This is a genomic window from Cryobacterium sp. TMB3-10, assembly GCF_004402305.1.
GTDB classification, from domain to species: Bacteria; Actinomycetota; Actinomycetes; order Actinomycetales; family Microbacteriaceae; genus Cryobacterium; species Cryobacterium zongtaii.
This window is the reverse complement of record NZ_SOGH01000030.1, coordinates 57,672-114,383: the sequence shown is the minus strand read 5'-3', so window position 1 is coordinate 114,383 and position 56,712 is coordinate 57,672. Positions and strand designations below refer to the sequence as shown.

Annotated in this window: 52 protein-coding genes, 1 tRNA gene and 1 pseudogene (2 of these 54 running past the window's edge); 24 read left to right on the top strand and 30 right to left on the bottom strand. The window is 68.1% G+C overall.

The genetic code is table 11. The features are described 5' to 3' along the window. Nucleotides 1-1,467: the 3' portion of an arsenical pump-driving ATPase gene (gene arsA, locus E3T22_RS15955; protein WP_134479959.1), read on the top strand. The gene continues 423 nt to the left of window position 1, outside the view; the window shows 1,467 of its 1,890 coding nt (coding positions 424-1,890); the start codon falls outside the window, past its left edge; its stop codon occupies nt 1,465-1,467. 44 nt (nt 1,468-1,511) lie between these two features. Here arsA and E3T22_RS15950 read toward each other — a convergent pair. From E3T22_RS15950 to E3T22_RS15940, 3 genes are all read right to left on the bottom strand, one after another. Beyond that, nucleotides 1,512-1,585 (bottom strand) — tRNA-Met (locus tag E3T22_RS15950). Nucleotides 1,586-1,735: 150 nt separating this feature from the next. Beyond that, on the bottom strand, nt 1,736-4,645 hold the full coding sequence (locus E3T22_RS15945; RefSeq protein WP_174776224.1) for a UPF0182 family protein: 2,910 nt from the start codon (nt 4,643-4,645) through the stop codon (nt 1,736-1,738). A 106-nt stretch (nt 4,646-4,751) separates the two neighbouring features. Continuing rightward, nucleotides 4,752-5,858, bottom strand: coding sequence for a PDZ domain-containing protein (locus E3T22_RS15940; protein WP_134479961.1), 1,107 nt, complete (start codon nt 5,856-5,858; stop codon nt 4,752-4,754). A 141-nt stretch (nt 5,859-5,999) separates the two neighbouring features. Here E3T22_RS15940 and E3T22_RS15935 point away from each other — a divergent pair, with 141 nt between their 5' ends. Then, nucleotides 6,000-7,361 carry a zinc-dependent metalloprotease gene (locus E3T22_RS15935; RefSeq protein ID WP_370028227.1) on the top strand — a complete coding sequence of 454 codons (1,362 nt, stop codon included), beginning with the start codon at nt 6,000-6,002 and terminating at the stop codon, nt 7,359-7,361. 8 nt (nt 7,362-7,369) lie between these two features. On the opposite strand, the gene E3T22_RS15930 is transcribed toward E3T22_RS15935, so the two are convergent. Next, nucleotides 7,370-8,317: a sugar-binding transcriptional regulator gene (locus tag E3T22_RS15930; RefSeq protein WP_088455518.1), complete on the bottom strand. Its 948-nt coding sequence runs from the start codon at nt 8,315-8,317 to the stop codon at nt 7,370-7,372. 91 nt (nt 8,318-8,408) lie between these two features. Beyond that, entirely contained in the window at nt 8,409-9,638 is a 1,230-nt protein-coding gene (locus tag E3T22_RS15925) for an MFS transporter (protein ID WP_134479963.1), read from the bottom strand. 23 nt (nt 9,639-9,661) lie between these two features. On the opposite strand from E3T22_RS15925, the gene E3T22_RS15920 reads away from it, so the two are divergent. Next, nucleotides 9,662-10,354 carry a maleylpyruvate isomerase family mycothiol-dependent enzyme gene (locus E3T22_RS15920; RefSeq protein WP_134479965.1) on the top strand — a complete coding sequence of 231 codons (693 nt, stop codon included), beginning with the start codon at nt 9,662-9,664 and terminating at the stop codon, nt 10,352-10,354. Here the strand turns inward: E3T22_RS15920 and E3T22_RS15915 are convergent. The 5 genes from E3T22_RS15915 to E3T22_RS15895 are packed head-to-tail and all read right to left on the bottom strand — an operon-like array spanning nt 10,351 to nt 13,874. Further along, nucleotides 10,351-11,292 carry a bifunctional riboflavin kinase/FAD synthetase gene (locus E3T22_RS15915; RefSeq protein WP_103478507.1) on the bottom strand — a complete coding sequence of 314 codons (942 nt, stop codon included), beginning with the start codon at nt 11,290-11,292 and terminating at the stop codon, nt 10,351-10,353. The two genes, E3T22_RS15920 and E3T22_RS15915, sit on opposite strands and share 4 nt — an antisense overlap. A gap of 56 nt (nt 11,293-11,348) precedes the next feature. Further along, entirely contained in the window at nt 11,349-11,813 is a 465-nt protein-coding gene (locus E3T22_RS15910) for a hypothetical protein (RefSeq protein ID WP_088455514.1), read from the bottom strand. 57 nt (nt 11,814-11,870) lie between these two features. Continuing rightward, entirely contained in the window at nt 11,871-12,239 is a 369-nt protein-coding gene (locus tag E3T22_RS15905; protein ID WP_088455513.1) for a hypothetical protein, read from the bottom strand. Beyond that, complete coding sequence (gene truB, locus E3T22_RS15900) at nt 12,236-13,204, bottom strand: tRNA pseudouridine(55) synthase TruB (RefSeq protein WP_134479967.1); 969 nt, start codon at nt 13,202-13,204, stop codon at nt 12,236-12,238. Before truB ends, E3T22_RS15905 begins: the two co-directional genes overlap by 4 nt. Before the next feature lie 22 nt (nt 13,205-13,226). Next, nucleotides 13,227-13,874: a TetR/AcrR family transcriptional regulator gene (locus tag E3T22_RS15895; protein ID WP_088455511.1), complete on the bottom strand. Its 648-nt coding sequence runs from the start codon at nt 13,872-13,874 to the stop codon at nt 13,227-13,229. A 90-nt stretch (nt 13,875-13,964) separates the two neighbouring features. Here E3T22_RS15895 and E3T22_RS15890 point away from each other — a divergent pair, with 90 nt between their 5' ends. Then, nucleotides 13,965-15,419, top strand: coding sequence for an MFS transporter (locus tag E3T22_RS15890; RefSeq protein WP_103478500.1), 1,455 nt, complete (start codon nt 13,965-13,967; stop codon nt 15,417-15,419). Nucleotides 15,420-15,455: 36 nt separating this feature from the next. Then, nucleotides 15,456-16,457, top strand: a complete 1,002-nt coding sequence (locus tag E3T22_RS15885; protein ID WP_134479969.1) for a ketopantoate reductase family protein — start codon at nt 15,456-15,458, stop codon at nt 16,455-16,457. On the opposite strand, the gene E3T22_RS15880 is transcribed toward E3T22_RS15885, so the two are convergent. Next, the gene (locus tag E3T22_RS15880) at nt 16,441-17,043 is read right to left on the bottom strand and encodes a hypothetical protein (protein WP_088455508.1); all 603 of its coding nucleotides are present in this window, start codon (nt 17,041-17,043) and stop codon (nt 16,441-16,443) included. The two genes, E3T22_RS15885 and E3T22_RS15880, sit on opposite strands and share 17 nt — an antisense overlap. Before the next feature lie 23 nt (nt 17,044-17,066). Here E3T22_RS15880 and E3T22_RS15875 point away from each other — a divergent pair, with 23 nt between their 5' ends. From E3T22_RS15875 to E3T22_RS15865, 3 genes are read left to right on the top strand one after another with little or no spacing between them, the layout of a single operon-like run. Beyond that, the gene (locus E3T22_RS15875) at nt 17,067-18,005 is read left to right on the top strand and encodes an A/G-specific adenine glycosylase (RefSeq protein ID WP_134479971.1); all 939 of its coding nucleotides are present in this window, start codon (nt 17,067-17,069) and stop codon (nt 18,003-18,005) included. A 35-nt stretch (nt 18,006-18,040) separates the two neighbouring features. Continuing rightward, nucleotides 18,041-19,312 (top strand): D-arabinono-1,4-lactone oxidase, encoded by a 1,272-nt coding sequence (locus E3T22_RS15870; RefSeq protein WP_134409472.1) that lies wholly within the window; start codon nt 18,041-18,043, stop codon nt 19,310-19,312. After that, the gene (locus E3T22_RS15865; protein WP_103478505.1) at nt 19,305-20,270 is read left to right on the top strand and encodes an aldose 1-epimerase family protein; all 966 of its coding nucleotides are present in this window, start codon (nt 19,305-19,307) and stop codon (nt 20,268-20,270) included. The genes E3T22_RS15870 and E3T22_RS15865 overlap by 8 nt, the downstream gene beginning before the upstream one ends. 77 nt (nt 20,271-20,347) lie before the next feature. Here E3T22_RS15865 and E3T22_RS15860 read toward each other — a convergent pair whose 3' ends face one another. The 5 genes from E3T22_RS15860 to nusA form a co-directional block, all read right to left on the bottom strand. Further along, nucleotides 20,348-20,830 (bottom strand): DUF805 domain-containing protein, encoded by a 483-nt coding sequence (locus tag E3T22_RS15860; RefSeq protein WP_088455504.1) that lies wholly within the window; start codon nt 20,828-20,830, stop codon nt 20,348-20,350. 165 nt (nt 20,831-20,995) lie between these two features. Beyond that, entirely contained in the window at nt 20,996-21,523 is a 528-nt protein-coding gene (gene rbfA / locus E3T22_RS15855) for a 30S ribosome-binding factor RbfA (RefSeq protein WP_088455503.1), read from the bottom strand. Between the two features lie 195 nt (nt 21,524-21,718). Beyond that, nucleotides 21,719-24,580 carry a translation initiation factor IF-2 gene (gene infB / locus E3T22_RS15850; RefSeq protein ID WP_088455502.1) on the bottom strand — a complete coding sequence of 954 codons (2,862 nt, stop codon included), beginning with the start codon at nt 24,578-24,580 and terminating at the stop codon, nt 21,719-21,721. Between the two features lie 76 nt (nt 24,581-24,656). Continuing rightward, nucleotides 24,657-24,914: a YlxR family protein gene (locus E3T22_RS15845; protein WP_088455501.1), complete on the bottom strand. Its 258-nt coding sequence runs from the start codon at nt 24,912-24,914 to the stop codon at nt 24,657-24,659. Between the two features lie 8 nt (nt 24,915-24,922). Then, nucleotides 24,923-25,933 carry a transcription termination factor NusA gene (gene nusA / locus E3T22_RS15840; RefSeq protein ID WP_088455500.1) on the bottom strand — a complete coding sequence of 337 codons (1,011 nt, stop codon included), beginning with the start codon at nt 25,931-25,933 and terminating at the stop codon, nt 24,923-24,925. A gap of 164 nt (nt 25,934-26,097) precedes the next feature. On the opposite strand from nusA, the gene E3T22_RS15835 reads away from it, so the two are divergent. After that, complete coding sequence (locus tag E3T22_RS15835) at nt 26,098-26,931, top strand: DUF1206 domain-containing protein (RefSeq protein ID WP_088455499.1); 834 nt, start codon at nt 26,098-26,100, stop codon at nt 26,929-26,931. Nucleotides 26,932-27,011: 80 nt separating this feature from the next. Here E3T22_RS15835 and E3T22_RS15830 read toward each other — a convergent pair whose 3' ends face one another. From E3T22_RS15830 to E3T22_RS15820, 3 genes are all read right to left on the bottom strand, one after another. Beyond that, entirely contained in the window at nt 27,012-28,781 is a 1,770-nt protein-coding gene (locus tag E3T22_RS15830; protein WP_134408244.1) for a proline--tRNA ligase, read from the bottom strand. Nucleotides 28,782-28,947: 166 nt separating this feature from the next. Beyond that, complete coding sequence (ispG, locus tag E3T22_RS15825) at nt 28,948-30,108, bottom strand: flavodoxin-dependent (E)-4-hydroxy-3-methylbut-2-enyl-diphosphate synthase (RefSeq protein WP_088455497.1); 1,161 nt, start codon at nt 30,106-30,108, stop codon at nt 28,948-28,950. 72 nt (nt 30,109-30,180) lie between these two features. After that, complete coding sequence (locus E3T22_RS15820; RefSeq protein ID WP_198414985.1) at nt 30,181-31,557, bottom strand: RIP metalloprotease; 1,377 nt, start codon at nt 31,555-31,557, stop codon at nt 30,181-30,183. A 69-nt stretch (nt 31,558-31,626) separates the two neighbouring features. Here E3T22_RS15820 and E3T22_RS15815 point away from each other — a divergent pair, with 69 nt between their 5' ends. From E3T22_RS15815 to E3T22_RS15795, 5 genes are all read left to right on the top strand, one after another. Then, nucleotides 31,627-33,024, top strand: coding sequence for a serine/threonine-protein kinase (locus E3T22_RS15815; RefSeq protein ID WP_241983708.1), 1,398 nt, complete (start codon nt 31,627-31,629; stop codon nt 33,022-33,024). Next, nucleotides 33,021-33,587 (top strand): hypothetical protein, encoded by a 567-nt coding sequence (locus E3T22_RS15810; protein ID WP_134479844.1) that lies wholly within the window; start codon nt 33,021-33,023, stop codon nt 33,585-33,587. The genes E3T22_RS15815 and E3T22_RS15810 overlap by 4 nt, the downstream gene beginning before the upstream one ends. 118 nt (nt 33,588-33,705) lie before the next feature. Next, nucleotides 33,706-34,905, top strand: a complete 1,200-nt coding sequence (locus E3T22_RS15805; protein WP_255416775.1) for a serine/threonine-protein kinase — start codon at nt 33,706-33,708, stop codon at nt 34,903-34,905. Then, nucleotides 34,902-35,522, top strand: coding sequence for a hypothetical protein (locus tag E3T22_RS19105; RefSeq protein WP_166788795.1), 621 nt, complete (start codon nt 34,902-34,904; stop codon nt 35,520-35,522). The genes E3T22_RS15805 and E3T22_RS19105 overlap by 4 nt, the downstream gene beginning before the upstream one ends. Before the next feature lie 62 nt (nt 35,523-35,584). Then, complete coding sequence (locus E3T22_RS15795) at nt 35,585-36,499, top strand: NAD-dependent epimerase/dehydratase family protein (protein ID WP_088455492.1); 915 nt, start codon at nt 35,585-35,587, stop codon at nt 36,497-36,499. A 7-nt stretch (nt 36,500-36,506) separates the two neighbouring features. On the opposite strand, the gene E3T22_RS15790 is transcribed toward E3T22_RS15795, so the two are convergent. Then, on the bottom strand, nt 36,507-37,595 hold the full coding sequence (locus tag E3T22_RS15790; protein WP_088455491.1) for a 1-deoxy-D-xylulose-5-phosphate reductoisomerase: 1,089 nt from the start codon (nt 37,593-37,595) through the stop codon (nt 36,507-36,509). Between the two features lie 160 nt (nt 37,596-37,755). Here E3T22_RS15790 and E3T22_RS15785 point away from each other — a divergent pair, with 160 nt between their 5' ends. The 3 genes from E3T22_RS15785 (at nt 37,756) to E3T22_RS15775 (ending at nt 39,700) form a co-directional block, all read left to right on the top strand. After that, entirely contained in the window at nt 37,756-38,493 is a 738-nt protein-coding gene (locus E3T22_RS15785; protein WP_088457900.1) for a 1-acyl-sn-glycerol-3-phosphate acyltransferase, read from the top strand. Between the two features lie 154 nt (nt 38,494-38,647). Then, nucleotides 38,648-39,055 carry a RidA family protein gene (locus E3T22_RS15780; protein WP_088455488.1) on the top strand — a complete coding sequence of 136 codons (408 nt, stop codon included), beginning with the start codon at nt 38,648-38,650 and terminating at the stop codon, nt 39,053-39,055. A gap of 3 nt (nt 39,056-39,058) precedes the next feature. Beyond that, nucleotides 39,059-39,700, top strand: a complete 642-nt coding sequence (locus E3T22_RS15775) for a Pr6Pr family membrane protein (RefSeq protein WP_166789305.1) — start codon at nt 39,059-39,061, stop codon at nt 39,698-39,700. 41 nt (nt 39,701-39,741) lie between these two features. On the opposite strand, the gene E3T22_RS19275 is transcribed toward E3T22_RS15775, so the two are convergent. Both E3T22_RS19275 and E3T22_RS15770 read right to left on the bottom strand, forming a co-directional pair. Continuing rightward, entirely contained in the window at nt 39,742-39,903 is a 162-nt protein-coding gene (locus E3T22_RS19275; RefSeq protein ID WP_165787971.1) for a hypothetical protein, read from the bottom strand. Continuing rightward, nucleotides 39,900-40,802: a LysR family transcriptional regulator gene (locus E3T22_RS15770; RefSeq protein WP_134479846.1), complete on the bottom strand. Its 903-nt coding sequence runs from the start codon at nt 40,800-40,802 to the stop codon at nt 39,900-39,902. The genes E3T22_RS19275 and E3T22_RS15770 overlap by 4 nt, the downstream gene beginning before the upstream one ends. A gap of 72 nt (nt 40,803-40,874) precedes the next feature. Between E3T22_RS15770 and E3T22_RS15765 the strand changes: the two are divergent. Then, nucleotides 40,875-41,720, top strand: a pseudogene (locus tag E3T22_RS15765) (DMT family transporter); the annotation flags it as partial. A gap of 120 nt (nt 41,721-41,840) precedes the next feature. Here the strand turns inward: E3T22_RS15765 and E3T22_RS19415 are convergent. After that, nucleotides 41,841-42,209: a VOC family protein gene (locus E3T22_RS19415; RefSeq protein WP_088455485.1), complete on the bottom strand. Its 369-nt coding sequence runs from the start codon at nt 42,207-42,209 to the stop codon at nt 41,841-41,843. A 68-nt stretch (nt 42,210-42,277) separates the two neighbouring features. On the opposite strand from E3T22_RS19415, the gene E3T22_RS15755 reads away from it, so the two are divergent. After that, nucleotides 42,278-42,733: a MarR family winged helix-turn-helix transcriptional regulator gene (locus tag E3T22_RS15755; RefSeq protein ID WP_103479709.1), complete on the top strand. Its 456-nt coding sequence runs from the start codon at nt 42,278-42,280 to the stop codon at nt 42,731-42,733. Nucleotides 42,734-42,884: 151 nt separating this feature from the next. Continuing rightward, nucleotides 42,885-44,228, top strand: coding sequence for an aminotransferase class III-fold pyridoxal phosphate-dependent enzyme (locus tag E3T22_RS15750; protein ID WP_134479849.1), 1,344 nt, complete (start codon nt 42,885-42,887; stop codon nt 44,226-44,228). 88 nt (nt 44,229-44,316) lie between these two features. Here the strand turns inward: E3T22_RS15750 and E3T22_RS15745 are convergent, their stop codons facing one another. After that, entirely contained in the window at nt 44,317-44,805 is a 489-nt protein-coding gene (locus E3T22_RS15745) for an OsmC family protein (protein ID WP_103459609.1), read from the bottom strand. Nucleotides 44,806-44,894: 89 nt separating this feature from the next. On the opposite strand from E3T22_RS15745, the gene gabT reads away from it, so the two are divergent. Together gabT and E3T22_RS15735 are read left to right on the top strand one after the other, a co-directional pair. Next, nucleotides 44,895-46,277, top strand: coding sequence for a 4-aminobutyrate--2-oxoglutarate transaminase (gene gabT / locus E3T22_RS15740; RefSeq protein WP_088455481.1), 1,383 nt, complete (start codon nt 44,895-44,897; stop codon nt 46,275-46,277). Between the two features lie 2 nt (nt 46,278-46,279). Then, on the top strand, nt 46,280-47,320 hold the full coding sequence (locus tag E3T22_RS15735) for an asparaginase (RefSeq protein WP_088455480.1): 1,041 nt from the start codon (nt 46,280-46,282) through the stop codon (nt 47,318-47,320). Here the strand turns inward: E3T22_RS15735 and E3T22_RS15730 are convergent. Then, the gene (locus E3T22_RS15730) at nt 47,317-47,946 is read right to left on the bottom strand and encodes a cob(I)yrinic acid a,c-diamide adenosyltransferase (RefSeq protein WP_103459611.1); all 630 of its coding nucleotides are present in this window, start codon (nt 47,944-47,946) and stop codon (nt 47,317-47,319) included. The genes E3T22_RS15735 and E3T22_RS15730 overlap by 4 nt on opposite strands. Nucleotides 47,947-48,075: 129 nt before the next feature. Here E3T22_RS15730 and E3T22_RS15725 point away from each other — a divergent pair, with 129 nt between their 5' ends. After that, nucleotides 48,076-49,779: a BCCT family transporter gene (locus E3T22_RS15725; RefSeq protein ID WP_088455478.1), complete on the top strand. Its 1,704-nt coding sequence runs from the start codon at nt 48,076-48,078 to the stop codon at nt 49,777-49,779. Here the strand turns inward: E3T22_RS15725 and E3T22_RS15720 are convergent. The 4 genes from E3T22_RS15720 to E3T22_RS15705 are packed head-to-tail and all read right to left on the bottom strand — an operon-like array spanning nt 49,776 to nt 53,920. Continuing rightward, nucleotides 49,776-50,585, bottom strand: a complete 810-nt coding sequence (locus tag E3T22_RS15720) for an ABC transporter permease (protein WP_241983707.1) — start codon at nt 50,583-50,585, stop codon at nt 49,776-49,778. The genes E3T22_RS15725 and E3T22_RS15720 overlap by 4 nt on opposite strands. Continuing rightward, a complete protein-coding gene (locus tag E3T22_RS15715) occupies nt 50,582-51,499 on the bottom strand; it encodes an ABC transporter permease (protein ID WP_134479851.1) in 918 nt (305 codons plus the stop codon). The genes E3T22_RS15720 and E3T22_RS15715 overlap by 4 nt, the downstream gene beginning before the upstream one ends. Next, nucleotides 51,500-52,702 carry an ABC transporter ATP-binding protein gene (locus E3T22_RS15710; protein WP_088455476.1) on the bottom strand — a complete coding sequence of 401 codons (1,203 nt, stop codon included), beginning with the start codon at nt 52,700-52,702 and terminating at the stop codon, nt 51,500-51,502. A gap of 3 nt (nt 52,703-52,705) precedes the next feature. Then, on the bottom strand, nt 52,706-53,920 hold the full coding sequence (locus E3T22_RS15705; protein ID WP_134479853.1) for a spermidine/putrescine ABC transporter substrate-binding protein: 1,215 nt from the start codon (nt 53,918-53,920) through the stop codon (nt 52,706-52,708). Between the two features lie 257 nt (nt 53,921-54,177). On the opposite strand from E3T22_RS15705, the gene ald reads away from it, so the two are divergent. Further along, a complete protein-coding gene (ald, locus tag E3T22_RS15700; RefSeq protein ID WP_103459615.1) occupies nt 54,178-55,293 on the top strand; it encodes an alanine dehydrogenase in 1,116 nt (371 codons plus the stop codon). Nucleotides 55,294-55,311: 18 nt separating this feature from the next. Here the strand turns inward: ald and E3T22_RS15695 are convergent, their stop codons facing one another. Further along, nucleotides 55,312-56,712, bottom strand: partial view of an FtsK/SpoIIIE domain-containing protein gene (locus E3T22_RS15695; protein WP_134479854.1) — the 3' portion only. It continues 1,560 nt past the right edge of the window; only the last 1,401 of its 2,961 coding nucleotides appear in the window; its start codon lies off the right edge, out of view — the gene reads right to left on this strand; the stop codon is at nt 55,312-55,314.

Here is a 56,712-nt window from a genome sequence, read left to right as displayed (position 1 = left end):
CTGCTCACGGATGCCGCCTGGACCGCCGCGTACGACCACATCGTCTTCGACACCGCACCGACCGGGCACACCATCCGGCTGCTGCAGCTGCCCGGCGACTGGACCGAGTTCCTCACCGCGGGCAAGGGCGACCCGTCGTGTCTGGGCCCGCTGTCCGGCCTGGAGAAGCAACGCGCGGTATACGCGCAGGCCGTGGCGGCACTCGGCGACCCCGAGCGCACCCGTCTGGTGCTCGTCTCCCGCGCCCAGCAGTCCACCCTGGCCGAGGCCGCCCGCACCCACACCGAGCTGGCCGCGATCGGCATGGACCGGCAGTACCTGGTGATCAACGGTGTGCTACCGGGCCCGGATGCCGAACTGCCCTCACCCGCAACGGGGCCCCCCGCGGGGGCTGACGACCCACTGGCGGCCGCCATCCGCCTGCGGGAACAGCGGGCGCTCGACGCCCGCGACCCCGTGCTGGTCGCGCTGCCCACCGATTACCTGCCGCTGATGGCCACGAACATGGTGGGCCTGCCCGCCCTCCGCGGCCTCCTCCCCCACGACGGCAGCTCTGTGAGCCCCGAGCCCGCCGCCGAGCTGCCCACGTCCGGACAAGTTGCCCCCGCACACCTGGGCAGTTCGTCCGGTGCGGGGCAACTCGGGGATGCCGGCCTTGAGGTTCTGGTGGACCAGATCGCCGCCGACGGCCACGGGCTGGTGATACTGATGGGCAAGGGCGGCGTGGGAAAGACCACTATGGCGGCTGCCGTCGCCGTCGCCCTGGCCGAACGCGGCTTCGCCGTGCACCTCACCACAACAGACCCCGCCGCGCACCTGACCGACACCCTCGCCGGCGAACTCACCAACCTCGAGGTCTCCCGCATCGACCCGGCCGTGGAGATCGAGCGCTACACCGAGCACGTCCTGACCACCAAGGGCAGCCGCCTCGACGAACAGGGCCTGGCCATGCTGCGCGAAGACCTGCGATCGCCGTGCACCGAAGAGATCGCTGTTTTCCAGGCCTTCTCCAAGGTGACCCGGGAGGCCAAGAACAAATTCGTGGTGCTCGACACCGCCCCGACCGGGCACACCCTGCTACTGCTGGACGCGGCGGGGTCCTATCACCGGGAGATCGCCCGCCAGATGGGCACCTCGATGCACTTCGTCACCCCGATGATGAAGCTGCAGGATCCGGCCCAGACCAAGGTACTGCTGGTGACCCTGGCCGAGACCACTCCGGTGCTCGAGGCCGCCGGCTTGCAGGAGGACCTGAGGCGTGCCGGCATCGAACCGTGGGCGTGGATCGTGAACAACTCGATCGCGGCGGCGTCACCGACCTCGGCGCTGCTGAAGCGCCGGGCGGCCAACGAGCTGCCCGAGATCGACGCGGTCCGCACCCGGTACGCCGCCCGCACCGCTATCGTGCCGCTTCTGGCGGTGGAGCCGATCGGCATTCCGGCGCTGGCTGGCCTGTCAGGGGGTTAACGCAAAAGTCCCGGTCTCTTTCGAGACCGGGACTTTTGTTTTAGTTGCGGGGGCAGGATTTGAACCTACGACCTCTGGGTTATGAGCCCAGCGAGCTACCGAACTGCTCCACCCCGCGCTACAAGAACTAAGTTACCACAGTTACCCAAGGCCCTCGAATCGGGGACGCCGCCCGGGCGCGTCGCACCCGGCACAGACAAAACGCGGGTGGTGCGACCGGGTTTCCCCGGCGCACCACCCGCGCATGGATGAGGCGGCTAACTACACGCTACTGCTGGTCGAGCAGCACCAGCAGCTCGGCGACCGCATCATTCAGCTTCTTGTCGGCAACCCCATAAGCGGAGAAGTCACCCGACGTCAGGGCCGCCTGCTTCTCGGTCACGGCCAGCTTGGCTTCCGCGAGGAGCGACCTGATCTGAGCATCCGTCGCCGGGTCACCGGTCGTCGTCGACGGGGCTGCGCCTCCGTCGACGGGAGCCTCGCCCGGGGCGGGCGTTTCCACGGCCGGCACGTCGGTGTCGCCGGCGTTGGCCCCGGACTCACCGCCGAAGAGCACGTTGAGTGCGTTATCGAGTGTGTCCTCGAAGGCGATCTGGTCACCGAAGGCCACCAGGACCTTCTGCAGCAGCGGGTAGCTGGTCTCACCGGTGGACTGCACGTAGACGGGCTGCACGTAGAGCAGACCGCCACCGACGGGCAGCGTCAGCAGGTTTCCGTTGAGCACGCTGGACTGGCCCTGCTTGAGCAGGTTGAGCTCGGCGGAGATCGTGGGATCACCGTTGAACTTGGCCTGCACCTGGCCGGGACCGGGCACCGTGATGTCGTTCGGCAAGGTCAACAGGCGCAGCTTGCCGTAACCCTCCGCCCGTTCCCCGTCGGTGGCACCCGCATCCGCGTCGGCGGCAAGGTACCCCGTCAGGACGTTCCGGCTGGTTTCACCGGACGCGTTGGGGATGAAGGTCGAGTACAGCGAGTACGACGGCGCATCCTGGCCGGGCATCTGCATCGTCAGGTAGTACGGCGGCTGCAGGGTGGTGTTGGTGCTCGGCGACACGGGGTCGTTCGGTGTGGTCCAGGCATCGTCTTCGGAGTAGAACGAACCGGGGTCGGTCACGTGGTACTTGCCCAGGACCGCGCGCTGCACCTTGAACATGTCGGCCGGGTAACGCACGTGACTCATCATGTCGCCGGTCATCTCGCTCATCGGCTCGACAGTCGACGGGAAGATCTTCTGCCAGGTCTGCAGCAGCGGGTCTTCTTCATCCCAGGCGTACAGGGTCACGGAGCCGTCGTAGGCATCCACGGTCGCCTTGACGGAGTTGCGCATGTAGTTGATGTTGTCCAGCGCGAACGGCTGTTCGGGCGTCTCGGTGTCGGCGATGGCGTCGCTCAGGCTGACCGCGGTGGAGTACGGGTAGCTGGCCGAGGTCGTGTACGCGTCCACAACCCACTTGATGCGTCCGTCGACGACGGTCGGGTACGGGTCGGAGTCGAGCGTGAGGTACGGGGCGACCTTCTGCACGCGGGTGATCGGGTCGCGGTCGTAGAGGATCTGGGACTCGTCGTTGACGGCGTTGGCCAGGAAGATCTGCTCGGACTGGAACTTGAGTGCGTAGATCAGCTTGTTGAACGGGCCGTTCAGGCTGGGACCGCCGTCACCGGTGAAGGTGGTGTAGGTCTGCTGGGCGCCGTCCTCGCCGGACGGATAGTCCAGTTCGATGGGGTCGGTGCCCTCAGGGGCGCCGACGATCGAGTAGGTCGGTGAGGTCTCGCCGAAGTACACCCGCGGCTCGAACTCGCCGAGCGCTCCCGACGTGGGGATGCCGTTCTCCAGGAACACCGGCTGGCCGTCGGCCGAACGCTGGTTGCCGTAGGCGGCGACGACCCCGTAGCCGTGCGTGTAGACGACCGATGAGTTGACCCACGTCTCGCTGCTCAGGCCGTTGAGGTTGAGGTCACGAACCGACACCACGGTGTCCTGGGACTTGCCGTCGATCGTGTAGCGGTCCACGTCGAGCTTGGACGGGAACTGGTAGTACTGCTTGAACTGCTCGAGCTGGGCGAACGCGTCGCTGACCAGGGCGGGGTCGAGGATGCGAATGTTGGCAGTGGTCTCCGCGTCCTCGCGCAGGGCGCCTGGCGTGGCCTCGGTGGTGGCGGTGTACGGGATCTCTTCCACATCGGCGACGCCGTAGGCATCGCGGGTGAGGTCGATGTTGCGCTGGATATACGGCGCTTCGAGGGTCTTCGCGCTCGGGTCCACCTGGAAGCGCTGCACGACCCAGGGGTAGAGCGAACCGATCAGCAGGCTGCTCACGATCAGCAACGCGGTGCCGATCACCGGCAGGCGCCAACGACCGATGAAGGCCGTGACGATGAAGAGGATGGCCACGAAGACCGCGATGCCGGCCAGGATTGCACGCCCGGGAATGGTGGCGCTGACGTCGGTGTAACCGGCGCCGGTGATCAGGTCGTTCGACTGGGTGAGGGTGGAGTACTGGTCCAGCCAGATGCTGACACCCTGCAGCAGTAGGTAGACCGCGGCGGTGATGGCGATCTGCACGCGGGCGGCCTTGGCCACGAAGACCTCACGGCCGGTGACGCGGATGGCGCCGTACAGGTAAGAGGTGGCGAGAGCGACCAGCGCGGAGATGAGCACGACGGCGGAGCTGAAGGCCAGCAGCGACTGGTAGAACGGCAGGTCGAAGAGGTAGAACGACACGTCGAAGCCGAACTGCGGGTCGGTGGTGCCCGCCTCGGTGCGGTTGAGCCACATCAGGATCGTCTGCCAGTGGGTCGCGGCGGCGACACCGGCGAAGAGGCCGAGCAGGGCGGGGATGCCGTACATCGCGAGCCGGCGCAGCGGCTCGATGACCTGCTGGTAACGATCGACCTGCGAGTTCAGCTTGGCGTAGACCGGGCGCAGCCTGTAGGCGAGCTGAATGCTCACCCAGACCGGCACGGCCATGCCGAGGAACCCGATGACGAACAGAACCGCGCTGGCGATCCATTGCGTGGTCAGCACGCTGAGGAAGCCGAGCTGGTCGAACCACAACACGTCGGCATAGAGCCCGGCGAAGATGAAGAACAAGATCACCAGCCCCGCAATGATCGCTGCCGTGATGGCGAGCGGGGCACGGCTCCGGCGTGGAGCGCTTCCAGCGGATGATGTGGTCACGAATTGGCCTCTTGCTCTGATAGATCGGGGGTCAGACCCTCATTCTATGCAGCCGCCCTCAGGGCAAACCCCGAGTTCGCTGAGGGCTCACCCAGAAGTGCCCGTGCTATCGGGTTGCCGGACAGGTCGGCAGGTCGCCGGTGTCGGCTCCGGTGCCGATGGCATCCAGCGCAGCGAGGGACTCGACGAGGGTGCTCACGGCCAGGACCGTCAAGCCATCCGGGATGTGACCGGAGACCTCGTCGCAGTTGGCGGCGGGAGCCAGGAACCACTCGGCACCGGCTTCTTTGGCTCCGAAGAGCTTTTGGCGGATCCCGCCGATGGGGCCGACACTGCCGGACTGGTCGATGGTTCCGGTGCCGGCGACATCCGCCCCACCATGGATGGACCCCGGGGTGAGCTTGTCGATGATGCCCAACGCGAACATCATGCCGGCGCTGGGCCCGCCGACCTTGTCGAGCTGGATGTTGACGTCGAACGGGAACTTGTACTCCGACTTGACGTTGATTCCCAGAACCACGTTGCCGTCGACGTCGACGGGGGTGACCTCGACGCTCTGCTCGGCGCCGTCGCGGGTCAGCCCGATGGTGGCCGGGGCGTCGGCGCCGCTGGCGGTGAGTGCCGCCCGCAGCGCGGTGATGTCGGCCACGGCTTCCCCGTTGACGGTCTCGATCAGGTCGCCGGCCTCGATCAGGCCGGTCGCCGGCGCCTCGTCGGCCAGTGACACCACGCTCAGTTCGGTCGGGTAGTCGTAGCCGAGGTTGGTCAACGCCGCGGCGATGGCGTCCCGCTGGGAGTTCACCATGGCCGCCTGGTTCTGCTCGTCACGCTGTTCGGTGCTGACGTCGGCCGGGAAGACCGACTCCATCGGCACCACCGCCTGGCTCGGGTCGAGCCAGGCCGACGCGACCGTCAACCAGTTCAGGCGGTTGTCCGGGTTGCCGAGCACCGAGACCGTGAGCAGGTCCAGCGTGCCCTCCGTCGGGTACACGGTCTCGTCCGGGATCGTGATGAGGTCGGTTTTCTCCCCGTCATATTCGGCGGATCCGAGCGTGTTGTACACGGGCCCGGGCTTCTCCACGACATACGGTGACGGCACGATCGCCAGGGTGAGCCCGGTGACCAGTGCGATACCCAGCACCACCCACCCCGTGCGCGAACCCTTGCGGGGTCGGTCGGAGCCTGAATGCGGGTCAGCGGTGAAGAGGGCCACCAGGCTCCTTAGAAGGATGAAGGGGAAGTGCGCAAGCTGTTCGCTACGGGCGACAAGGCAAGAACCCAGCGTAGGTCATTTCCCAGTTCTAGCCGGGGTTCTCGGGCTAGCGTAGAGGGACGCAACTGAGAGGTGCCTGAAGTGGCCGATGACTCCCGACCCGACGAAGGTCAGAACCCAGAAGACGAATTCCGGGACATGCTCCGAGACATCCTGTCGGGCAAGTCGTCCATCGACCCCGGCCAATTAGCCGGCGCGGCCGGACTCCCGAACGATCCCGCCAGTGTGGCGGCGCTGATGAGCCAGCTGCAGGGCGCCCTGAAGGGCGGCGGCGACGGCGGCATCAACTGGGGCATCGCCCTGCAGCAGGGCCAGGAACGCGCGGCCACCGGGCAGCTCAGCACGACCGACGCCCAGCGCGCCGAGTTCGAGCAGGCCTTCCACATCGCGGCGCTCTGGCTGGATGACGTGATCAACGTCGCCGAGCTCACAGTTGTCCCGCGCCTGATGACCCGCAAAGAGTGGGTGACCGCCACCATGCCGCTGTGGAGCCAGCTTTCCGAGCCCGTCGCGACGAGCATTTCGGATTCGCTCACCAACGTGCTCACCGAACAGGCCCCAGAGGAGCTCAAGGGCATGCTCGCCGGTGCCAGCCAGATGATGCGTAGCCTCGGCGGCACCCTGTTCGCCATGCAGCTGGGTCAGGTTGTCGGCCAGCTCGCCAGCGAGGTCGTCTCCGGCGGCGACATCGGCATCCCCCTGTTCAGCGACCAGCAGGCCGCCCTGCTCCCCCAGAACGTCGCCGAGTTCGGCGAGGGCCTTGACGTGCCCATCGACCAGGTGCAGATCTATCTCGCCGTGCGTGAGCTCGCCCACGCCCGCCTGTTCCGGCACTCCCGCTGGTTGCGTCTGCACATGATCAGCTCGATCACCGATTTCGCCCACGGCATCAGCATCGACACCGAACGGCTGGAGTCCCTCGCCGAGGGCTTCGACCCGTCGAACCCCGAGGAACTGCGGGACGCCATGGTGAACGGCTCCCTGATCCCGCCCAAGTCCGACGCCCAGCTGGCCGCCCTCGGCCGGCTCGAGACCATGCTCGCCCTGGTGGAGGGCTGGGTCGACGTGGTCACCGTGGAGGCCACCAGCCGGCTGCCGCGCGCCGACGCGATCAACGAGACCGTCAAGCGGCGCCGGGCATCCGGCGGCCCCGCAGAGTCGGCCTTCGCCACCCTGGTGGGCCTGGAGCTGCGCCCCCGCCGCCTGCGTGAGGCCGCCGCAATGTGGCAGGCCGTCACCGACGCCGTGGGCAACGAGGCCAGGGACGCCCTGTGGGCGCACCCCGACATCCTGCCGACGTCCGCGGACCTCGACGACCCGCAGGCCCTGGTCGCTCGGCTGACCTCCACCGCCAAGGGCGAGCCCCCGGTCCTGGACGACATCGACCAGGCCCTGGCCGACCTCCTCCGAGACGACAACCCCGACCGTCCCCACGAGGCGTAACGAAGGGGTCAGGCGGCTCCGATCAGCGCCTGGGCGGTGTCTTCGTCGGTGATCAGGACCGTGCACAGGCCGCTGAGGACGACGGAGCGGGCGATGGCGTGCTTGCGCGGGCCGCCGATCACGGCGACGGAAGTTTTCGCTCGGCGTAATTGCTCGAGCGGGATACCGAATGTGCGCTCGTCCAGCGCCGGGTCGACGATTTGGCCCGCACTGTCGATGAACCGACCGACCACATCGCCGACGGCTCCCTTGCGCACCAGTTCGTCGACCTGGTCCGGGGTGAGGTAACCGCTGTCGACGTGGGCGGAGCCGGCGTCGGCCTGGCCCGCACTGAACAGATAGGCGGATGCCGCGGCGCCCATCTCGAGCACCGCCGCGACCGAGCGGTCGGAGGCGATGGCCAACTTGGTCTCGACCCGTTCCAGGATCGCGGGGCTGGGCAACAAGGTGAACTGGCCCCCGCCCTTCTGGGCGATGCTGACGGCGGTGGCCGCGGCGGTTCCCGGCCGGGCGTTCAGGCTTACGCCGCCGTTGATTTGCACGACGTTGACGCCGTTCGCCCAACCGGGCTTGAGCTGTTCCGAGATGTCGTGCAGGGTGCGCCCCCAGCTGATACCGAGCGTGCGCGGCACCGGGCGCAGGGCGCTGAGGTAGTCAGCGGCCGCCTGCGCGGTGCGTTTTTGCAGGTCGAGTTCGTCGACGACACCGGCAGTGGACACCACGATTGCATCGACGAGGCCGGTGGCTCTGCGCAGCTGTCGTTCGAGGCCGAGCCGGCGGGCGCGGGGATGCACGATTTCGATGCGGATGAATCCGTTCGCCTTGGCCTGGGCCAACAGCCTGCCGACCTTCCAACGAGTGATCCGGAGGATCGTGCCGATCTCGTCCTGGGTCTTGTCCTCTTCGTAGTACAGCTCGGCCGCCCGAATAGACAGCAGCTCGTCGATGTCGGTCATTCGTTGACGCCTTCCTCAGTGGCCCCAGCGTAAGTGGAGCTGACCGGCCGGTACAACATGCGTTGCAGATCTTGCTCATATGAGCAGCGGATTACGAGCGGTGCCGGCGCTCCAGGTCGTCCTCGAGCAGGTGCGGGCGCGCGACAACCGCGCCGGCCACGGTGATCGCGAGCGCCGTGCCGATCAGGAACAGCAGCGGGGCCGTCCACGCCCCGGTGATCTCGTGCAGCAGCGCCACGCACAGCGGGCCGAGCGCACCGAGGGTGTAGCCGACGCTCTGCACAAAACCGCTCAGTGCCACCGACCCGGCGTGGGTGCGGGTGCGCAGGTTGATCAGAACCAGCGTGAGCGGGAAGAACAGCGGACCGAGACCGGCCAGCACCACCCAGAGCCAGGTGAGCGTGCTTGGCGCCAGAAGCAGGCCAAGATCGCCGATCAGGAAAGCGGCGACCCCCAGGTAGACCAGGATGGCCACGTTTTTCATTCGGGAGGTCAGCCACGGAATCAGCAGCGCGCAGGGGATGCCCATGGCGGCGTAGACCGAGAGCAGAGTGCCGGCCTGGGCCGGGGTCACGCCCGCGGTGTCGATGAGCAGCTGCGGTAGCCAGGCGAACATCGCGTAGGCGTTCAGCGACGACGCCGCGAACACCACGGCCAGTGCCCAGGCGATCGAGGAACGCCAGATCCGACCGAGCAGCGCCGGCTCCGCTTCCTCGACGAGGGCCCCCGGGCTGGCTTGCACCCGGTGTCGCACGAACATCGTCAGCCAGGGCACGAGGGCGAACACCACGGGCAGCACCCAGAGCCCGAGGGAGACCCGCCAGCCGGCGGCATCCGCGACCGGCACGGCGATCAGCGGCGGAATCAGGGTGCTCAGTGACACCACGGTGACGTAGAGGGAGGTGATCAGGCCGACCCTGTCGGGGAAGTACTTCTTCACCAGCGGCGGCAGCAGCACGTTGCCGACCCCGAGCCCGGCGAAGGTGATCACGCTGCCGATCATCAAGGCGGTGAGGGATCCCGCCCCGCCGCGGGTGAGGTGCCCGATGAGCATCGCGGTGAGGGCGAGCACCAGCACGTTCTCCAGGCCCAACCGGCGGGTGAAGACCGGGGTGAAGATGCCGAAGACGGCGAAGCAGACCGGCGGCAGCATACCGAGGAGCCCGATGGACGTTGCGGTCAGCGGGATGTCCGTGGAGATCTGGCTGACGATGGGCGAGAGTGCCGCGACGGCAGTGCGCAGGTTGGCGGCGACCAGGACGATGCCCAGCAGTGCCAGGGTTCGCCCGGTCCAGAGGGGGCGGGGCGAAAATTCTGACACCGGGCAAGTCTAGGCTGGACGGCATGGCAGAATTTGCGCGACTCCTCCCCCTCAGCCTGCGGAGTGTCGGCAACGAATCCGGCGTGAATGCGCGCTGGTCGGGGCACCTCGCGGCCACCGTCACGGCCATCGCCGACCTGCTCGCCGAGCTGACGCCCGAGCAGTGGGAGGCGCAGAGCCTGTGCACAGGCTGGCGGGTGCGCGATGTCGCCGGACACCTGGTCTGGCGGCTTGGCAGCACAAAGCGCGAACTCCTCGGCAGCGCCGCCCGCGCGTACCTCGGTCACTTTGTGCGCCCGGGGCGCGCCATCGACGCCGTGAGCCGGGCCGCGGCCGCCGCCGAGCCGGCACAGCTGGTGGCGCGGCTGCGGGAGATCGCCGCAGCCAGGGCAGCCTCGGGCCGCGGTGGCATCACCGAGCTGACCGAGGCCGTGGTGCACGGCCTCGACGTGGCGCATCCGCTCGGCCTGACCCTGCCGATTCACGCGACCGCCGGTGGCGCGGTTGCGCTGCGGCGCAGTCTGATCGCCCCCACCGAGATCAAGGCCGTTCTGCGCACACGCCGGTTGCTGGCGACGGATGCCGATTGGAGCGTCGGCCACGGCACGCCGCTGCGGGCACCGGCGTCGGAGCTGATTCTGTTCCTGTTCGGCCGCGGGCCGCTGCCCGCGGACACCCCACCCGTTCCGGCACCGCCGGAGCAGCCGGCCGGCTAATCGGCCGGGAGCCGCAGGATCGCGCGGGTCTTCACGACGTCATCCTCGATCTGCCTGATCAGCGGCTCGATGCCGGTGAACGCGACCATGCCGCGGATGTGCTCGACAAAAGCGACCTCGACGACATGGTCGTACAGGTCGATCTCCTGGTCGAGCACGTACGCCTCGACCTGCTTCTGCGGCACGCCATCGAAGGTGGGGTTGTTGCCGATGGAGATGGCGGCGGGATAGCGCACCCCGTTGTCGGTGAGCCAGCCGGCGTACACGCCGTCCGCGGGGACCAGCCCCTCGGCCTCCGGCGCGAGGTTCGCGGTGGGATAGCCGAGTTCGCGACCCCTGGCCGCACCGTGCACAACCATTCCACGCATCGTGGGGGTGTGCCCGAGCAACCGGGTTGCCGCCCGCACGTCACCGTCGGAGAGCAGCTCGCGGATCCACGTCGACGAGACCCGGCGCTCCCCCTGCGGCGTGACGTCGTCGATCAGGCGCACGTCGAAACCGTACCGGCCACCGAGCTCGGTGAGCAGGTCGGCGTCGCCGGCACCGCGCGCGCCGAACCTGAAGTCCCGGCCCACCATCACGTGGCGGGCGTGCAGGGTGTTCACGAGGATGTCACGGACGAAGTCCTCCGGCGGCAGTGACGAAAGCGCCCTGTCGAACGCGAGCACCACGGTGGCGTCGAGGCCGGTGCCACCGAGCAGGTCGAGCTTCTGCTGCACGCTGACCAGCTCGGCGGGACACTTGTCGGGGTTCAGCAGGGAGAGCGGGTGCCTGTCGAAGGTGACGACGACGGCGGCCAGGCCTTCCCGGTCGGCGAGGGTCTTGAGCTCTGCGATCACGGCGCGGTGGCCGGCGTGCACACCGTCGAACTTTCCGATGCTCACCGCGGAGGCCGGCCAGTCGGCCGGGACGGCGCCGCGACCGGGGAACACCTTCATGCCCGCGGTGGTGGGCACGTTTGAGGGAACGTTTGTGGGCGTAGCCTGGGCGCCGGTCATGCCGGGACGCCGTTCCGGTCGGTGCGCTCCGGCGCGTGGCGGGCCAGCCACCACATGCCCAGGATCGGCAGCACCAACGGGATGAACAGGTAGCCGCGGCCGTACACCGACCAGACTGTGTCGTGCGGGAACAGTTGCGGGTCGACCAGGCTGAGGGTGCCGATCACGAGAACACCGAGCAGTTCGAAGCCGATGGTGACCCAGGCGATCCGATACCAGGCGCGTCCGCGCTTGATCAGGGCGATGGTCGCGACGATGTAGACCACCGCGGCGAGGGCCGAGAGGGTGTACGCCAGCGGGGCCTCGTCGAACTTCCCGACGATCTGTACAAAGGACCGGCCGGTCGCGGCGAGGGCGAGGACGCCGTAGACCATGATCAGCACCCGCCCGATGCCGGTCACCCGGCCGGGAGTCGTCGTACCGGTGGCGTTGTCTCCGGAGTCGGTCTTGAGATCATTCATCGCTCAGTAATTATCGCAGCATCTCCGGGCCGAACGGTGCCGGTCGTGCCGCACGGCTCAGACGCCCTGCACTGTCCAGATCTGCAGCATCCGGTAGAGCATGACAGCCACCGACAGGCAGACCACCCCGAGGATCACCGTGCTCCACCGGCTGCGTTCGATGAGCGCCCACACTCCCCCAGCGATCGGCAGCAGGATGGCGCTGACCAGGTAGGTGTAGAACTCCAGCAGGCTGCCGGTGGCCTGGTTGCCGGTGAGCGGCGCAACCAGGGCCACCACGAGCTGCACGATCAGGAGCACCTCGACGAGCAGGGTCGCCCCCATGCTGACGTCGGTGGGCTTGCGGCCGGCCAGCCCCAGGCCCAGGCAGAGCAGGCCGGCAGCGGTGGCGATCGCCAGCTGCAGGTAGGTGAACCACTCGATCACGAGGCGTCCTCCGTGACGGCGGGGCTGACGGCGGGGCCGTCGGCGGGTTCGTCTGGCGGGAAATTGACGATCGACTTGGCCTGGCCGGCGCGGTACTCGACGAGGCCGATGAGGCTGCCGTTCGGGCTGATGGCGGCGATCGGTCCGGCGTCTCCGGTGCCGACGGGCGCGTCGATGCGCTTGCCGTGGCCGAGGTCGATGGCCTGCTGCTCGCTCAGATCGAGCCGGCCGAACAGCCGGCTCGCGGCATCCGCCGGGCCGATCAGGGCGCGGGCCACATCGAGCCGGTCGAGCGGGTCGGCGGCGTCGATGCCGAACGGGCCGATGCGGGTACGGCGGAGGCTGGTGAGGTGGCCGCCGACGCCGAGGCCCGCGCCGAGGTCGCGGGCCAGCGCCCGGATGTAGGTGCCTGAGGAGCACACGACGCGCACCTCGAGGTCGCGGAACCCGTCGACCGGGGTGCTGGAGAGCAGTTCGAACTCGCTCACGGTGACGGGACGGGCGGGCAGTTCGACGTCCTCGCCGGCACGCACCCTGGCGTAGGCGCGTTTGCCGTCCACCTTGATGGCGCTCACAGCGCTGGGTCGCTGACTGATGTCCCCGGTCAGGCCCTGGATGCCCGCGGCGATTGCCTCAGCGGTCACGGCGTCGACGACCTCGGCGGGCGCGCGGGTGAGCTCCTCCCCCTCGGCGTCGTCGGTGGTCGTCGCGGCGCCCAGCCGGATGGTGGCCAGGTATTCCTTATCGAGGCCGACCACGTAGGTGAGCAGCCGGGTGGAGCTGTTGATGCCGAGGATCAGCAGGCCCGTCGCCATCGGGTCCAGGGTGCCGGCGTGGCCGACCTTGCGGGTGTTCGCCAGGCGGCGGGTGCGCGCGACGGCGTCGTGGCTGGTCCAGCCCTGGGGCTTGTCGATCAGCACGAGGCCGCTGGTCGTGCTGCCGGGCTTGCGGCGTGGGGCGTTCACTGGAAATCCTTCTTAGCTGGGGTCAGGCATCTGCTGCGGCTTCGGCGGCTGTGGCGCCGAGCACCAGGTCGAGCTTGCCACGGAACGTGCACCGCATGAGTTCCTCGGCGTCGGGGTCCTCGTCGAAGATGTCGGGCAGCCGGATGGCCAGGAGCGTGTTGAACAGCATCCCGTCGGCCAGGAACCCGCGGATGGCGTCCGGCGGGAAGCCGGCCTCGTCGCGCAGCATCCGGTAGATCTCGAGGAACCCGGCCCTGGCCTTGGCGCCGACGACCGGGTTGTGCCCGCTGATGAAGGCCTGCATGAGCGAGAGCAGTATGCCGCGATCTTCAATGAGGTCCACGTAGGCGCCGCCGAGCCGTGCGGCCAGCAGCTCCATCTCGTCCTCGCCGTGCTCGCGTGGTTCGGCGATGATCTGCCTGAAGCCGGCGACCAGGCGCTCGAGCGCCCTGGCCAGCACCTCGAGGAACAGGTTCTCCTTGGTGCCGAACATGCGCACCACGTAGGGCTGGCTGATGCCGGCCACCTTGGCCACCTGGTCGGTTGTCGCACCGGAATAGCCGCGCTCACCGAAGACCACGCTGGCCGCGGCCAGGATCTGCTCGCGTCGTTCCGCGGCGGGAATGCGCTCGGTGGGCTGGGCGGCTGCGGTGCCGGATGTCTCGTTCACACTTGACAGGTTATCAGTCGATTACTAGTCTCCTGTTTTGTAATCATTCAATTACAACATTCGCTGGCTCCGTTCCCGAAGGGACCTCCCATGACCGCCACCCTCACCCCGCCCGGCAAGCGCCTCGGCCGGGTTCCCGTCTGGCTTGCCGTCGTCGCCGCGTCACTGCCCATGTTCATGGCCACCCTCGACAACCTCGTGGTCACCAGCGCCCTGCCGGTGATCAACACCGACCTCTCGGCGACAATCGAAGAACTCCAGTGGGTGGTGAACGCTTACTCCCTCAGCTTTGCCACGTTCATGTTGATGGCCGTTGCAATCGGCGACCGCTTCGGGCGCCGGACCGTGTTCCTGGCCGGCATCGCGGTGTTCACCGCCGCATCGGCGCTCTGTGCCATGAGCGTCGAACCGTGGATGCTGATCTCCGCCCGTGCGCTACAGGGCGTGGGCGCCGCCGCGCTCATGCCACTCTCCCTCACCCTGCTCGTCGGGTCGGTCGCCGACCGCTTCCGGCCAGCGGCCATCGGCATCTGGGGCGGCATCGCCGGCCTCGGTGTGGCCCTCGGCCCGCTCATCGGTGGCGCCGTGGTGGAAGGGTGGAACTGGGAAGCCATTTTCTGGCTGAACGTTCCGCTCGGCCTGCTGTCGGTCCCCCTGGTGCTGGTGGCGTTGCCCAATAGCTTCGGCGCCCGGCTGCGCGCCGATGTGGTGGGCCTGGTGCTGGCCGGCGGCGGGGTCTTCGGAATCGTCTACGGCATCGTGCGGGGCAACGAAGCCGGCTGGAGCAGCACCGAGGTGCTCGCGGCGCTCATCGGCGGCGGAGCGCTCCTGCTGGCCTTCGTCTGGTGGGAGGGTCGGGCATCCGCACCCCTGCTGCCGTTGCGGTTGTTTCGGGACCGCAGCTTCACGGTCGCGAACCTGGTCGGGATCACCTTCAGCTTCGGCATCTTCGGGTCGATCTTCATCCTCATCCAGTTCCTGCAGATCGTGCAGGGCCACAGTCCGCTCGAAGCCGGTGTGATGACGATGCCGTGGACGCTGGCTCCCATGATCGTGGCCCCGTTGACCGGGATGCTCAGCCCGAGAACCGGAACGCGGCTGCCGATCGTGCTGGGGCTGGCCCTGCTCGCGATCGCGATGGTCTGGCTCGCCCTCCAGATGTCGGCCGACGTCGAATACGGCGAGCTGGTCGGCGCGTTCATCCTGGCCGGGCTCGGAATGGGACTGGTCTTCGCGCCGAGCTCCACCGCCGTGCTGGCCAATATGGTGCCCGACGACCATGCCAAGGCGTCCGGCACCAACTCCACCTTCCGCGAGATCGGTGTGGCGCTGGGCGTCGCGGTGCTCACCGCCGTGTTCACCGGCAACGGCGGCACGCTGACCCCCACCGGGTACGTGGATGCCGCGGTGCCCGCCGTGTTGGTCGGCGCCGGGGTGCTCGCCGTCGCGGCGGTGATCGCGCTGGCGCTACCGTCAGGTCGTCGGGTCGATCAGGCACCGCAGCCCGCACCGGTTCGCTCGGACGCCCTCCTCGTTCGCGGGTAGTCAAGGTGGCCCGGCCGGGGCTTCTAGGCTGAGGTCATGCGAATTGCTGTGATCGGCGCTGGCGCCCTGGGCGGAACCTTCGCCATTCTGCTCAGCGCGGCCGGCCACGAGGTGACCGTCACCGCGCGCGGCGCCGGGCTGGCCGTGATCCGCGAGCGCGGCATCCGGCTCGTGGGCGGGTTCGGCCCGGCAACGGCGCATCCCGCCGCCCTCGAACGGCTGGTCGAGACGCCCGATCTCGCCCTGGTCTGCACCAAGGCGCAGGATGCCGAGGCCGCGATCGCCGACAACGCCGCCGTGCTCGACGGCGCCGCGGTGATCGTGGTGCAGAACGGCCTCGACGGGGTCGAGACCGCCCGGCGGCTGCTCCCCCGCTCTGACTGCTTCGGCGCCCTCTCGATCATCGCGGCCAACTACACCGAACCCGGCCTGGTCACGGTCACCACCGTCGCGCCCACCTATCTCGGCCGGGGCACGGGGCCGGCCGACGCGGCCACCCGGCGCTGGCAGGCCGTGCTCGCCGAGGCGGTGCCCTGCCAGGCCATCGACAATTTCGTCGGCGCCCAGTGGACCAAACTTGTCGTGAACATGCTCAACGCGCTGCCCGCGATCACCGGGCTGAGCGTGCAGGCCGTCGTCGCCCACCGGGGCCTGCGCCGGGTGCTGACGCTGAGCATGCGCGAGGCCGTGCGGGTGGGCAAACGCCGCGGCATCCGGTTCGGTGCCATGCAGGCGCTCGGCGACCGCCGGTTGCGGATCTTCTCGCTGCTGCCGGCGTGGGCGGGCCAGGTGGTGCCGCTGCGGATGCGTGCCCGCATGGGTAGGGTGCCCAATCTGGGCTCCACCCTGCAAAGCATCACCCGCGGCCAACGCACCGAGGTGGACCACCTCAACGGCGTAGTGGTGCGTGAGGCCGCTGCCGCCGGCGTTCCGGCCCCGGTGAACGGCCGGCTGACCGCCCTGGTGCACGAGGTGGAGGAACGCGGGACGTTCCTCAGCCCCGCCGACGTGCTGGCACGGTTCAGCAGGAGTCGCTGAACACCCGCTGGGGGCGGTGCCGTTCGCTGAGGTCGATCACGGCCGACGCCACCTGCCGGGGGCGTTCCTCCTTCTGGTAGAGGTAGTCCGCCTCCGAGGTCGCCTCGCTCTCCAGCAGGATGCGGTAGTTCCAGGCGTCCCTCAGCTCACTGCGGTTGATGAACTCGCCGTCGATGACCAGGAACGCGTCCGCCGGAGCCGTGGTCCAGGTCGGTTCGATCCAGCTGTCGCGGTCGGGGTCGAAGACCTGGGTGACGAAGCCGGTGCTGCCGCCGAGCCGGAACGGTTCGAGCAAGACCCGGCGCAGCGCGGAATAGTCGAAACCGTGCCGGAAGAAGCGCTCCGGGGAGTCGGCGCCGAACCGGCCGACGTCTTCCCTGGATCGCTGGAAATAGCGCAGCGACGCCCGGTAGGTGGGCTTGTCGGCTTCGTCGAGCACCGCGGCCAGATCGTCGGCGAACGCCGTGCGGGCGGCCGCGTCGGCGCCGTCCACCGCCACGATCACCCGGCCCCGGCCGTTCAGATTGAGGATCTCGGACGAGAGGGTACGCAGGTACTCGACGCGGGGAGTGGAAACGAGCTTCATGAATCGAGCCTAGGTTAGAACCGATGAACGTCACAGTCCACAGCGCTGCCCCCGTCGACGGTGCCATTGTCGGCGCAGCGCCCGCCGGCCCCGCCCTCAGCCACAGCATCAGTGCCTGGTTCAACGACAACGCCCGCGACCTGCCCTGGCGGCGCGACGGTTTCAGCGCCTGGGGCACCCTGGTGAGCGAGTTCATGCTGCAACAGACCCCGGTGAGCCGGGTCATCCCGCGTCTTGAGGAATGGCTCGAACGCTGGCCGACACCCGCCGACCTGGCCTCCGTACCGCCCGGCGAGGCCGTTCGGGCCTGGGCGAGCCTGGGCTACCCGCGCCGAGCACTGTGGCTGCACGCCGCTGCCGTGCAGATCGTGGAACGGCACGGCGGCATCGTGCCGGAGGACGTGGACGACCTGCTGGCCCTCACCGGAATCGGTGATTACACGGCCAGGGCGGTGGCGGTCTTCGCCTATGGCCACCGGCATCCGGTGGTCGACACCAATACCCGCCGGGTGATCGCCAGGGCTGTGGCCGGGCAGGCCGAACCCGCACCGCCCAGCCGCAGCAGGGACCTCGAGTCGATGTCGGCGTTGTTGCCCGCCGAGCCCGTCGCGGCGGCGGTCTTCAACGCGGCCATCATGGAGCTGGGCGCCATCGTGTGCACCAGCCGCAGCCCGCGGTGCGAGAACTGCCCGATCCGGGATGCCTGCGGCTGGCGTGCGGCCGGCTACCCGGCCTACGCGGGACCGAAGAAGGCCGTGCAGAAGAAGTTCGAGGGCAGCGACCGGCAGGTGCGCGGACTGATCATGGCCGAACTGCGGGCCACGCACCATCCGGTGACCGCCACTGAGATCGACACCGTGTGGCCGGATGCCGTGCAGCGCGACAGGGCCCTGGCCGGGCTCCTCGCCGACGGTCTCGCCGTACTCGTCGAACCCGGGCGGTACGCTCTTTCGCAGGGGTGAAAACCCCCACGCTCTCTCCAACAGAAATGGTTTCAATGAAGAACTGGGCCGGCAACGTCGAGTATTCAACGGACGACATCAGGCACCCGACGACGACCGAAGAGGTCTCCCGAATCGTCGCGGCGGTCGACGCCGGGGCCGGGCAGATCAAGGCCCTGGGCTCCCGGCATTCCTTCTCCACGATCGCCGACAGCGTCGGCACCCTGATCGCCCTCGACCGGCTGGACATCGAACCGTCGCTCCAGTTCGGTGACGACGGCGCAGCGGTGAGCGTGCGGGTGGGCGCGGGAAGCACTTACGCCCAGGTGGGCGCATACCTCGCCGAACACGACCTGGCCCTGCCGAACCTCGCGTCCCTGCCGCACATCTCGGTCGCCGGCGCCATCCAGACCGGTACCCACGGCTCCGGCGTGCGCAACGGGTCGTTGGCGTCCTCGGTCGTGGCGCTGGAGATCGTGCGCGCCTCGGGGCAGGTCGAAATCGTGCGGGAACACGACCAGGACTTCGCCGCCTCCGTGGTGGGCCTGGGTGCCGTCGGCATCGTCACCGCGGTGACCCTGAGGGTGCAGCCGCACTTCCAGATCTCCCAGTACGTACACGAGCGACTGTCCTGGACCGCGGCCCTGGCGAACTGGGCCGCCATCATGGCCAGCGGCTACAGCGTCAGCGTGTTCACCACCTTCCGGGGTGAGAACACACACCAGGTCTGGTCCAAGCGCCGGCTGGATGTGGACGGCCCCGAGCTGGACCTCGCCGCTCTCGGCGCCACCGAGGCCATGGTGGCGTTGCACCCGCTGCCCGGCGTCACCGCCGAGAGCGTGACGGGGCAGTTGCGCGAGCCCGGACCGTGGAACGAGCGCCTCGCGCACTTCCGGAGCGAGTTCCAGCCCAGCCACGGTGAAGAGATCCAGTCCGAATACCTCATTCCGGCCGAGCACGCCGTTGCCGCGATCACCGCCCTGCGCGCGATCGGTGACCGGATCGCACCGCTGCTGCACATCTCCGAGCTGCGCAGTGTGGCCGCAGACACCGCCTGGCTCAGCCCGAGCTACGCCCGCGACTCGCTCGCCATCCACTTCACCTGGAAACCGCTCCCGGCCGAGATCCGCACGGTGCTGCCCCTCATCGAGCACACCCTGGAACCATTCGCGCCGCGCCCGCACTGGGGCAAGGTCGCCACGATGTCCCCGGCGGGTCTCCGCCGCGCCTATCCGCGCCTCGATGATTTCGCGGCGCACGTGCACAGGGTCGATCCCGACGGACGCTTCGAGAACGCCTACCTGAAACGAGTTCTGTCCCATGACTGACGCCGTCACCACCACCACCACTCCCACGGATGCGTCCGTGCCGCCGCTCTCCGGGCTGCAGTACACGATCAACCACGACGGCTACTCGGCCACCATCGCCAGCGTCGGTGCGAGCCTGCGCCTGCTCACCTGGCACGGTCGTCACCTCGTCGTTCCGTTCGACGCCGACGAGGTGCGTCCGGGCTACCGGGGCGCCGTGCTCGCGCCATGGCCCAACCGCGTGGTCGACGGCAGTTATACCTTCGACGGCCTCGACTACCAGCTTCCGCTCACCGAACCCAGCCGCTCGCACGCCCTGCACGGCCTGGTCTGCTGGGCCGACTGGAGCCTGCAGGCCCGCTCCGCCGACTCCGTGACCCTCGGCACCACCATCGTGCCGAGCGACGGGTACCCGCACCGCATCGCCCTCCTGGCCACGTACAGCCTGGCCGACGACGGCCTCACCACCACGGTGACCGCCGAGAACCGCGGCACCGCCACCGCACCGTACGGCACCGGGCCGCACCCCTACCTCGTGGCCGGGCCGGGCACCGTCGATGACTGGACCCTCGAGTTTCCGGCGGCCAGCTACCTCACGGTGACCCCAGACCGGCTCAGCCCCGTGGCCACCGTCCCGGTCGAGACCACCCCGGAGTTCGACTTCCGCACTCCCCGGGCCATCGGTGACACCTTCATCGACCACGCCTTCACCGCGATCGCGCGCGGTGCGGAAGCATCCGCGAGCGTCACCGTGACCAGCCCGGCCGGCACCGGCGTGCGCATGAGCTTCGGCGCCGAGCTGCCCTGGCTGCAGGTGCACACCGCTGACCGCCCGGCACCGGAGCGCAGCCGGATCGGCCTGGCCGTCGAGCCGATGACCTGCCCGCCGAATGCCTTCTCCACCGGCGAAGACCTGGTGCTGCTGGCCCCCGGCACCTCCCACTCCGCCAGCTGGACCGTCGCAGCCACCGAGGCCTGACCCCGGCCGGCCGATCCACCAAGAAGACCCCGTGGCACCGGCCACGGGGTCTTCATATTGTGCTGGGGTTCGTGTGCTCAGCTGTACTGAGGCGAACCCTGGTCGAACCGTGCGCCTTCCGGCTTCGACGGCAGCAGGGTGAGGATGAAGAGGATCAGTCCGCCGATGCCGGGAATCAGGGCGATGAGGATGAACCACGCCGAGAAGTTGCCGTCGTGCAGCCGCCGGGCCGTGAGCGCCAGCCCCGGAATGATCGTGGCCAGCGAATACGCGGTGATGATGAGCACCACCACGATTGCTCCCCCGGCGGGCGGAGCCACCGTGCCGTCCACGGACACCTGCGGGGTGCCGCCGGCCACGAGCGCAAGGATACCGAGCACAAAGAGCACGGCGTAGTTCACCAGCGCCCACCACCAGTACTCGCTGAGGCTGGCCCGGCCCGAGAAGGTGGCGTACTTGCTGAAGAAGCGCCTCACCGCTACCGCGATCGGGGCGCCGTAATACGGCTGGGACAGGGGAACGCCCGCGACACGTGCGGCGGTTTGCTGGGATGCGACCATGACAACTCCTTCTGGATGGGACGAATGCGTCGAGCCTAGAAGTAAATGGGCGCGGTCACCGGGGATTTCTCAAAAAGAGGCCGGGTGTTCCGTTATATGTCACACGCACGCAACCTCCGGCGCCCGTGGGGCGGCCGGAGGCTTCGAGGGATGGTGCGCAGCAGGTTACAGAGCGTCGGGCTCCGTGGGTGCGGCGTGACGGCCGCTGTGTGCCGGAGGCGTCTCCGCCTCGTCCTCGTCGGAGTCGTCGTCATCCTCGTCGTCTTCGACGTATTCGCGCGGCTTGACGTAGGGGTCTTCGTCGCCGGCGTACACGGCCGAGCGGGCCATCTCGCCCACCTGGGTGTCGCGTTCGCGGGCCTCACGGAGGAGGTCGTCGATGAGGGCGGCGTTCTCCGGGATGGCGTCGGCGATGAACTCGATCGACGGCGTCAAGCGGGCGGTGATGTTCTTGCCCACTTCGCTGCGGAACATGCCGGTGGCAGCCTTGAGGGCCGCGGCGCTGTCCCTGCGCTCGTCTTCGGAGCCGTAGACGGTATAGAACACCGAGGCGTGCTGAAGGTCGCCGGTGACCTTGACGTCGGTGATGGTCACAAAGCCGAGCCTCGGGTCGCGGATGCCGCGTTCGAGCCGCTTGGCCACGATGACCTTGATGCGGTCCGCCATCTTCCTAGCGCGTGCCGGATCTACCATGTCGAACTCCTATAAACCTAAAAATTTCGGGGTACTACTTAACGCTCTTAAGCCCTCTCCCCGCCATCGTATTGACGGATGGCTTTTCGGGGACCGGGGCGGAGCTCGATCCCCCCTAAAAAGGGAATCGGGGTAGGGGTCCCCGCTCTTCCCTTTTTAGGGGGGATCGAGCGGAGACCCCTTGCCACCTAGCTTTTAGCTACGCGGCTTTTCCTTCAATTCGATCGTCTCGATCTCATCGCCGATCTGGATGTCGTTGAACTTACCAAGACCGATACCGGCCTCGAAGTCCGTACGAACCTCGGTGACGTCATCCTTGAAGCGACGCAGCGACTCGATGGCCAGGTTGTCGCCCACCACGATGCCGTCGCGGATGACCCGCGCCTTGGCGTTTCGTGTGATCGTTCCCGAGCGCACGATGACACCGGCGACGTTTCCGAACTTGGACGAGCTGAAGACCTCGCGGATCTCGGCGATACCACTCTGCACTTCTTCGAACTCGGGCTTGAGCATTCCGGTGAGGGAAGACTCGATGTCCTCGAGTGCGTTGTAGATGACGGAGTAAAAGCGCACGTCCACGCCTTCACGAGCCGCACGTTCGCGCGCCTTCGTGTCGGGGCGAACGTTGAAGCCGATGATGATGGCGTTGTCGACGGTGGCGAGGTTGACGTCGCTCTCCGTGACCGCACCGACACCACGGTGGATGATGCGCAGCTGAACGGAGTCGTCGACCTCGATCTTGAGCAGCGACTCTTCCAGGGCCTCAACGGCACCGGAAACGTCACCCTTGATGATGAGGTTGAGCGATTCCACCTTGCCCTCTTCGAGTGCACGGGTGAAGTCCTCCAGGCTGATGCGCTTGCGGGCCTTGGCCAGCAGGGCGTTGCGCTCGGCGGCTTCGCGCTTCTCGGCGATCTGACGCGCGGTGCGGTCTTCCTCGATAACAAGGAAGGTGTCACCGGCGCGGGGAACGCTCGAGAGGCCCTGCACCTGAACGGCACGGGACGGCGTGGCGGCGAGAACGGCGTTGCCGTTTTCGTCGGCCATCGCACGAACGCGGCCGTAAGCGGTACCGGCAACGATCGAGTCGCCGACGTGCAGCGTTCCGGACTGGATGAGCACCGTGGCGACTGCACCGCGGCCCTTGTCGAGCTTGGCCTCAATGGCCACACCGCGGGCATCCTTGTTCGGGTTGGCGCGCATGTCGAGTCCGGCGTCTGCGGTGAGCAGGACGGCGTCGAGGATTTCCTGGATGCCGACCTTGTTCCTAGCTGACACGTCGACGAACATGACGTCTCCGCCGTACTCTTCGGCGACGAGACCGAATTCGGTGAGCTGCTGGCGCACCTTCTGCGGGTTCGCACCGGCCTTGTCGATCTTGTTCACCGCGACCACGATCGGCACGTTGGCGGCCTGTGCGTGGTTGAGTGCCTCAATCGTCTGCGGCATGATGCCGTCATCGGCGGCGACCACGAGGATCGCGATGTCGGTGACCTGCGCACCACGAGCACGCATGGCGGTGAACGCCTCGTGACCGGGGGTGTCAATGAAGGTGATGGCGCGTTCTTTGCCCTCGTGCTCGGTGACGACCTGGTAGGCACCGATGTGCTGGGTGATGCCACCGGCTTCACCGGCAGCGACCTTGGCGTTACGGATGGCGTCAAGCAGCGCGGTCTTACCGTGGTCGACGTGACCCATGACGGTGACGACGGGAGGACGAACTTCGAGCTCTTCGTCGGTCTCGTCGGCCAGCTCCTGGTCGATGTCGATGTCGAAGGCGAGCAGCAGCTCGCGGTCCTCGTCGTCGGGCGAGACCATCTGGATCTTGTAACCCAGCTCGCTGCCCAGAACGTCGAATGTGGCCTCGTCGAGCGACTCCGTTGCCGTTGCCATCTCACCGAGGTGGAACAGCACGGTGACCAGGTTGCCCGGGCTCGCGTCGATCTTGTCGGCGAAGTCGGTGATCGAGGCACCGCGGCGCAGACGCACCACGGTTCCGCCGTCGCCACGGGGGACGCTGACGCCACCCAGCGACGGAGCCTCGCGCAGCTCGAACTCGGCCCTCTTCGTCCGCTTCGACTTGCGCGCCTTGTTCTTGCCGCCACCGCGACCGAACGCACCAGCGGTTCCACCGCCGGGACCACGGCCACGACCACCGGCGCCGCCGCCACCGGCGGGGCGGGGCGGGCCGAAGCCGGGGGCACCGGCAGGTGCGCCGGGGCGGGTGAAGCCGGGGCGTGCGCCACCGGCGCCGCCCGGAGCGCCACCGGGACGCTGGAAGCCACCCGGACGCTGGCCGAAGCCGGTCGGGCGGGGTGCCTGGCCGGGTCCGCCCGGACGCGGGGCGCCGGGACGGGGTGCGGCGGGGCGGGGGATGTTGCTGGGCGAGGACGTGGACGGCGGACGCTGTCCCATGCCCTGCGCGCTCGCGAACGGGTTGTTGCCCGGACGCGGGGTGGGAGTCTTGCCCATGCCCTGGTTGCTGGCGAACGGGTTGTTGCCCGGACGGGCTCCCGGACGCGGGACGCTGCCGCCGGGCTTGGCGGTCGGAGCCGCGTCGCCGTCAGCCTTGGCGGCCGGTGTGGCTGCCTCGGTGGTCGTCTTCTCGGTCGCGGCGGTGCCGGACTCGGCGGCGGCCTTCTCGGTCGCTGCAGCCTTTTCGGCAGCGGCGGCCTTCTCGGTCGCTGCGGCCTGACGCTCCGCTACGGTGAGCGGCGCGGCGGGCATCGGCGGTGCATCCACTGCAGGAGCCTCGACGACGGGTGCGGGCACCGGTGCGGCGGGACGTGCCGGGGACGGACGTGCGCCACCGGGCTTGGCCGTGGTGGTCGACGCGGGCTTCGCGGCGGCGGCAGGGGCCGCCGGGGTGGCAGCGGCGCCGCCGGTGGCGACTCCGTCGGCCTCGAGTGCTGCACGCAGACGGCGGGCAACGGGGGGTTCAACGCTGGAAGACGGTCCCTTGACGAACTCGCCCATCTCTTTCAATTTCGCAAGGGCTACCTTGCTGTCGACACCGAGTTCAGTTGCGATCTCGTGTACGCGTGGTTTCGCAGCCACAATTCTCCTGTTCCGGGCCTGCACCCGGAAAGGGGCAGACCGTTAGTAACGGACGGTTCTCATTTCGAGCCGCTCATTAGTTATCCATTAGCCAAGTCAGCCTGTTCTCTAGTTGTTTTGCGTCCAGGGGGCTGGTCACTCGAAGAGCACGCCCGAAAGCGCGCCGCCTCACGGCCTCCTGGAAGCACGCGATGGTGGGATGAATCCACGCGCCTCGCCCAGGGAGGGTGGCGGTTTCATCAACCACCAGGTCCGAATTCTGGGCGACGATCCTCAGAAGTGAGGAGCGTGAGGCGCGGGAACGGCATCCAATGCACGTTCTAACGGGATCCATCGTACCCCCTATTCGTCGTCCTCCAGAATGCTGTCCGGCTGGATGTCGATTTTTGCGCCGGTCAGTTTGGCGGCGAGGCGGGCGTTCTGACCCTCCTTGCCGATCGCGAGCGACAGCTGGTAGTCGGGCACGAGGGCCCGAACTGCTTTGATCGACTCGTCGATGACGTAAGCGCTGGTGACCTTGGCGGGCGACAGCGCGCTGGCCACGAAGGTGGCCAGGTCCGGCGAGTAGTCGACGATGTCGATCTTCTCGTTGTTGAGCTCCGACGTCACCGCGCGCACGCGCTGGCCGAGCTCGCCGATGCAGGCACCCTTGGCGTTGACACCGGGCTCGGTGGCGCGCACGGCGATCTTGGTACGGTGGCCGGCTTCGCGGGCCAGCGACACGATCTCCACGACACCGCTGGCGATCTCGGGGACCTCCAGCGCGAACAGCCGACGCACGAGCGACGGGTGGGTGCGCGAGACGGTGATTTGCGGGCCCTTCATGCCGCGGCCGACGGCCGTGACATACACCCGGATGCGCGAACCGTGCACGTAGCTTTCGCCGGGCACCTGCTCCTCGGGGGGAAGGATCGCCTCGATGGTGCCGAGGTCGACGTGGATCATGCGGGGGTTGGGGCCCTGCTGGATCACGCCGGCGACGATCTCGCCTTCGCGGCCCTTGAATTCGCCGAGCACCGCGTCATCCGCGATGTCGCGCAGACGCTGATTGATGACCTGCTTGGCCGCGAATGCGGCAATGCGACCGAAGTCGTCGGGGTTGTCAACGGCCTCGCCGATGATGTTGCCCTCTTCGTCGTGCTCAGGAATGTAAATGTCGACGTGACCGGACTTGCGGTCGAGTACGACGCGAGCTCCGGGTTCTTCTTCCGCAGCCTGCTTCAGCGGCTCACCCTGGTGGGTGTGCTTGAGGTAGGCCGTCAGAATTGCTTGCTCGATGATCTGCACGAGTTCCTCGAAGGGAATCTCTTTCTCGCGCTCCATCAGCCGCAACACGCTGAGGTCGATGTCCATGGCCGGCCTCCTCTATTCAGATCTTGCCGCCGCGAAACCGCGCAGCGGGCTTCTCCCTACGGTACCGGAATCCCAGCGCGCCCGTCACCCGCCCGGGTGGTACCCGCAAGGACTCACCGAGGCGCTCTGGTGCGCGCAGCAGCCTGCGCGGTTACGCTATCCCGATGATTACTCGATCCAATGCAGAGTCCGCCGCCAATTCGGCCGGTCATGCCGCGCAGAGCGCCGGTAACAACCCGCACCTGAAGACCCTGGCCAAGGCCGGCTATGCGGTCAACGGCCTGCTGCATGGCCTGATCGGCGCCATCGCGATCGGGCTGGCTGTCGGTGCCGGCGGTGAGAGCGCCGATCAGTCCGGCGCCCTGGGCCAGCTCGCCCAGTCCCCCGGCGGTGTCTTCGTCATCTGGATCATCGTCGTCGGCCTGACGGCGCTGGGCCTCTGGCAGGTTCTGCAGGCTTTCCTGGTGCCGGGCACCGATCCGAAGAAGGTCTGGGCGCACCGGCTCAAGGAGATCGGCAAGGGTGTGGCGTACCTGTTCGTGGCCGGCACGGCCCTGACCGTGGCACTGACGGGGTCGGCGGACTCATCGGGGAGCACGGCGTCGGCCAGCGCATCCGTGCTCGCCCTGCCCGGCGGGCCGGTGCTGCTCATGATCGCCGGGCTCGCGATTCTGGTGATCGGCGGATACTTCGTCTACAAGGGTGTTGCGAAGAAGTTCACCGAGGACCTCGCCGTGCCCGCCGGCACCCTGGGCACTGTGACGGTGGGCCTCGGCGTGGCCGGGTACATCGCCAAGGGCATCGCCGTGGGTGTTGTGGGCATCCTGGTGATCGTGGCAGGCTTCACAGTCGACCCGAGCCAGTCGACCGGCCTGGACGGGGCGCTGCGCTCGCTCGCCGCCCTGCCGTTCGGGGTGGCCATCCTGGTGCTGGTCGGCCTGGGCCTGATCGCATACGGCATCTACTGCTTCTTCAGGGCCCGCTTCGCCCGACTCTAACCACACCGGCGCGCGAAAGCGGTCATCCGGTTGCTTCAGCGTCGCTGAGGCAACCGGATGACCGCTTTCGCGATTGCGGGTTAGGCGAAGTGGGCGGCCAGCTCCGTGACGGCCACCTGGGTGCGCTCGCCCGAGCGGCGGTCCCACAGCTCCACGATGCCGTCGGCCGCGCCGCGGCCCACGATCACGATGGTGGGGATGCCGATCAGCTCGGCATCGCCGAACTTGACCCCGGGCGACACCTTGCGGCGGTCGTCGTAGAGCACGTCGCGACCGGATGCTTCGACCATGGCGGTCACGGCTTCGCTGGTCTCGAAGACGATCTCGTCGCGGCCGGTGGCGATCACGTGCACGTCGAACGGTGCCACCGCCTCGGGCCAGATCAGGCCCTTCGCGTCGTTGTTGAGTTCGGCGATCACGGCGAGGGCGCGGGTGACGCCGATGCCGTATGAACCCATCGTGACGGTGACGAGCTTGCCGTTCTCGTCGAGCACCTTGAGCCCCAGCGACTCGGCGTACTTGCGGCCGAGCTGGAACACGTGGCCGATCTCCATGCCGCGGGCCAACTCCACCGGGCCGGAGCCGTCGGGGGCCGGGTCGCCGGCGCGCACGTCCGCGGCCTCGACGGTGCCGTCCGCGATGAAGTCACGGCCGGCGACGAGGCCGAATACGTGGCGGCCGGCCTCGTTGGCGCCGGTGATCCACTCGGTGCCGTCGACGATGCGCGGGTCGACGAGGTAGCGGATGCCGGTGGCCGATTCAGCGCCCAGCATCGCGCCGGCGGCAGTCCACGGGCCGATGTAGCCCTTGACCAGGCCGGGGCGGCCGGGGATCTTGTCGAGCTTGGCGAAGTCGCCGTCGTTGGCGGCCTCGACCTCGGCGGGGGCGAAGGCCACCTCCACGCGCTTGAGGTCGACCTCACGGTCGCCGGGCAGGCCGATGACCACGATCTCGCGGCTGCCATCGGGCTGCACGAGGGCGAGCACAACGTTCTTGAGGGTGTCCGCGGCGGTCCAGTCGCGGCCATCCGGGCGCGGCTGGTTGGCGTTGGCCGAATCGACGAGGGTCTGGATGGTGGGGGTGTCCGGGGTGTCGTGCACCTGCGCGGCGGGGAAGCCGGCGAAGTCGATCGGCTCGGGTGCCAGGGTGCGGAACGCCTCGACGTTGGCCGCGTAACCGCCGACCGAGCGCACGAAGGTGTCTTCACCCACCGGGGTGGGGTGCAGGAACTCTTCGCTCTTGGAACCGCCCATCGCGCCGGCATCTGCCTGCACCACGACGTATTCGAGGCCGAGGCGGGTGAAGATGCGCTCGTAGGCGTCGCGCTGAGCCTGGTAGCTGGTCTCGAGGCCGGCGTCGGTGTGGTCGAAGGAGTAGGCGTCCTTCATGGTGAACTCGCGGCCGCGCAGCAGGCCACCGCGGGAGCGGGCCTCATCGCGGTACTTGTCCTGGATCTGGAAGATCGACAGGGGCAGGTCCTTGTAGCTGTTGTAGAGGTCCTTCACCATCAGGGTGAAGACCTCTTCGTGGGTGGGGGCCAGCAGCAGGTCGCTGCCCTTGCGGTCCTGCAGGCGGAACAGGCCGTCGCCGTACTCGTCCCAGCGGCCGGTGATCTCGTAGGGTTCGCGCGGCAACAGGGCCGGGAAGTGCACCTCGAAGGCCCCGGCGGCGGCCATCTCCTCGCGGATGATGGTCTCGATCTTCGCCTTGACCTTCAGGCCCAGCGGCAGCCAGGCGAAAATGCCCGGCGCCTGACGACGGATGTAGCCGGCCCGCACAAGCAGGCGGTGGCTGGTGACCTCGGCATCAGAGGGGTCTTCGCGAAGGGTTCGGAGGAAGTAGTTCGACATACGAATAGGCACGCACCTACTTTACGGCGCGAGCAGGCCACCCGTCGGCGCGGGCCGGCCTCGAAAACGGGCAACTGTTGCCCGAGCGGACAACTGCACCCGGTACGCCGGACGCAATTGTCCGCTTCGGCAACAGTTGCGGCGCGCGCGGTGGGGTCGGGTGCGGCTAGCGGGAGCCGACGGTCACCACGGGGGCGCCGAGGGAGTCTTCGCTGGGCGGCATCTCGGCGGCCATCCGGTTGGCCTCCTCGATCAGGGTCTGCACGATCTCGGACTCCGGCACGGTCTTGATGACCTCGCCGCGCACGAAGATCTGGCCCTTGCCGTTTCCGGATGCCACGCCGAGGTCGGCGTCGCGCGCCTCACCGGGGCCGTTCACGACGCAGCCCATCACGGCCACACGCAGCGGCACCGTCATACCCTCGAGGCCGTCGGTGACGTCGTTGGCGAGCTTGTAGACATCCACCTGAGCCCGACCACAGCTGGGGCAGGAGACGATCTCGAGCTTGCGTTCGCGCAGGTTCAGCGACTGCAGGATCTGCAGGCCCACCTTGATCTCCTCGGCCGGCGGGGCGCTGAGGGACACCCGGATGGTGTCGCCGATGCCCTCGCCGAGCAGGATGCCGAATGCCGTGGCGCTCTTGATGGTGCCCTGGAAGGACGGGCCGGCCTCGGTGACGCCGAGGTGCAGCGGCCAGTCGCCGCGCTCGGCGAGCAGGCGGTAGGCCTTGACCATGACCACAGGGTCGTTGTGCTTGACCGAGATCTTGAAGTCGTGGAAGTCGTGCTCCTCGAACAGGCTGGCCTCCCACACGGCGCTCTCCACGAGAGCCTCCGCGGTGGCCTTGCCGTACTTCTGCAGGATGCTGGGCTCGAGCGAGCCGGCGTTGACGCCGATGCGGATGGAGACGTCCGCGGCCTTGGCGGCGGCGGCGATCTTGGCGACCTGGTCGTCGAACTTGCGGATGTTGCCGGGGTTCACCCGCACGGCCGCGCAGCCTGCGTCGATGGCCGCGTACACGTAGCTCGGCTGGAAGTGAATGTCGGCGATCACCGGGATCTGGCTCTTCTTGGCGATGATCGGCAGCGCCTCGGCGTCGTCGCGGCTCGGCACGGCGACGCGAACGATGTCACAGCCGGAGGCGGTGAGCTCGGCGATCTGTTGCAGGGTCGCGTTGATGTTCGTCGTCGGAGTCGTGGTCATCGACTGCACGCTGACTTGCGCGTCGCCGCCGACGAGGACCTTGCCGACCTTGATCTGGCGGGACTTACGTCGGGGAGCGAGAGTTACGGGGACTTTGGGCGTACCCAGGTTTATAGCGGCCACGAATGTAGCTTACGCGTGCGCGATCCCGTGAAGCTGAACCCTTCCCGAACGCCCCGATGGTGTGGCGTGGGCTCAGCCGAACAGGTTGATCGGCTTGACGATGTCGGCGTAGATGAGCAGCAGGCTCATGCCGCCGAGCACGACCACGACGGCGAAGGTCAGCGGCATCAGCTTGGCCGTGTCGACGGGGCCCGGGTCGCGGCGTTTGAACAGCTTGGCGAACCACCGGCGGATGCCTTCCCACAGGGCTCCGGCGACGTGGCCGCCGTCCAGCGGCATCAGTGGAACCAGGTTGAAGACGAACAGGGCGATGTTGAGCGAGGCGAGCAGGCCGATCAGGCTCGCGGCCTTGCTGTTGAACGGGATGGTGTCAATGCTGGCGATCTCGCCGGCGACCCGGCCGACGCCCACCACGCTGATCGGGCCGTTCGGGTCCCGCTCCCCCGGCCCGAACGCGGCGTTGGCCACGTCGATCAGACGCTGGGGCAGGTTCAGGATCATGTGGAACACACCGGAGATGTTCTCGCCGACCGCGGGCAGCACCGCCGTGATGGGCTGCTGCACGAGTTCACCGGCCGGGCCGATGCCGACGAAGCCGACATCAATGGTCTGCGGGTCGCCGTTGGCGTCGGTGACGATCTGATTGGCGTCATCCGTCACGTAGCGTTCGGTGAGTTTCGGGGTGATGACCAGGGTCTGCTCGGCACCGTCGCGGTCGACGATCACCTGCAGGGGCGTGCCCGATGACGCGCGGATGATCTCGGTGGACTGGTCCCAGCTGGTGATCGCGGTGCCGTCGATGCTCACCAGGCGGTCGCCGGGCTTGAGGCCGGCGGCGGCGCCGGGTGCGACCTCGTCGCCCTCCGCGCAGGTCTGCCGGTCGCTGGTGGCGGGCAGCACGCACGCGCTGACACTGCCGACGGTGGTGCTGGACTGGGTGGTGCCGAAGCCCATGAGCAGCACGGCGAAGAGCACCACCGCGATGAGCAGGTTCATGGTGGGCCCGCCGAGCATGATGATGATGCGCTTGAAAACCGGCAGTTTGTAGAACGCGCGGTGGTCTTCGCCCTCACCGATGGTCTCCGCGCTGGCCTGACGGGCGTCGTCGACCATGGTGCTCAAGGCGCCGGGCTTCTTGGCGGGTTCACCCTCCTGCACCAGCTGGTTGAAGAAACCGGTGCTGTTGGGTCGGGCGGCACCGTCCTTCGAGGGCGGGAACATGCCGATCATCGAGATATAACCGCCGAGGGGAAGCGCCTTGACGCCGTACTCGGTCTCGCCCTTACGCTTGGACCACAGAGTGGGCCCGAAGCCGATCATGTACTGGGTGACCTTGACCCCGAACAGCTTGGCCGGCACCAGGTGGCCGATCTCGTGCAGGCCGATGGACAGCGCAAGGCCCACGACGACCACGGCTACGCCCAAGATATATAACAGCACGGTTTCCACATCGGTAGATTAGCCTTCTCTTGCTGCAAGTCGGCTGGCCGTTGACCGGCAGCAGGCTATCCGCAAGATTTGCCACCCACCCGCCAGCATCCCGATTCACCGCCCCGGAGGCTCCCCCTGTCTGCACCGACCGAACCGCTTCGTGATCCGTCGCGGTCAGACAGCCTGATCGGGCTGGTCCTCGCCGACAGGTTTCGTCTGGTCAGGCTGATCGGCACCGGCGGCATGGCCACCGTTTACGAAGCCGCCGACCTGGCGCTGGGGCGCACTGTCGCGCTCAAGCTGTTCAGGATGGACACCGCCGACGATTCGGGCCCGCAGCGGCAGAGCGGCGAGGTCATGGTGCTCGCCAGCCTCAACCACTTCGCACTGGTGACCCTGTTCGATGCCGGCACCGAACACGTCGACGGCGTGACCCGGTCGTTCATCGTGATGGAATACGTCGATGGTTCCGACCTGCGCAGCCGCATCAACCAGGGCGCTGTGGCCCCCGCCGAGGTGGCCCGGATGGGCGCCGACCTGGCCGAGGCGCTGCACTACGTGCACGCGAAGGGCATCATCCACCGCGACATCAAGCCCGCCAACGTGCTGCTGGCCCCGTCGGATTTTCCCGGCCGAGTTTCGCACGCCAAGCTGGCCGACTTCGGCATCGCCCGGCTTTTCGACGCCACTCACCTCACCCGAACCGGCTCGGTGCTCGGCACCGCCGGCTACCTCAGTCCGGAGCAGGCGCTGGGCCAGCCGATCGGGCCGCCCAGCGACGTGTACTCGCTCGGCCTGGTTCTGCTCGAAAGCCTCACCGCCACCCGCAGCTACCCGGGCACAGCGATCGAATCGGCCATGGCCAGGCTGCAGCGCCAGCCGGAGCTCCCCGCGGAGCTCGGCGCCGAGTGGTGCGCCGTGCTCGCCGGCATGACCGCCCGCGAGCCGGCCGACCGTCTCACCTCGGCGGATGCCGCGGTGCGCCTGCGCGAACTCGTTCCGGCCGGGTCGACTGAGTCCTCCCTCGCGGCAATCCCGGCATCGGCAGACGACTCAACCGAGCTGATGGCGGCCGGCGCTGCACCCATGAATGCGGCGCCCCTGCAGACCGCACCGCTGACCGCCACCGAGAGGCTGCCCGCGGCCACCGGCGACGAACCCACCCGGGTGCTCCCCTCCGCAGGCATGGCGGAGCACACCGCGAAGACCGAGCGTTTGAACGAGGCCGCACCGCTGGACCGCACGGCGGTGTTCCAACCGGCCGGGGCCAGCGTGCCGGCCGCCGGCCAACGGCCGACCCGTCGTCAGCCCAAGGTCGGCCGGCGACCGTTGATCATCGGGGTGCTCGTCGCGCTGGCCGCGGTGATCGCGCTGGTGTTCCTGGTGCAACCGGGCGATCCGGCACCGGAGGCACCCACGTATCCCGCGGTCGACGGCGACCTCGGCACCCACCTCCAGCAGCTGCAAGAGAGCGTGAACCCATGATCGCCACCCGGACCATCCGCACCCGGCTCGTTCTGACCGTCGCCGGCCTGGGCCTCGCCGGCAGCCTGCTCACCGGCTGCGCAGGCACCACCGCCGCGCTGGATCCCGCCGCGGCGGCCGACCTGCAGGACGGAGTCCTCAAGGTGACCTCGGCCGCTGCCGCCGGAGACTTCCTCACTGCGCAGACCGAGCTCGGCACCGTGCAGACCGCCCTGACCGCCGCGTCGGCCGAAGATGCCGTCACCGCGGCCCGGGCCGCCGAGATCCAGACTGCCATCGACCTCGTCGGGGCCGACCTTGCGGCCTCGATCGCTGCGAGCACCCCAGTGGAGGTGCCGGTGGAGACGCCGACGCCAGAGCCTGTCAGCACGCCTGACGAGGGCAACGACGACGACAAGAAGGACAGAGACAAGGACAAAAAGAACGACGAGGAGGACAGCGACGACAGCGAGGACATCGACACGCCCACGCCTTCTGTAACGCCGGCTCCGGCCACACCCGAACAGCCCGGCACCGACAAAACCGGAACCGGAGCCTGCGAGAAGAAGGACGACTGCGAGTAGGGGCTGGACGGCCTTGACTGTCGGCGGGCATTGACAAAGAATTGCTGCCAACAGACATCAGGAGGCCCGCCTGACTACTTCAACCGAGCCGATTCGCGAACCGACGCGAACCGATACTGTGCTCGGACTCACGCTCGCGAATCGATACCGCCTCGACACATTGATCGGGTCGGGTGGGATGGCCGTGGTCTACCAGGCCTCTGATCTGGCCCTGGGCCGCTCCGTCGCCGTGAAGCTGATGCGATTCGATGCCGCTGGCGTTGCCGGATCCGCGCGGCACCGCGACGAGGTGGCGGTGCTGGCCCACCTCAATCATTTCGCCCTCGTCACGCTGTATGACGCTGGAGTCGAAGTGATCGACGGCGCCCCGCGGTCGTTCATCGTGACCGAATTCGTCGACGGCACGGATTTGCGTAGTCACCTGCTGGCGGGCCCGATGGATCCCGGCGAGGTGGCGAGGCTGGGTGCCGACCTCTGTGAGGCCCTGCACTGCATGGGCGCACTGGGCATCACCCACCGTGACATCAAGCCCGCGAACGTGCTGCTGGCACCGTCGGATTTTCCGGGCAGGGTCGTTCGCGCCAAGCTCGCCGACTTCGGAATCGCCCGGCTGTTCGACGCCGCCCACCGCACCGAGACGGGCGCTGTGGTGGGCACGGCCGGCTACCTCAGCCCGGAACAGGCCGGCGGCCTGCCGGTCGGCCCGGCCGCCGACGTCTACTCGTTGGGGTTGGTGCTGCTCGAGTGCCTCACCGGAAATCACAGCTACCCGGGCACCGCTGTCGAGTCGGCCATGGCCCGGCTGCAACGGCAACCGGAGATTCCCGACTGGGTCGACGCAGAGTGGCGAGCGGTGCTCACCGGGATGACGGCGCGTGAGGCCGAGGATCGGCTGCGACCCGCCGAGGCAGCCGGCCTGCTGCGCGTCCTGGTTCCCTCGGTCGACGCTCCTTCGGTCGAGGTTTCCTCGGTCAGCCCCGAGCCGGCAGCTGTGGGGGTCCGAGAAGAGGACAGCGCCACCCGACCGCTCGACCTGCCAACGACGCTGCAGCGTGAAGTGGCACCTTTCGTTCCGACCTCGACGCTTCATCCGCGAGCGGCGCCGGCCACGGCCCCCTCGCGTCGGCCACGCCGGTCGCGCACGTCCCGCCGGTGGTCGCTCGTCATCAGCGGAGTGCTGGTGGCGGTGCTCACCGCGGGGGCCGTGTTGTTCGTCGTTCCCGGCGCGGACCCGCCCCCGGAGCCGCCGGCGTATCCGGCGGTCGACGGTCAGCTCGGGGACCACCTCGAGCAACTGCAAGAGAGCGTCGACCCGTGACCCACCGCCGAAGCACGCTGGGCAGCCGCATCCGCGCCGGTATGGCGGCCGGTCTCGTGGTCGCGGGCACCCTGGTGGGGTGCACGAGCAGCACGCCCGGTGTGCCGGCCGACACGACAGCGCAGCTACAGGCCGCCGTGCTCTCGGTGACGGCAGCCGCCGCGACCGGCGACTATGCGGGCGCGCAGTCCGCCGTGGCCGGGCTGAAGGCCGCGCTGGCCGCTGCAGTCGAAGACGGCAGGCTCACCGAGGCTCAGGCCGCGAGGATCAACGCCGCCATCGCCCTCGTCGACGCTGACCTGATCGCGGCGCTGACGGCCGCGACCCCCGCGACACCGACCGTTCCCAGCACCCCGGCTCCTGCCACCAAAACGCCGGAGCCCAGCACCGAGCCGGAGGTCCCGGCCACCCAGCCGCCCGTGCCGACCCCGGAGCCAACGGGCAGTCCCAGCCCGGCGCCGACAGAACCCGTGCCGACGGCCGAGCCGACACCGCCACCGGAAACGCCCGACCCGGAGCCGACCCCCGAACCAGAGCCCACAACCGAGCCCGTTGTGCCCGACAACTCCGGTGGGACACCGGGCGAGCCCGGCACGGGCGATCAGGGCGCCGGCTGAGGCAGAACCGGGCATCCGACCGGTAGCCTGTCCCCGTCGGCCCACTCTCCTCGGAGGTTCCCATGCCCCAGCACCTCATCGTCGGAGCCGGCTGGATCGGCGGAGAACTGGCCCGCCAGCTCGTGGCCCGCGGCGACGACGTCACCGTCGCCACCCGCTCCGGCACCGCAGTTCCCGGCGCCATCGCCCGGGTGCTCGACGCGTCGGACCCCGTCGCGTTCTGCCTCGCGGCCGAGCGGATGCAGACCATCTTTCTGTGCACCAATCCTCCGTACCCGGATTGGGCGCGCCGGTGGCCGCCGGTGTTCGCAGCGGCGATCGCCGCAGCATCCGTCTCGGACGCCAACCTGGTGGTGATGGGCAACCTCTACCCCTACGGGTCGCCGGCCGGGCCGATGACCGAGCATTCCCCCGAGACCACGACCGAATCGAAGGGTCTGATTCGCCGTGACGGCTGGCACCGGGTGCGGGATGCGCACGAGCGGGGTGAGATCCGGGCCGTGGAGGTGCGCGCGAGCGATTACTTCGGCGCCGGCGTGAGCGGGACCGCGCATTTGGGCCAGGCGTTCTTCCGCGCGGTCCTGGCCTCTAAGACGGCCAGAGTCGTCGGCCGGCCCGATCTGGTGCACAGCTGGAGCTACGTACCGGACATCGCCGCAACGATGATCGCCGCAGCCGACTACACCGGCACGTGGGGTCGTCTCTGGCACGTGCCGAGCGGCGCCCACAGCCGCACCGACATCGCCGGGCAGCTGAATGCGCGCTACGGCAGCCACGGCACCGTGGCCGGCTACCCCACCTGGATACTGCGCTCACTCGGCATTCCCAGCCCGTTGATGCGCGAGGTGTACAAGTCCAGCTACCAGTTCCAGGTACCGTACGTGATCGACTCCGCCGAGACCGAGCGGGTGCTCGGCGTGGCGGCCACGCCGTGGGATGCGGCGCTGGTCGCCGTGGCCGACAGCTACCGCCGGTAGCAGCCGGTCAGCGGGCGATCGTGTCGATGATGGTGTCGGCCTGCGCCCGCGCCCAGCGTTCGGCGTCGGCGAGGGACTCGAGGGTGAGGTCGCCCTGCGCCTCGTGGGCCTCCACCACCCGCTGCACGGTGTCGACGATGTCGAGGTAGCCGATCCGGCCGGCGTGGAAGGCCAGCACCGCCTGCTCGTTGGAGGCGTTGAACACCGCCGGGTAGGTGGCGCCGGCGCGGCCGACCTGCTTGGCCAGCTCCACAGCGGGGAACGCCTCGTCGTCCAGAGGCTCGAAGGTCCAGGTGTGCGGGGTGGTCCAGTCGATCGGCACACCGACCGCGGCCACCCGGTTCGGCCAGTCCAGGCCCAACGAGATCGGCAAGCGCATGTTCGGCGGCGATGCCTGCGCGATGGTGGAGCCGTCGATGAACTCGACCATCGAGTGGATGAGTGACTGCGGGTGTACGACAACGTCGATGCTCTCGTACGGCACGTCGAAGAGCAGGTGCGCCTCGATGATCTCGAGCCCCTTGTTCACCAGGGTGGCCGAGTTGGTGGTGATGACCAGTCCCATGTCCCAGGTGGGGTGCGCGAGGGCCTCGCGCGGGGTCACGTCGGTCATTTCGGCGCGCGACCGGCCACGGAACGGGCCACCGGAGGCGGTGAGCACCAACCGGCGCACCTCGTCGGCGGTACCGGAACGCAGCGCCTGCGCGATGGCGGAGTGTTCGGAGTCGACCGGCACGATCTGGCCGGGGGCGGCGAGCGCCTTGACCAGGTCGCCGCCGACGATGAGGGATTCCTTGTTGGCCAGCGCCAGCGTGCGGCCGGCCTTGAGCGCGGCGAGGGTCGGGCCCAGCCCGACCGACCCGGTGATGCCGTTGAGCACGACGTCGGCGTCGACATCCCGCACCAGCTGCTCGGCCTCGGCGGCGCCGACGGCGGTGTCGTCGACGTTGAACGCGGCGGCCTGCTCGGCCAACAACGTTCGGTTGCTGCCGGCCGACAGGCCGACCACCTCGAACCGGGTGGGGTTGGCTTTGATGACGTCGAGCGCCTGGGTTCCGATTGAGCCCGTGGACCCGAGAATGATGATTCGCTGCACGCCCCCATGCTAGGCGCACCGCGGATATATGCCCGGTGCGACTTACCTCGCGCTGTAGGGTCGTTGAGTGACCGGAGCCAAGCACGACCCAGCATCCGAACCCGCAACCGTCCCGGAAGCCCCTGCCGAACAGGTGCCCACCACCGACGAAATCGTCGAGATGCCGGTCAAGGCCAAGCGGCCCGGGTTCGTCTACTTCCTCGGATACGGCATCATGGCGCCGATCGCGCGCCTGGTCTTCCGGCCGCGCATCACGGGTAAGGAGAACATCCCCCGCGAGGGCCGGGTGATCCTGGCCAGCAACCACCTGTCGTTCATCGACAGCATCGTCATCCCGCTCACCGCACCGCGGCGCGTGCAGTTCTTGGCCAAGTCCACCTACTTCACCGGCACCGGCTTCAAGGGTTGGGTCTCCCGCCAGTTCTTCACCTCGATCGGTGCGGTCGGCGTGGAACGTGGCGCCGGCCAAGCCGCCCAGGACGCGCTCGACGCCGGCAAGGACATCCTCGACTCCGACAGCGCCTTCGCCATCTACCCCGAGGGCACCCGGTCGTTGGACGGTCGTCTCTACCGCGGCCGCACCGGGGTGGGCTGGCTGGCGCTCACCACGGGGGCCGTCGTGGTGCCGGTGGGCCTGATCGGCACGCAGGAGATCATGCCGGTGGGTTCGAAGATGCCGCGCATCCGCCGCATCAGCGTGAAGTTCGGCGAGCCGATCGACGTGAGCGGGCACGGCACCGCCGACTCGGGACGCGCCCGTCGCAAGGCCACCGACGAGATCATGGCCGCGATCCACGAGCTGACCGGGCAGGAACTGGCACACAGCTACAACGAATCACCGCCGACGACCGTGGTGCAGCGCGTCAAGCGCGCCATCTGGTGGCGCGAACTGCGCTAGCCGCACCGGGCGTCCCCCTGGTGTGACGCACGAATACCAGGACGAAGTGCGCAAAAAAGGCAGATATCCGGTATTTCGTCCTATTAGACTTCCGGATTCCTAACTTCGTGGCGCGCGGGCCCGTGCCCGGATGCGTCTTCGATACGTTGAGGGCATGTCTCACACGGTTTCCCTCATCCGCTCAGCCGACCTGTCCGATGTTGCAGAGTACGCCTACGCCGCCACGGCTCCCGCTGAGGCGCGCCTGATCTTCTTGGCCGGTGCGTGCCCGTTGAACCGCGATGGCAGCACGGCCGGAGTGGGAGATTACGCAGCGCAGGCCGGCAAAGCGATGGAGAACCTGGTTGTCGCGCTGAAGGCGGCGGGAGCCGAGCTCGATAACGTCGTGAGCACCCGGGTTCTTGTGGCATCGTCCAACCGTAACGACCTCGTCGCCGCGTGGGAGGTCGTCCGTGCGGCATTCGGCCGGCACGACGCGCCGAGCACGCTCATGGGAGTGACCGTGCTCGGGTACCCGGATCAGCTCGTCGAGATCGAAGCCGTCGCGGCCGTGAGCGACTGACGAATGTGCGCGATAGCTGTTGTGGTCGGATTCGGCCGTGCAGCCAGCGGCCTGGTGATCGCGACGGTTCTCGCTTACTTCTACGCCGTCCGCATTGCCCTCGGCGACGGCAACCCATTCGACTACTTCGGCTATTTCACCAATCAGACGAGTCTGCTCGCCAGCCTCATCCTGATCGCTACCGGGGTGCTGGTCGTCCTCGGCCGAAGCGTTCCTCCGGCACTCACCCTCGTGCGAGGAATCATTACGGCGTACTTGCTTGTGGTCGCCGTGATCTACAACCTCCTCGTCCCGGGAACAGGGTCGGCACCGCCGTGGGTGAGCGCCCTCCTCCACCTCGTCTTCCCTCTCCTCGTCGCACTCGACTGGCTGCTCGTCGGCGACCGTCCACGCTTGCCCTGGCGACGGCTCTGGATGCTGCTCCCCTACCCGGTCCTGTGGCTGACCACGGTCCTGATTCGCGGCGTGACCGACGGCTGGGTTCCCTACGGGTTCCTGCTTCCCGAACGCGGGATCGCCTCGCTCATCGTGCACATCGTCGGGCTGCTCGCGGCGATCATCGCCGCGGGCGCACTCGTCTGGGCTGCCAGCCGATCACCCGGCCTCTACGTCCGAGCCGCGGAACTATCGCCGCACCGCGCGTAGAGCGCTCCTTTTCGCCAACGCTCACGATCGCCGGGCTCGGATCATCCGCCGGTGTACATCTCCATGGCCATCTCGTCACCCGACGCGGCGCACGCATCCGACAGCTCTTGCACGGCACTGATCCACTCCGCGGACCCGATTCCGGTCGTTCCCATGGCACCGAGATCAACCATCGGCGCAACGTCCTTCAGCGCGGCGGTCACCGAATAAGAGTTCCGGCAATGATCCGGATCTGTGACAGGACTGCCTTCGCGTTGGCCCGCTCCAGAGTCTCCGGTCGAGCCAGGCAGTCGATGTGCCGCCCCAGGCCGGGGTGAGCGAGCGGACGAAGGACCACCCCCGGATGCTCACGCAAGTCGGTCGTATACCGGGGCATCAGGGCGACGCACCCGCTCGCTTCGACAACCGAAGCAGCAACGGAGAACTCGTTGATCCGGTGCAAGATGCGCGCCTCGCTCCCGCCGATTCCCGCTATCACGGAGAGAGCCTGCTTGAGCGGGAAGCCTTCGTGCACGGCGACCCACGCCTCGTCGAGAAGATCCGCCGGTTCGATCGCAGCCTTCACCGCGAGTGGGTGATCGCGTCGGACAGCGATATCCAGGGGCTCGAACAGAATCGGTTCCACCCGCACCGACCCCGGCCACGACGGGCTGCCGACCAGCCGGTGTGCGAGGACCAGATCATGATCGGCGGTGAGAAGGGGGAAGTCTTCCTGAGCCACGTCGAAATCGCTCAGCCGGACATCAGGCAGCTCTGGACTCGCGCACGCGGCTACCAGCGGACCGAAAACCGCCAGGCCCGCGCTGTGGAACGCCACCACTGAAACGGTGCCCAACGGATCGTCTTGGAACAGCTCCACCGCCTGTCGGGCGCGCTCGAGCGCCACTTCCACGTCGATCGCCGCCAGGGCCAGCGCGCGCCCGGCGTCGGTAAGCGCGGTCCGCCGCCCGTCCCTGAACGTCAGCGGGGCGGCAGAGTGGCGTTGCAAGGCGCTGATCTGTTGTGATACCGACGACGGCGTGACGTACAGCGCGGCGGCGACGGCGGCGATGCTGCCCCTGTCGCCCAGCTCTCTTAGTGCGCGAAGCTGACCCAGTTCCATAAGTTCAAACTAAGGCATTCGACATCAAACTCCTCTCTTGTCTTACGCGAGGGGGAACCGGACGATGGTGGAATGCCTGCTCTCCTCCGCCGATTCCACGTCGACCTACTCCTGCTCCTGGTCGCCGCCTCGTGGGGATCGACCTACCTCGTGGCCAAGGAACTCGTGCAGCAAGAGTCCGTGGTGGCGCTGCTGGCGCTCCGGATGCTGCTCGCCGCAGCCCTCATGGCGGCGATCGTGGCCGCTCGGCGGAACCGGATCACCGCGGCAGAGCTCTGCGCGGGCGTGTTCCTCGGGGCGATCTTGGCCGCCGTGTTCGCGTTCGAAACCTTCGGGATAGCCCACACGTCGGCCACGAACGCCGGGCTCATCATCAGCCTCACGATTGTGTTCACCCCGATTCTGGATTCCGCGGTTTCCGGCCGCCAACTGCCCGGCAGGTTCTTCCTTGCCGCCACGATCGCGATCGGTGGAGTCGCCTTGCTCGCCAGCAACGGCGTGTTCCACACGCCGAGCCTCGGCGACCTGCTCATCCTCGTCGCCGCGATCATTCGCGCCATCCACGTCACCTCGATGTTCACACTCACCGACAACAAGCCGATGAATTCGCTTCACCTCACGACGGTCCAACTGGCCACCTGCGCGACACTGTTCTCGGCGGCATCCCTGTTCTACGGCGACTCGATCCCGCACTTCCTGGCCAACCTCGACACCGCGCGCGCAGTCCTGTTCCTCTACCTCGTTCTCGCCTGCACAGTCTTCGCGTTCCTGGTACAAACCTGGGCGGTCCGGCGCACCTCGCCCTCCAGAGTGAGCCTCCTCCTCGGAACCGAGCCGATCTGGGCGGCAATCGTCGGAGTTGCGATCGCTCGTGACACCGTGACCCTCCCTGGATACTTCGGTATCGCACTCATTCTGGCGGGTACAGCATGGGGCCGTTCCCTCGAGCAATGGCATCGCCTCGACGAACGCGCAGGGGACGAAGCGTCTCTCAGCGTCGTGGAAAGGTCGCCCAGCCGGGCGGCGGTGTTCGGTGCCTCAGGTTCGGTCGTGGAGGGTGACCTGGTAGCCGTCGGGGTCGGAGAAGGTGAACGTTCGACCGAATGGGCCGTCGATCGGGGCCGAGACGATCGTGTGGCCGTCGGCGACGAGAGCGTCGTGGATGGCCTGGACGTCGGTCGCGTGGAGCCAGATCGCGGCGCCGATGCCGGGCTGGGCAACTGACGCGAGGTCGGTGCCGGGAACGAGGTCTCGCAGCGCAAACGCAATCGGGGTCGTTTCAAAAACAACGGCGTGAGGCGGACCCGCCAGCGAGCGGACCAAGCCGAGGTACTGCTCGTAGAACGCCTGCGAAGCGGCGAGATCGCGAGCTTGGAGGGAGATGAAGTCAGGGCCGGTGACAGGCATGGGGATGCTTCTTTCTGTTGCATTTGTGTCAGTTAGCTGACACGGACACAGTATGTCAAAATACTGACATGAGTCAAGACGGAATCGACCTGGAGACGTCACTGGGCTACCTGCTGAAAGAGGCGTCGAGCGCCCTTCGCGCCGCCATGGAAGCAGTGCTGCGCCCGCTCGGGATGACCGTGACGCACTACTCCTGCCTCGAATTACTCTCGCAGCGCCCTGGCCTGTCCAACTCCGAGCTCGCGCGAGGAGCGTTCGTGACACGGCAATCGATGAATGTGCTGCTGCAGGCTCTGGAACGAGACGGCTACGTGTCCCGCCCGGCGCAGGCTCGAGTTGGGAAAGTTCTTCCCGCACAGCTCACGCCACGCGGTCGACGAAGCCTCGAGAAGGCGACCGCTATGGTTCGATCCGTCGAGGTCAGGATGCTGGGCGGCCTGACGCCGGAAGAGCAGTCCGATGCGCACAACATCCTGCAGAGCATGATCCGTTCTTTGCGCAACGACGACGAGGGTGGAACGTAACCTCACGGTTCGGGCGGATCGGTGTACTCATCGTCAGCAATAGACATCGAAGTGCCCGCTGCCAAGGGGCCGTTGCAGACTCCGTGCACGAATGCCCAGCTGCCGCGGCGGCACGGGGCACCCACCCAGCCGACGTCCGTAAACTGGGGGCATGTCTTCTTCCTTCTCGGTCAGCCAGGAGCGCAAGCTCGTCACCGCCCTCCCGGGCCCACGGTCAATCGCGCTGCAGGAACGACGCGTTCGCGCCGTGTCTGCCGGTGCCGGCACTCTTGCCAACATCTACATGGACCACGGCGCGGGAGCGATCCTGGTGGACGTGGACGGCAACCAGATCATCGACCTGGGTTGCGGCATCGGTGTGACCACCATCGGTCACGCGAATCCGGAGGTCGCCGCAGCCGCCGCCGCACAGGCCGGCAAACTCACCCACACCCTCTTCACCGTCACCCCGTACGAGAACTACGTGCGCGTCGCCGAGAAGCTCGCCGAGATCACCCCCGGTGACTTCGAGAAGCACTCGATCCTGGTCAACACCGGAGCCGAAGCCGTGGAGAACGCGGTGAAGATCGCCCGCAAATACACCGGCCGCCGCGCCATCGTGAGCCTGGACCACGCGTTCCACGGCCGCACCAACCTCACCATGGCGATGACCTACCGTCCGTGGCCGGAGCGCGTGGGCATGGGCCCGTTCCCCGGTGAGATTTACAGCGTGCCCACCAGCTACCCCTACCAGGACGGCCTGTCCGGCGAAGAAGCGGCCGAGAAGACCATCGACTACATCCAGACCCACATCGGTGCGTCGGAAATCGCGGCGTTCTTCGTCGAGCCGATCCAGGGCGACGGCGGCATCGTCATCCCCGCTCCCGGCTACTTCAAGCGTCTGAGCGAGTTCTGCACCGAGAACGGCATCGTCTTCGTCTCCGACGAGATCCAGGCCGGCATCGCCCGCACCGGCGTCTGGTACGCCATCGAGCACCACGGCGTCGTCCCCGACCTGGTCACCACGGCCAAGGGCATCGCCGGCGGATTCCCGCTCGCCGCCGTCACCGGCCGCGCCGAGATCATGGATGCCGTGCAACCCGGCGGCATCGGCGGAACCTTCGGCGGCAACCCGGTTTCGACCGCGGCGGCCCTGGCGGTGTTCGACATCATCGAGCGCGACAACCTGCTCGACGAGGCCAAGCGCGTGGAGAAGGCCCTCTGGGCCCGCATCGGCGACTGGGCAGATAAATTCGACATCGTCGGCGATGTACGCGGCAAGGGCGCCATGTTCGGCGTTGAGCTTGTGCACCCCGGCACCAAGAAGCCGTTCCCCGAGGCTCTCGCGTTCGTGCTCAAGCACGCCACCACCAATGGCGTCATCGTGCTGGATGCCGGCAGCTGGGACTCCGTGCTGCGGATCATGCCGTCGGTGGTCATCTCCGAGGCCCTCATCGACGACGCCGCCTCGGTGCTCGAAGAGGCCCTCACCCTGTTCGCGGCCACCCAGAAGTAAGCGCCGCACCTCGCGAAAGCGGTCCAGTGGTCACCTCCGCTTTGCGGAGGCAGCCACAGGGCCGCTTTCGCGGTTTAAGCGGGCGGGCTTAGAGCAGCGAGGCCGGCTCGGCGATGATGATGATTGGTTCGTGACCGACGGGAAAATTGACCGACGCCGCGATGAAGCAGGCCTTGGACGCCTCGGAGTGCAGGGACTGAGCCAGCTCCGCCTGGTCCGGGTCGGCGATGGTGACCCGGGGACGCAGGGTGGCGGCGGTGAAGTGGCCACCGCCATCCGCCGTCTGCGCCATGGTGCCGATGGCGTCGTCGGAATAGCCGACCACGACCACCCCGTGTCTGGCGGCCACGTGCAGATACGAGAGCAGGTGACACTGGCTGAGCGCTCCCAGCAGCAGCTCCTCGGGGTTCCACCGGTCGGCATCGCCGTGGAAGGTGCGGTCGGCCGAGCCGGCGATCGGTTCCTTGCCCGACGAGGTGAGAACGTGGTCGCGGCCGTACGCCCGATAGCTGCTGGTGCCGGTGCCGCGGTTGCCCGTCCAGTGGATCTGCACGGCATAGTGATGTACACCGATCATGGCGTCTCCTTCGGGTTTCACGCTTACTGGTAATTCTCGCAGGGAATGGCCCGGCTGCTCGCTGGTGCGGGCGGTAAACTGGCGCGATCATGACTGACACGCTGACTGATTCCGCTGCCGCATCCACCCCCTCGTCCCCGGTCTACACGGTGACCCAGGAACGCAAGATCGTGACGGCCATCCCCGGCCCGCGATCCACGGAGATGCACCAGCGACGCCTCGCCGCGGTTTCCACCGGCGTCAGCTCCGCTCTGCCGGTCTACATCAAGAAGGCCAGCGGCGCGATCATCGTCGACCTCGACGACAACCAGTTCATCGATCTGGGCGCCGGCATCGGCGTGACCACGGTCGGCCACTCGGAAACCAGCGTCGTCGCCGCCGCGACCGGCCAGCTGAACGACTTCGTGCACACCCTGTTCACCATCACGCCGTACGAAGAGTACGTGCGCGTCGCCGAGCTGCTCGCCGCGCACACCCCCGGCAGCTTCGCCAAGAAGACCGTGTTGATCAACTCGGGCGCCGAAGCTGTGGAAAACGGCGTGAAGATCGCCCGCAAGTACACCGGCCGCCGCGCCGTGGCCGTGCTCGACCACGCGTACCACGGCCGCACCGTGCTCACCATGGCGATGAACTACAAGGCCGCCCCGTACGCCACCGGCTACGGCCCGCTGGCCGGCGACGTCTACCACGCCCCCAGTTCGTACCCGTATCACGACGGCCTCAGCGGCGCCGAAGCCGCCGCCCGCACCATCGCGTACCTGGAGAAGGTCATCGGCGCCAGCGACCTGGCCTGCCTGGTCGTGGAACCCATCCAGGGTGAGGGTGGCTTCATGGTTCCCGCCGAGGGTTACCTGCCGCTGCTGCAGGAATGGTGCACCGCGAATGGCGTCGTGATGATCGCCGACGAGATCCAGAGCGGCATGGCTCGCACCGGCGCTTACTTCGCCAGTGAGCACTTCGGCTGGGAGCCCGACCTGGTGCTGATCGCCAAGGGCATCGCCGGCGGCATGCCCCTGGCCGCCGTGACCGGCCGCGCCGAGATCCTCGACGCGTCGCAGCCCGGCGGGCTCGGCGGCACCTTCGGCGGCAACCCCGTCGCCTGCGCCGCCGCGATCGCGGTATTCGAGGCGATCGAGAACAACAACCTCCTCGCCGAGGGCCAGCGCATCGAGAAGACCCTCCGCGCCGGCCTGACCGCCTTGGCGGACAAGCACGACATCATCGGCGACATCCGCGGCCGCGGCGCCATGATCGCCATCGAGCTCGTGCAGCCCGGCACCCAGACCACGACCAAGGCACCCAACGCCGCCGCGGTCACCGCGATCGCCGCCTACGCGGCGCAGCACGGCGTGCTGCTGCTCACGGCCGGCACCTACGGCAACGTACTGCGGTTCCTGCCCAGCCTGGCCGTGACGGATGCCCTACTGACCGACGCCCTGTCGGTCATCGACGACGCGATGGCGACGCTGTAATCGTGACCACGCCGACCTCTCCTGCCGCCTTCGGTGCCGCAGCGCCCTCCACCTCAGGCACCATCGAGGTGATCGACGCCGTCGAACTGGCCGTCGTGGAACGCTCCGGCTTCATCGAGTCCCGCCACGCGGGCGCCGCCGTCGTGCTCGGCACTGACGGCGCCGTTCTGCGCGCCCTCGGCGATGTGAACGCCCCGGTGTTCCCGCGCTCGTCGATGAAGCCGTTCCAGGCCATCGCGGTGATGGCCAGCGGCGTGGTGCTGCGCGGTGAGGATGCCGCGATCGCGACGTCCAGCCACTCCGGCACCCAGAAGCACACCGACCTCGTGCGGGGCCTGTTGGCCCGCGCCGGGCTCTCGGAGGCCGACCTCGGTTGCACGCCCACCTGGCCGGGCGACTCGGGTACCCGCGACTCGCTGGTGCGCCAGGGCGCCGGCCCCGCCCCGATCTACTCGGACTGCTCGGGCAAGCACGCGGCGATGCTCGTTGCCTGTGTGCAGAATCACTGGCCGGTCACCGGGTACCTGGACACCGAACATCCGCTGCAGAAGCGCATTCTCGACGTCGTCGAGCGGTTCACCGGCGAGCGTCCGGCCGCGACCGGCGTCGACGGCTGCGGCGCCCCGGTGCACGCGCTGTCATTGACGGCCCTGGCCCGCGGCATCGCCCGTATCGCCACGTCGAAGTCCAGCTCACCGTTCGCCATCTACCGCGAGGCCGGGTTCCTGGCCGAGGCGGTACGGGAAAACGGCTGGGTGATCGCCGGACCCGGATTGCCGGACTCGATCGCGATCGAGCGCCTAGGTCTGTTCGTCAAGGGCGGGGCAGAGGGCATCATGGTGGCCTCGGCCGAGAACGGCACCACGGTGGCGTTGAAGATCCTCGACGGCAACCTGCGCGCGGCCACCGTCGTCGCGCTGAGCCTGTTGGCGGATGCCGGCGCGGTGCCTCGAGCCGACATCGATGCGATCATCCCCGAACTGAAGGTCGCCGTGCACGGTGGTGGCCAGCCGATCGGCCAGATCCGCGCCAGCTACGTCTAGGGACGCTCAGTCTCGTCGGCTTCCTGCGCCATCGCCAGCGAAGACGCCCCCGGCACCCACTGCACGTCACCGTGCTCGGCGTTCGCACCCCTGGCCAGCACGAACATCAGGGTCGATAGCCGGTTCAGATAGCGCGCGCACAGCGGGTTGACCGTCGTGGGGTGCGCTTCCACGGCGGCCCAAACCGTGCGTTCGGCGCGGCGCACGACGGCCCGCGCCTGATAGAGCAGCGACGCGGCGACGGTGCCGCCGGGAAGCACGAAGCCGCTGAGATCGGTGGCCTGCTGCTCGAAATGGTCGACGGCGCGTTCGAGGCGGGTGAGGTGCGATTCGCTGATTCGTGCGCTCACGGCACGTGGGTCGTCCAGCGGTACGGCGAGGTCGGCGACCAGATCGAACAGGTCGTTCTGCACGCTGGCGAGGGTGGACGTCACCTCGATCGGGAGGTTACCCACGGCCATCACCACGCTCACGGCAGCGTTGGCCTCATCGCAGTCTTCGTAGGCGGCGACGCGCACGTCGGTCTTGGCGACGTCGCCGTGCCGCCCGAAGGTGGTGCGCCCCGAATCCCCCCTCCCGGTGTACAGCGCCGGTCCGGCAGTTTCGAGATCGTCGAGATCAGCCATAGCGGCAACTATAGTAATGTCCCCCGCATCCGCGTAGCGTTGAGGGACGTCGCGAGCAGGTTTTTTGCGCTTCTCAAACCTGTTCGCACCGAGCATCGATCGACGAGTGTTCGATCAGCGAGGACGGACATGTCCAAGGACCCTTCAGACGACAGCATCGAGGCCGCGCTCGGCGACGCGGTCAGTGAACCCGCCCGCACCGGCTGGGCCACCGTCGACAAAACCGTCTTCGGCGTCTCCGCAGGCATCATCGTGGTGGTCTGCCTGCTTGGGGTGCTGTTCACGCAGACCGTGGGCGACGCCGCCGCATCCGCTCTGGGCTGGGTCACCGGCAACCTGGGCTGGCTGTTCATTCTCGGGGCGTCGGGCTTCGTCATCTTCGCGCTGGTGCTGGCCTTCGGCCGGTACGGCAGCATCCCGCTCTCACGGGAAGGGCAGGGCACCGAGTTCTCGACGCTTTCCTGGGTGTCGATGATGTTCAGCGCCGGCATGGGAATCGGCCTGATGTTCTACGGCGTCTTTGAACCGGTCACCCATTTGGCGTCGCCGCCGCCCTTCGTCGACGCGGCACCGAACAGCCCGGATGCCGCCAACGCGGCCATGGCGTACACATTTTTCCACTGGGGACTGCACCCCTGGGCCATTTACTCGGTGGTGGGCCTGGCCCTGGCGTACTCGACCTACCGGATGGGCCGCGGCAACCTGATGAGCGCCCCGTTCCAGGCCATTTTCGGCAAGGACCGGATCGAGACCAAGGGCTGGGGCAAGCCGATCGACATCCTGGCGATCATCTGCACCAAGTTCGGGTCGGCGACCTCGCTCGGTCTCGGCGCCCTGCAGATCGCCGCTGGGATCTCGTTGCTGAGCACCGGCACGTTCTCCGACGACCCGGGCACCGCCTTGCCGATCATCATCATCTGCGTACTGACCGTGGGTGTGGTGTTCTCCGCCGCGAGCGGCCTTGCGAAGGGGATCAAATGGCTCAGCAACACGAACATGGTGCTCTCCGCCGTGCTCCTGCTGTTCGTCTTCGTGGTCGGACCGACCGTGTTCATCCTGAATCTGCTGCCGTCGGCCATCGGTGCGTACCTGGCCGACCTTGTTCCCATGAGCTTCCACTCGGCGGTGTTCGGCGGCAGCGACTGGCTGGCCAGTTGGACGATCTTCTACTGGGCCTGGTGGATCTCCTGGACCCCGTTCGTGGGCACGTTCATCGCCAGGATCTCCCGCGGCCGCACCATTCGCGAGTTCGTTCTCGGGGTGCTCCTGGTGCCGACGGCGGTCAGTATCCTCTGGTTCGTGGTCTTCGGCGGGGCCGGGCTGCACTTGCAACTGAACGGTGTCGACATCGCCGGCACCGGCAGCGAGGCGGCGGGGTTCTTCGCGGCACTGCAGCAATACCCGTTCTTCATCGGCTCGGCCCTGGTGGTGATGGTGCTCACCGCGGTGTTCTTCGTCAGCGGGGCGGATGCCGGTGCCCTCGTGCTCGGGACGCTCTCGAGTCGCGGCCGCAAGGAGCCCTGGAAGCCCCTGGTGATCTTCTGGGCGGTGCTCACCGGCGCCGTCGCCGCGGTGCTGTTGTTCGTGGGCGGGCTGGGCGCTCTGCAGACCTTCACGATCCTGGCGGCAAGCCCGTTCGTGGTGATCATCGTGGGCCTGTGCGTATCGCTGTATGTCGACCTGCGCCGCGACCCGTTGCGCCAGCGCACCCTCGGGCCGGTGCGCACCTCGTCGGAGGTGCTCGGCTCGGTGCCGTTCACTCGGCCGGCCACCGACGGCGACGGCCCGCCACCGGATGCCTCGCCGCCACCACCCGGCAACAGGTCCGGCTAACCGAGGCGGGCCTGTCGCTTGGCCCGGGCTGCGGCGGACACCTGCGCGGTCACGACAATCACCAGCGCCAGGATGAACACCGCCGACGCGATCACGTTGGCCTCCGCCGGGATGCCCCGCGACGCCGAAATGTAGATGTACTTCGGGAAGGTGGTCACGGCCCCGGAGTTGAAATTGGTGATGATGAAGTCGTCGAAGCTCAGCGCGAACGACAGCAGCGCGGCGGCGAGGATTCCCGGCAGCAGCAGCGGGAAGGTGATCCGGGCGAACACCTGGCCTGGCGAGCCGTACAGGTCCCGGCCGGCCTCCTCGAGCGCCGGGTCCAGGCCGGCGACGCGGGCCTTCACCGTCACGACCACGAAGCTGATGCAGAACATCGTGTGCGCCAGGATTATCGTGAGCATGTCCTTGGGCACGCCGAGCGAGAGAAACTGCGCGGCCAGCCCGGCACCGAGCACCACCTCGGGGGTCGCCATCGGCAGGAACAGCAACAGGCTGGTACTGGAGCGAAACCTGAATCTGTAGCGCACCAGGGCGATCGCAATCATGGTGCCGAGGGTCGTGGCGATCAGCGTGGCTGCCAAACCGATGATCAGGCTGTTGCCGAAGGCCTGGCACACGGCGCCGTTCTGCACCGCGCAGACGTTCAGCCATTTGTCGAGGGTGAAGCCGCGCCAGGTGATGTTGGACTTCAGCGAGTCGTTGAACGAAAAGATGAAGGTGTACACGATCGGCACCATCAGGAAGATCAGCGCGAGCGCCGTGTACATCGGCAGCAGCCACTTGCCGAGCGAGAGACGACTCACAAGAGCTCCTCGGTTCCGCTTCTCTTCACGTAGACGCCCACGATCACGAGGATCACGGTCAGCAGGATGATCGACAGCGATGCCGCCGCGGGATAGTTCAGCAGCACCAGGAAGTTGGCCTCGATCACGTTGCCGATCATCTGGGTGTCCGCCCCGCCGAGGAAGTCGCGACTGGCATTGATGTAGTCGCCGGCTGCGGGGATGAAGGTGAGCAGGGTACCCGCCACGATGCCGGGCATCGACAGCGGGATGGTGACGGTGCGGAAGGTGTGGAACCCGCTGGCGTACAGGTCGTTGCCGGCCTCGAGGTAGCGCAGGTCCAGCCGCTCCAGGGTGGTGTAGAGCGGCAGGGTCATGAACGGGATGAAGTTGTAGGTCAGGCCGAAGATCACCGAGAACGCGGTGCCGGTGAGATGGGCGTCAGGGGCCAGCAGCGAGACGGCCTTCAGCGAGGTGACGAGGAACGATTCGTCGGAGAGCAGCTGCTTCCAGGCCAGCGTGCGCAGCAGGAAGCTGATGAAGAACGGTGCGATCACGAGCACCAGCATCAGGCTCTGCAGCAGCGGCCAGCGCCGGGCGGTGACGCCGATGAAGTACGCCAGCGGGTAGCTGAACAGCAGCGCCAGGACCGTGGCGATGAGCGCATAGCCGAACGAGCGCAGGATGTGCGGCCAGTACTGGCCGATCACCTCGACGTAGTTCTCCCAGCGGAACGCGTAACTGTACATGCCGATGTCACCGAACTCGCTCGGCGCCTGCAGCGAGGTGAGGATCAGCGACACCAGCGGAGCCAGGAAGAACAACACCAGATAGAGGATGCCCGGCAGCAGCAGGAGCAGCGCCACCGGACTGCGGCGGCGCTGCGGCGCATCCGTTGGCGCGGCGGCGGTGCTGGCGAACGCGGCGAAGGCCATCTAGGCCTCCTCGAGCTCCGTGACGAGAGCGGCGCGACGCTGTGCGGCGATGCTCTTGGTGCTGGTGTCGGCGACGAACCTGGGGTCCGGTGCGACGGGGTCGTCGTCGAGGCCGAAGCCGTGCTCGACGTTCCAGGTCACCCATACCTCGTCCCCTTCGCCCTCGACCGGCCCGAAGGAACGGTTCTGTTCGAAGACGATCAGGACACCGACGCCGGGCACGCTCACGAGATATTGGGTGCTCACACCGGTGAAGGACACATCCGTCACCCGGCCCGGACCCATCACATTGTGGCCGGAGTCGTGGACCGGTTTGTCCCGGTGCAGGGTGAGTTTCTCCGGGCGCACCCCGATGGTGACGTCGCCGGCGTGGCGGTGCGAGCGGGTCTTGGGCACCACGATGCTGCGACCGGCGATGTCCACGGCGATGGACGTGCTGGTCTCCCCCACCACGGGCCCGGTGAAGAGGTTGGACTGGCCGAGGAAGTTCGCCACGAACGCGGTCCGGGGGAGCTCGTAGAGCTGCTCCGGCGCGCCCAGCTGCTCGATCCGGCCCTTGTTCATCACCGCGATGGTGTCGGCCATGGTCATGGCCTCCTCCTGGTCGTGGGTGACATGCAGGAACGTGAGACCGACCTCCTCCTGGATGGTCTTGAGCTCAAGTTGCATCTGCCGGCGCAGCTTGAGGTCCAACGCACCGAGCGGCTCGTCGAGCAACAGCAGCGCGGGCCGATTCACGATCGCCCGGGCCAGCGCCACCCGCTGTTGCTGGCCGCCGGAGAGTTGCACGGGCTTGCGCGCGGCCAGGTGGTCCAGTTCGACCAGCCGGAGCGCCTCATGCGCCTTGCCGAGGGCATCCGTGATCTGGCGCCGTCGCAGCCCGAAGGCCACGTTTTCGAGCACCGTCATGTGCGGGAAGAGCGCGTAACTCTGGAAGACGGTGTTCACCGGCCGCTGGTAGGCCTTTTGGGCGGTGACGTCAGTTCCGCCGATCAGGATGCGGCCGCCGGTGGGGTCTTCCAGTCCGGCCACCAGGCGCAGGGTGGTGGTCTTGCCGCAGCCCGACGGGCCGAGCAGGGCGAAGAACGAGCCGGCGGGAATGACGAGGTCCAGGTGTTCGATGGCGGTGAAGCCGGGGAAGCGTTTCTGGATGCCGACCAGCTCAAGGTCGGCACCCCGGTCGGCGAACGCGCCGCTTGGCACGGTTCAGGCTCCCAGCAGGATGCTCTGGAACTGCGCGCCGTAGGTTTGTTCCTCGGCGCCGGTGAGGGTGCGGAACACCTTGGCCTTGGCGAGGGTGGCGTCATCGGGGAAGATCAGCGGGTTCTCGGCGAGCTCGGGGTCGATCTCCATGGCCGCCTCCCTGGCGCCGGCGACGGGGGTGATGTAGTTCACGTACGCGGCGACCTCGGCGGCGACGGCCGGGTCGTAGTAGTAGTTGATCAGGGCTTCGGCGTTGGCCTTGTGCGCTGAACCGATCGGCACCACGAAGTTGTCGTTCCAGATGGTGCCGCCCTTCTCCGGTACCACGAAGCCCCACTTGTCGCCGTTCTCGGCATTGAGTTGCACGATGTCGCCCGACCAGACGATGGCCGCGAGGCTGTCGCCGTTGACGAGATCTTCCTTGTAGGAGTTGCCCTTGATGTTGCGCACCTGGCCGTCACTGACCTGCTTCTTGAGCACGTCGATCGCGGCGGTGAACTCGTCGTCGCCCCAGTCGCCGGCGATGTCGACGCCCGCATCGAGCATGATCAGGCCCATGGTGTCGCGCATCTCGGAAAGCACGCCGACACGGCCCTTGAGCTTGGGAGTGTTCCACAACTCCTCGACCGAGCCGATGCCGCCGGGGAGCTTCTCCTTGTTCCAGCAGATGCCCGCGAAGCCGCCCTGCCACGGCACCGACAGCGCCCGGCCGGGGTCGAAGTCCACGTTCTTGAGGGTGGGCAGCAGGTTGGTCAGGTTGGGGATGTTCGCGTGGTCGAGTTCCTGCAGGTAGCCGAACCTGGCGAGCCGGCCGATCATCCAGTCGGTCAGGCAGACGGTGTCGGCGCCGATGTCCTTGCCGAGGGCGAGTTGGTCTTTGACCTTGCCGTAGTAGGTGTTGTTGTCGTCCACGGCCTCGGTGTAGTTCACCGTGATGCCGGTCTCGGCGGTGAAGGCAGCCAGGGTCGGGTAGTCCCCGGCGTCGTCCACGTCGATGTACAGCGCCCAGTTGTCCCAGCGCAGCGTCTTCTCGCTCTCGGACGCGTCGGCCGCCGCTGTCGGTTGCGCCGCACTGCCGGTCGAACACGCGGCGAGCGCCAGTGCCGCCGCTCCTGCCCCCGCGCCGGTGAGGAGCGCGCGCCGGCCCAGCTGGGCCTGCCTGGCCTGGCGGACGAGCTGCTGGATCATCGGGTCTGCGGGTATCGGCCTGGGCGACATGGACGGTCTCCTTGCATTCTTCAGCGGCGTCGAAAGGCGTCGGGAACGCCCCGGCCCGCTGCGTGACGAGTGGACCGATAGTGGCACAGTCGACACCGAACGCGCCATAAAATGATCAAAACGTTAACATTCCTGCAATTTTCAACCGATTTCGTCGCTGTCACTCGGTCGTTGCGTTCGGGATCGACGATCCAGCCACAGTAGGCTGCTCCCAGGCTGGCCCCCACCAGACTGTCCCCACCAGGCTCAGGAGCGTCATGCGAGTTGCAGTCCCCCGCGAGATCAAAAACAACGAGTTCAGGGTCGCGATCACCCCGGCCGGCGTCCACGACCTGGTGCTCCACGGGCACGAGGTGCTCGTCGAGACCGGTGCGGGCGTCGGCTCATCGATCACGGACGCGCAGTACCGCTCCGCCGGAGCCACGATCATGCCTGACGCCGCATCCACCTGGGCCGGGGCCGAGTTACTGCTCAAGGTGAAGGAGCCCGTGCCCAGCGAGTACGGCTACTTCAGGCCCGATCTCGTACTCTTCACCTACCTGCACCTGGCCGCGGAGGCCGGCCTCACCCAGGCGCTCCTGACGGCCGGGGTCACCGGCATCGCCTACGAGACCGTGCAGCTGCCCAGCCGGGCACTGCCCCTGTTGGCGCCCATGAGCGAGGTCGCCGGCCGGCTGGCTCCGATCGTCGGCGCGAACGCCATGCTCAAGCCCAACGGCGGGCCCGGCCTGCTCGTGCCGGGTGTGCCGGGCACTCACCCGGCCAGGGTCACGATTCTCGGCGGCGGGGTCGCCGGAACCGCCGCCATGCAGGTGGCAATCGGCCTGGGCGCCGAGGTCACGGTTTTGGACACCAACCTCTTCCGTCTCCGCGAACTGGATGCCCTGTACTACGGGCGGGTGAAGACCATCGCGTCGAACGCGTTCGAGATCGACACGGCGCTCGTGCAGTCCGACCTGGTGATCGGGTCCGTGCTGATCCCGGGCGCCAAGGCGCCCAAACTGGTCAGCAACGAGCTGGTGTCGCGGATGAAGCCGGGCAGCGTTCTCGTGGACATCGCCGTCGACCAGGGCGGCTGCTTCACCGACACCCACGCCACCACACACACCGAGCCCACCTTCACCGTGCACGGGTCGCTGTTCTACTGCGTGGCCAACATGCCGGGGGCGGTGCCGAGCACGTCAACCTACGCCCTCACCAACGCCACCCTGCCCTACGTGCGGGCGATCGCGAACCTCGGCTGGCTCGAGGCTCTTCGCTTCGACGCCGCGCTGGCGCTGGGATTGAACACCCACGCCGGTGTTCTGACGAACGCGCCGGTCGCCGCCGCCAACACGTTGCCGTTCCGGCCCCTCGCCGAGGTGCTCGCCTAGGCGGCTGCCTGCCCCGACCTACGGCACCGTGACCCTGTACACGGTGCCGTCAGGGCGCAGCAGCCAGCCCCGCGAACCGGCCGGAGCCAGCGGCGGCGGCAGGTCGCGCCGGCGGGTCAGCAGGCGGTAGTCGGCCAGGCTGGCGCCGTCGAAGACCAACGGAGCCACGCCGCGCAACCCGGTCAGCAGCGACCAGTGCGCCTGCCAGGTGTCTGCGTCGCCCACCAGCACGGTGCCGGCGGCGACGTCGGAGACCACCAGGCGATCCTCCCGGGCTCCGACCGACGGGTGAGCGCCGAGCAGCACGACGTGCGGGAAGGCCGGCGAAGCGGCAGCCCGGATGGCTGCGGCGGTTCGTGCGGCGGACCCCGCGACAACGAGCAGCACACGGGTGGACGCGCTGGTGTCGTCCAGCGCGGACGGGACGACGGCCGGCTCGTAACCGTGCCCGGCGGGCTCGGCGAGCATCAGCTGGATTCGCGCACCCCGCCAGCGCCCGCCCCCTGGCGGCACGGTTTCGTCGTAGCTCGCTGCCGGTTCTCCCACAGCCTGGTGCTCGTACACGCTGGGCAGCCGCAGCACCAGGCGGCTCTGGCACAGGGCGGGCAGGGCCTGCAGCGCCCCGGTGAGCCGTTGCCCGGTGACCACCAGGTGCAGCCCGCCCTGGCCGCCGTCACGAAGGAGTCCGGTGAGCAGGTCGACGGCTGCCGCACGGTGTTCTTCGCCCCACCGGGCGAGCACGGCGTCGATGTCATCGAAGAGCAGCAGCCGGCTTTCCGGCCCGGCGTCGTGTCGCCGGCCACCCGCCGGTGCAAGGCCGGCCGGGCCGTCCAGTGCGGCCCTCGCCCGCACCAGGGCGTCCCAAGTGCCCTCGACATCGGCCGGGATGAGGTCGATCCGATGCGGGGCCTGGGCGGCGATCGCGGCCAGCAGTGTCGACTTACCCGTTCCCGCACCTCCCACCACCAGCAGGTGCCCGTCGGCCCGTGGGTCGTACCCGGCCACGGCGTAGCGCTGCTGCTCCGGCTCATCGATCAGTCCCAGCACGAACGGCGGCGGCGGACCCTCGGCGGCGAGCGCGGCGACCTGGGCCGGCGTGACCAGCCGAGGGAGCGGGTCCAGCCAGGGCCGCCGCGGCGGGTCTGCGGAAGCTGGTGCGCCGTTCAGGACCGCCTGGATGTCGGCGTGGGTCGTCGTGGCCACCTGGCAGGTTTGCGCGGGCGCCGACCCGCTGCGCACCACGCATCGGCCAGGCCGGCCGGCGTCGATCCGGGCGGCGGCATCCGACCCGATCACGGCCAGGCTGTCGGCGGCGTTGTTCACCCGTAGCGAGAGCCGCAGACTGCAATTGGACAGCAGGGCGTCACGCGCCACGCCGGCGGGTCGCTGCGTGCACAGCACCAGGTGCACGCCCAATGA

What these genes read in the sequence shown, in the direction of transcription:
- E3T22_RS15865 (WP_103478505.1), top strand. Translation starts at nt 19,305, where the DNA reads ATGACTGACGCCGTCACCACCACCACCACTCCCACGGATGCGTCCGTG.
- E3T22_RS15835 (WP_088455499.1), top strand. Translation starts at nt 26,098, where the DNA reads ATGATTACTCGATCCAATGCAGAGTCCGCCGCCAATTCGGCCGGTCAT.
- E3T22_RS15715 (WP_134479851.1), bottom strand. Translation starts at nt 51,499, where the DNA reads ATGGCCTTCGCCGCGTTCGCCAGCACCGCCGCCGCGCCAACGGATGCG.
- E3T22_RS15785 (WP_088457900.1), top strand. Translation starts at nt 37,756, where the DNA reads ATGCCGGTCAAGGCCAAGCGGCCCGGGTTCGTCTACTTCCTCGGATAC.
- ald (WP_103459615.1), top strand. Translation starts at nt 54,178, where the DNA reads ATGCGAGTTGCAGTCCCCCGCGAGATCAAAAACAACGAGTTCAGGGTC.
- E3T22_RS15795 (WP_088455492.1), top strand. Translation starts at nt 35,585, where the DNA reads ATGCCCCAGCACCTCATCGTCGGAGCCGGCTGGATCGGCGGAGAACTG.
- E3T22_RS15930 (WP_088455518.1), bottom strand. Translation starts at nt 8,317, where the DNA reads ATGACCGACATCGACGAGCTGCTGTCTATTCGGGCGGCCGAGCTGTAC.
- E3T22_RS15705 (WP_134479853.1), bottom strand. Translation starts at nt 53,920, where the DNA reads ATGTCGCCCAGGCCGATACCCGCAGACCCGATGATCCAGCAGCTCGTC.
- gabT (WP_088455481.1), top strand. Translation starts at nt 44,895, where the DNA reads ATGACTGACACGCTGACTGATTCCGCTGCCGCATCCACCCCCTCGTCC.
- E3T22_RS15780 (WP_088455488.1), top strand. Translation starts at nt 38,648, where the DNA reads ATGTCTCACACGGTTTCCCTCATCCGCTCAGCCGACCTGTCCGATGTT.
- E3T22_RS15915 (WP_103478507.1), bottom strand. Translation starts at nt 11,292, where the DNA reads ATGAAGGTGTTCCCCGGTCGCGGCGCCGTCCCGGCCGACTGGCCGGCC.
- E3T22_RS15860 (WP_088455504.1), bottom strand. Translation starts at nt 20,830, where the DNA reads ATGGTCGCATCCCAGCAAACCGCCGCACGTGTCGCGGGCGTTCCCCTG.
- E3T22_RS15880 (WP_088455508.1), bottom strand. Translation starts at nt 17,043, where the DNA reads ATGAAGCTCGTTTCCACTCCCCGCGTCGAGTACCTGCGTACCCTCTCG.
- E3T22_RS15745 (WP_103459609.1), bottom strand. Translation starts at nt 44,805, where the DNA reads ATGATCGGTGTACATCACTATGCCGTGCAGATCCACTGGACGGGCAAC.
- E3T22_RS15730 (WP_103459611.1), bottom strand. Translation starts at nt 47,946, where the DNA reads ATGGCTGATCTCGACGATCTCGAAACTGCCGGACCGGCGCTGTACACC.
- E3T22_RS15845 (WP_088455501.1), bottom strand. Translation starts at nt 24,914, where the DNA reads ATGGATCCCGTTAGAACGTGCATTGGATGCCGTTCCCGCGCCTCACGC.
- E3T22_RS15810 (WP_134479844.1), top strand. Translation starts at nt 33,021, where the DNA reads ATGATCGCCACCCGGACCATCCGCACCCGGCTCGTTCTGACCGTCGCC.
- E3T22_RS15870 (WP_134409472.1), top strand. Translation starts at nt 18,041, where the DNA reads ATGAAGAACTGGGCCGGCAACGTCGAGTATTCAACGGACGACATCAGG.
- E3T22_RS15890 (WP_103478500.1), top strand. Translation starts at nt 13,965, where the DNA reads ATGACCGCCACCCTCACCCCGCCCGGCAAGCGCCTCGGCCGGGTTCCC.
- E3T22_RS15775 (WP_166789305.1), top strand. Translation starts at nt 39,059, where the DNA reads ATGTGCGCGATAGCTGTTGTGGTCGGATTCGGCCGTGCAGCCAGCGGC.
- E3T22_RS15830 (WP_134408244.1), bottom strand. Translation starts at nt 28,781, where the DNA reads ATGTCGAACTACTTCCTCCGAACCCTTCGCGAAGACCCCTCTGATGCC.
- E3T22_RS15885 (WP_134479969.1), top strand. Translation starts at nt 15,456, where the DNA reads ATGCGAATTGCTGTGATCGGCGCTGGCGCCCTGGGCGGAACCTTCGCC.
- E3T22_RS15920 (WP_134479965.1), top strand. Translation starts at nt 9,662, where the DNA reads ATGGCAGAATTTGCGCGACTCCTCCCCCTCAGCCTGCGGAGTGTCGGC.
- E3T22_RS15755 (WP_103479709.1), top strand. Translation starts at nt 42,278, where the DNA reads ATGAGTCAAGACGGAATCGACCTGGAGACGTCACTGGGCTACCTGCTG.
- rbfA (WP_088455503.1), bottom strand. Translation starts at nt 21,523, where the DNA reads ATGGTAGATCCGGCACGCGCTAGGAAGATGGCGGACCGCATCAAGGTC.
- E3T22_RS19415 (WP_088455485.1), bottom strand. Translation starts at nt 42,209, where the DNA reads ATGCCTGTCACCGGCCCTGACTTCATCTCCCTCCAAGCTCGCGATCTC.
- nusA (WP_088455500.1), bottom strand. Translation starts at nt 25,933, where the DNA reads ATGGACATCGACCTCAGCGTGTTGCGGCTGATGGAGCGCGAGAAAGAG.
- E3T22_RS15750 (WP_134479849.1), top strand. Translation starts at nt 42,885, where the DNA reads ATGTCTTCTTCCTTCTCGGTCAGCCAGGAGCGCAAGCTCGTCACCGCC.
- E3T22_RS15725 (WP_088455478.1), top strand. Translation starts at nt 48,076, where the DNA reads ATGTCCAAGGACCCTTCAGACGACAGCATCGAGGCCGCGCTCGGCGAC.
- E3T22_RS15910 (WP_088455514.1), bottom strand. Translation starts at nt 11,813, where the DNA reads ATGAATGATCTCAAGACCGACTCCGGAGACAACGCCACCGGTACGACG.
- E3T22_RS15770 (WP_134479846.1), bottom strand. Translation starts at nt 40,802, where the DNA reads ATGGAACTGGGTCAGCTTCGCGCACTAAGAGAGCTGGGCGACAGGGGC.
- E3T22_RS15875 (WP_134479971.1), top strand. Translation starts at nt 17,067, where the DNA reads ATGAACGTCACAGTCCACAGCGCTGCCCCCGTCGACGGTGCCATTGTC.